A 54,159-nucleotide genomic window follows, 5' to 3' on the forward strand; every position below is an offset into this window, starting at 1 on the left:
CTACCTCATGTAATAGGGAATATGTAATGAAAGGAAAATTGGCCGCAGTCGCATTTTTCACCTCTATGGGCATTGTTTCTTCAGTCATGGCTCAGGATGGTACCGTTAATTTTACCGGTAAAATCATCGAAGCCGGTTGCCAGGTTAACAGCACCGTCGCCAACCCGCAGACCGTTGAGCTGGGCGAAGTGGCAAAAACTGCTTTTGCTGCGCCAGGCGATACGGCAGCCACGACCGAATTCACCCTGGTGTTAAGCGGCTGCCCAGCTGATCTGCTGGGCAAACCGGTTTCCGTTAAATACGACGGTAAGCCAGATACCATCAATAACGACTACCTGCAGTTGACCGGCTATGGCACCGCGAGCGTCGCCAAAGGCGTTGCCATCCAGTTGCTGAACGCAGACAGCTCCGCGCTGCCGCTGGGCGCCAAATCCAATGAAGTCACCATCAAAGGAACGGCCGAGGCACCGGCTGACACCAGCCTCGACTTCTTCGCTCGCTATATTGCTACCGAAGCCACCATTAACGGTGGTGACGCGAATGGTTCCGTTAACTTTACGCTGACCTACAACTAAGCCTCTGAGTACGGCATGACTCGTTATTAAGAATGAATAAAGCCGGGTATCTCCGGCTTTATTTTTCGAGGTATAAGCAATGAATAAATATATTCCAATCGTTGTCGTCTCGTTGCTATCAGCATCCGTGCAGGCAGGCGTTATTGTCGGGGGGACCCGTGTCATTTATAACGGTGAAAAAAAAGAGACCTCGATTAGCGTCAAAAATCCCGACAAGTCATCCTTTTTAATTCAGTCATGGAGCGATGCCGGAGAATCCAGCACGGATAAATCACCGTTTATGGTCACGCCACCGCTATTTCGCCTTGGCGGCGGGCAAGAAAACACCCTGCGGATTATTCGCACCGGCGGCAATCTTGCCGAAGACCGTGAATCGCTTTACTGGCTGAATATTAAGTCGATCCCGGCGACCGAAAAGAAAGATAACGTCAACACCCTGCAAATAGCGGTGAAAACGCGCATCAAATTAATTTATCGCCCGCAGTCTCTGACGCAACAACCGGAAGATCTTACCGGGAAACTCAGCTGGCAGCGCAGTGGCAACAAGCTCACCGTCAGCAACCCCACAGCCTATTACATGAACTTCAGCACGTTAAAGGTCGGCGCCAGTACAGTGAAGGATGCCACCTACGTGGCGCCCATGAGCGCAGCCAGTTTTAGCATCCCCAACGGCGCCAGCGGCGATGTGAGCTGGACGCTGATTAACGACTTTGGCTCCATCGGCAGCGAGCACCGCGCGCGCCTTTAACACCAGCACCGAAAGGAAATCGGGATGAATGCAGACGCATACAAAAAAAGAATGACGCTGAGTCAGATCGCCTGCTTTATTGCCTTACAGTGCGCCTTACCGCTGTGCAGCAGCGCGCTGGCCCGCGAATACTTTAACCCGGCGCTGCTGGGGATTGACGGGCCGGGGAAAGATCTGACCGACCTCTCCGCCTTTGAAGAAGGCGTCGGCCAGATGCCCGGCACCTACCGGGTTAACGTCCTGCTCAACAAAACCGCCCTCGGCGTGTATAACGTTGAGTTTGTCACGCAAAAAGACGCCGCAGGAAATACCACGCTGCAACCGTGTCTGAGCGTCGCCACGCTGAAGGAATTTGGCATTCGCACCGACCAGTTTCCCCGCCTTGCGGGTGACTGCGCCGATCTAAGCGTCATCCCACAGGCGAGCGCGGAATTTATCTTTGAGCGTCAATTGCTGCAGCTTTCGGTGCCACAGGCCGCTGTCAGCAATCACGCTCGCGGCTACGTCGCGCCGGAACGGCTGGATGAAGGCATCAACGCTCTGCTGCTAAACTACAGCTTCAGCGGCGATAACACTGAAGCCCGCCATAGCGGCATGTCGGACTCCGACAGTTACTATTTGAGCCTGCGTCCAGGATTGAACGTGGGCCCGTGGCGTATTCGTAACTACAGCACCTGGAACCGTAGCGACAACGGCGGCAATGCGCAGGAGAGCTGGGATTCGCTCTATACCTACGCGCAGCGCAATATTATTGCGCTAAAGAGCCAGTTGACGGTCGGCGACAGCACCGCGCCGTCGGATATGTTCGACAGCGTGCCATTTCGCGGCGCGCAGCTGGCCTCCGACGACGATATGCTACCGGACAGCCTGCGCGGCTATGCCCCGGTAGTGCGCGGCATCGCCCGAACCAACGCGCAGGTGATCATCAAGCAAAACGGCTACACCATTTACCAGAGCTACGTCTCGCCAGGCGCCTTTGAAATCACCGACATGTATCCGACCGGCAGCAGCGGCGACCTCGACGTCACCATTAAAGAGGCCGACGGCAGCGAGCAGCATCAGACGGTGGCCTTCGCGTCATTGCCGGTGTTGCAGCGTGAAGGACGGTTCAAGTACAGCCTCACCAGCGGCCAGTATCGCCCCTATGACGGCGATATCGACAAAGAAATGTTTACCCAGGCCACCGCGATTTACGGCCTGCCCGCAGGTTTCACTATCTATGGCGGCGGACAATTCTCTCAACATTATCAGGCGTTGCTCGGCGGCGTGGGGAAAAACTTTGGCGAGCTGGGCGCGGTGTCGATTGACGGCACGCAGGCGTGGTCGACGCAGAAAGACCGGGATAAAGAAGGCGGTCAATCCTGGCGCGTGCGCTACAGCAAAAACATCCTTGAAACCGGGACCAACGTCTCTATCGCGGGCTATCGTTACTCCACTTCCGGCTACTACACGCTGTCGGAAGTACTGGACACCTGGCGCGAAGATGAATGGCGCACCAACGATGACCGTCGTCGCAACCGCGCTGAATTTCAGCTCAGCCAGAATATCGGCGAACACTTTGGCTCGCTGTCATTGACCGCCATGAGCGAAGACTACTGGAACAGCGACCGCCAGATGCGCTCTATCGGCGTGGGCTACAGCAATAGCTGGGCAGGCGTGACTTATAACCTGAACTACAGCTATAACCGCAATACCACCGATACCGACAGCGATAAGATCTACGCCGAAGATCAGATCTTCTCATTAAGCATCAACGTGCCGCTCGACCGCTGGCTCAGCAACAGCTACGCCTCCTACAGCCTGAATGCCAGCAAGCGCGGCGACACCAGCCATAACGTGGGTTTAAACGGTTCGCTACTGGAAGACCGTAACCTCAACTGGAACGTGCAGCAGAGCGAAACCAACCACGGCGAAGGCAGTGGCGGCTACGCCAGCCTGGATTATCAGGGCACTTACGCGCGGCTCAACACCGCCTACAGCTATGACCACGATCAAAAGCGCGTCAACTATGGCATTGAAGGCGGCGTCGTGGCGCATGCGCACGGCGTAACGCTAAGCCAGGCGCTGGGTGAAACCGCTGCATTGGTGGAAGCGCCCGGTGCCGGCGGCGTGACCGTCAGTAACCAAACCGGGGTCAGAACCGATTTTCGCGGCTACACCGTAGTGCCGTACGTCACGCCCTACCGAGAATCAACGGTATCGCTGGACACCGCCACCCTGCCCGACGGCGCCGACGTCGAACTGACCAGCAAAATCATTACCCCAACTCGCGGTGCGATTGTGCGCGCGCATTTTGATACTCGCGTGGGCAAACGGGTGCTGATGACGTTAACGCGCAGTAACGGCGAGGCGGTACCGTTTGGCGCGCTGGTGACAGACGCTGACAACACCGCTGGCAGCATCGTCGGTGACAACGGCCAGGTTTATCTGACGGGGATGGCCGATAGCGGGACGGCACTGGCGAAATGGGGCCAGGGGCCCGCTCAGCAGTGCCGCATAAACTGGCAATTACCCAGCGCCACGCCCGCCAGCGGCGTACTGGAAGTCAAAACATCATGTCGGTAAAAAATATAAGGATATATATGATGAGAGCGCGACTCCTCCCTCTGCTGATTGCCAGCAATGTGTTGATCGCTCATACAGCGCAGGCCGACTATTTTAGTTCCGTCGCCACACACACCATGAGCTACGATCTCGACAACTGGAAAATCGGTATCCCTGACACCACAGGCGCAAGCTCCGGCTGGTGGACCGATGCGGGTTCTGTCAATGTTGGGATAAATCCAAGTTCGACCACGGGTTCCTACATGGTACTGCAGGTTGATGGTGTGCTGGTGGGCGAAAACACTTACGCCACCAGCAACCCTGGAGTGGGCATTAAGTACAGAACCTCCATTTCATCGTTTACCAATACGGCGGGAAATGGCGAGACCGCGCCCGATTTTCGCTTCAGTTTGGGGATCCCGGAAGCAGGCAACCCCACATCAACCTTTTTGCATGTTTCCTATCAGTTGGTCAGGCTGACGGATAAAGTCCCTGCAGGCAAGATCACCTCTTTGCCGCCGGTTACGGCTATTTTTCACAACCCGGACGGCCTCGGCGAGGCGGTTATCTCGCGGTTAATTTATACCGGTGCCGCCTCCACGCAACCACAGTACCACGCCTGCGATATCGTGGCGCCCACTGAAATCCAGCTTACGCCTTTGTACGGCAATGCGCTGCAAAACGGCGCGCAGGGTAGCCAACAGGCGGAAACCATACAGTTGACCAACTGCCCAGGCGCCATTAACGGTATCTCCTACAATTTTTCCGCCGTATACGGTACTCATAACGCGGCAAATGGCGTGCTCAATACGGTGAGCGGCGACGGTTATGCGCAAAATGTGTATATCCAGGTACAAAACGCCGACGGCACGCCTCATCAGGTAAATACCGCCATCCCACTGGACACCTACGACGGTTCCGGCGACTACACCCTGCCCGATTTTAAAGTGGCCTATTTCATTGACGATGCCAACAGCGTCAGAGCGGGCAACGTCAAATCAGCCATTGAACTCAAAGTGACCTACAACTAATAAGGACGATTTATGCACATCGTAAACGGAAACAAAATGGCGCTAAGTCTGCTGGTCTGCGCAGGGTTGTTCTCAGCGACAAGTCAGGCGGTTAATATCGATATTACAGGTAAGGTTGTCGCTTCCCCCTGCGTGGTCAACGGCAATAATGAATCTCTGGCGGTTAACTTAGGCGATAACATTCAGGCCGATTCGCTATCCGCCAGCGGCAGCGCCACCACGTGGGCTGACGTGACGCTCAGGCTCACCAGTTGCCCGGCCTCTACGACCTCGTTTAGCGTGGCGTTTGCCGGGACCGCCGACACCGACACCAACTACTACAAAAATACCGGCACTGCCACCAATCTGAAGCTGGAACTGACGGACAGCAGCAGCAACAGCGCCTATAAGAATGGGGCAAAGCTAGAAAACGTCGCGATTCCCACCGCCACTCATGCCTATGACCTGGTGATGCGTGCCCGTGCGGTATCGAACGGCAGCGTGATGCCAGGGACCATTGTCGGTCAGGTACAAGCCACCTTTACCTATCAGTAATTCAGGAGAGACAATGGCGCACCGGATAAGCAAACTGCTGCCTGCCCTGGCCTGCCTGTGGGCGGTGAGCGGCCTTCATGCTGTGCAGGCTACCGATATTAATCTGAGCGGCACCGTAGTGGCTTCCGCCTGTACGGTGGATACGGGAACCAAAGAACAGACGGTCACCTTTGAACAGGCGCGCGCCGTTGACTACCCAAACGTTGGCGATACCAGCGAATGGCAGGATTTCACGCTGACGCTCTCCGCTTGCCCGCCGTCAACCACCCAGGTCACGGCGCTGTTCAGCGGCGATGCCGATTCCGTTGACACGACCAAGTTCGCCAACGCCCAGGGCAGCGCCAGCGGCATGGCGCTGCAAATTATGACCCGCGACCATCTCAGCGAGCTATCACCGGCAGGAAGACTGGTAACGCCCGTCGATAGCACCAGCCGCCGGGCGGTCTTCCCGCTCTCGGCGCGCATGTATACCCCTACGGGCGCGGTCACCGCCGGTGAGTTTAAGGCCACCGTTCAGCTCACCTTTACTTACCAGTAGCCGTATTCATGGCATAAAAAAACGGAGCGCTTAGCGCTCCGTTTTTATTGGCTTTGCGACCAACTACACGCGTTTGAAAATCAGCGAGCCGTTGGTGCCACCGAAGCCGAAGGAGTTACACAGCGTGTACTCCATCCCGCTTACCTGGCGTGCTTCGTGAGGTACGAAGTCCAGGTCGCAACCTTCATCCGGGTTATCCAGGTTGATGGTTGGCGGAACGGTCTGATCGCGCAGCGCGAGGATAGAGTAGATAGATTCTACTGCACCCGCCGCGCCCAGCAGATGGCCGGTCATGGATTTGGTGGAGCTGACCAGTACGCGGCTGGCGGCGTCGCCGAAGACAGACTTCACGGCCTGCGCTTCTGCTTTATCGCCCGCTGGCGTAGAGGTACCGTGGGCGTTAACGTAGCCAATCTGGCCCGCTTCAATACCCGCGTCGCGAATAGCGTTAACCATCGCCAACGCCGCGCCCGCGCCGTTTTCCGGCGGTGACGTCATGTGGTACGCATCGCTGCTCATACCAAAACCAACGACTTCAGCATAGATTTTCGCGCCGCGTTTTTTCGCGTGCTCGTACTCTTCGAGTACCACCATGCCCGCGCCGTCACCCAGCACGAAGCCATCGCGATCTTTATCCCACGGACGGCTTGCCGCCTGCGGGTTATCGTTACGCGTAGACAGCGCACGCGCGGCACCAAAGCCACCGACACCCAGCGGGGTACTGGCTTTTTCTGCGCCGCCGGCAACCATCGCATCCGCATCGCCATAAGCGATAATACGTGCTGCCTGACCGATGTTATGCACACCAGAAGTACAGGCGGTCGCGATAGAGATGCTTGGCCCACGCAGACCGAACATGATGGTCAGGTGACCCGCCACCATGTTAACAATCGTGGACGGAACGAAGAAGGGGCTGATCTTACGCGGCCCGCCGTTTACCAGCGAACTGTGGTTTTCTTCGATCAAGCCGAGGCCGCCAATACCGGAGCCGATAGCGGCGCCAATACGGTGAGCGTTCTCTTCCGTCACTTCAAGGCCAGAATCCTGCATGGCCTGAACGCCAGCGACAATTCCATATTGAATGAAGGCATCCATCTTGCGCTGTTCTTTGCGCGAGATAATGTCATCACAGTTAAAATCCTTTACTAAGCCAGCAAATTTGGTTGCATAGGCGCTAGTATCGAAATGGTCGATCAGGCTGATGCCACTCTGACCGGCAAGGAGAGCTTTCCAGGTAGACTCTACGGTATTGCCGACAGGAGACAACATGCCCAGTCCGGTCACAACTACACGACGCTTAGACACGTTTGTCCTCCAGGGAGGGATTAAATAGATACTTGTGGGACAAAAGGATAAAACTCAGGCGGTCGAATGACCGCCTGGAGATGTTCACTTACGCCTGGTGACCGTTGATGTAATCAATGGCAGCCTGAACGGTGGTGATTTTCTCAGCTTCTTCGTCCGGAATCTCAGTATCAAACTCTTCTTCCAGAGCCATTACCAGCTCAACGGTGTCAAGAGAATCTGCGCCCAGGTCTTCAACGAAGGAAGCATTGTTGGTCACTTCTTCCTGCTTAACGCCCAGCTGTTCGCCGATGATTTTCTTAACGCGTTCTTCGATAGTGCTCATACTCTTAAATTTCCTATCAAAACTCGCTTTCGCGATGGTTTTCGTAGTGTATAAAATGTTGAAAAATTTGCAACTAAATCCCGGCAGGTCATACCACGATTTTACGCTATTTTGCGGGTTTTTGCCCTCATAACGCAAATGATTTTGCACTAATCATACTCAGACATACGTAGATTGCCCGTTGTCTGAGCACTTTGTGCAAAACACGATCAGACCATGTACATCCCGCCGTTTACGTGCAACGTTTCACCAGTGATGTAACTTGCTTCGTCGGAGGCCAAAAATGCAACCGCACTGGCGATTTCATTTGGAGAGCCGAGGCGCCCCGCAGGAACTGCCGCCAGTGTACCCGCACGCTGCTCATCGGTCAGCGCACGCGTCATGTCCGTTTCAATAAAGCCCGGAGCAACAACGTTCACAGTAATTCCGCGTGACGCAACTTCACGCGCCAGTGATTTACTGAAGCCGATCAGACCTGCTTTCGCCGCAGCGTAGTTAGCCTGACCCGCATTTCCCATGGTACCAACCACAGAACCGATAGTGATGATACGCCCATGACGCTTTTTCATCATAGCGCGCATTACCGCTTTTGACAGACGGAAAACAGATGACAGGTTGGTTTCGAGGATATCGTTCCACTCGTCATCTTTCATGCGCATTAACAGGTTATCACGAGTAATCCCGGCATTATTGACCAGAATGTCGACTTCGCCAAATTCCGCGCGGATATTTCCCAGAACAGATTCAATAGATGCCGGGTCGGTCACATTCAACATCAGACCTTTACCATTGGCACCCAGATAGTCGCTGATCGCCTGCGCGCCGCTTTCGCTGGTCGCAGTGCCGATAACTTTTGCGCCGCGAGCGACGAGAGTTTCAGCGATTGCGCGGCCAATACCGCGGCTTGCACCTGTTACCAGGGCAATTTTTCCTTCAAAGCTCATGCTTTCCTCTTTTATTGCGCAAGTGCCGCTGACAGGGCAGCCGGCTCATTGATGGCCGATGCAGTCAGGGTATCTACAATACGTTTGGTCAGGCCGGTGAGAACTTTACCCGGGCCAACTTCATACAGATGCTCTACGCCCTGGGATGCCATAAACTCAACGGTTTTGGTCCACTGAACCGGGCTGTACAGCTGGCGAACCAGCGCGTCGCGAATCGCGTCGCCGTCGGTTTCGCACTTCACGTCGACGTTGTTCACTACCGGAACGGTCGGCGCGTTAAAGGTGATTTTCTGCAGCTCAACCGCCAGTTTCTCCGCAGCTGGCTTCATCAGCGCGCAGTGAGACGGCACGCTGACCGGCAGCGGCAGCGCACGCTTAGCGCCAGCGGCTTTACAGGCGGCACCTGCACGTTCAACCGCTTCTTTATGACCGGCGATAACCACCTGGCCCGGCGAGTTGAAGTTAACCGGAGAAACAACCTGCCCTTCAGCAGATTCTTCACACGCTTTAGCAATAGAGGCATCGTCGAGGCCGATGATCGCCGACATGCCGCCGGTGCCTTCCGGAACCGCTTCCTGCATGAATTTGCCGCGCATCTCAACCAGACGCACCGCGTCAGCGAAAGCAATCACGCCCGCGCAAACCAGCGCGGAGTATTCACCCAGGCTGTGACCGGCCATCAGCGCCGGTGCTTTACCGCCCTGCTGCTGCCATAAACGGTACAGCGCAACGGAAGCCGTCAGCAGCGCAGGCTGAGTCTGCCAGGTTTTGTTCAGCTCTTCAGCAGGACCCTGCTGGGTCAGCGCCCACAGATCATAGCCCAGGGCTGCGGAAGCTTCATGAAAAGTTTCTTCGATAACCGGGTAGGTCGCTGCCAGTTCAGACAGCATGCCTACCGCCTGTGAACCCTGCCCCGGGAACACGAAAGCGAATTGCGTCATGTTTTTTATCCTTATACTTAGAAACGAACCAGCGCAGAGCCCCAGGTGAAACCGCCGCCGAAGGCCTCCAGCAGCACCAGTTGACCGCGCTTAATACGGCCGTCGCGGACAGCTTCGTCAAACGCGCACGGCACGGAAGCGGCCGAGGTATTACCGTGACGGTCAAGGGTCACGACGACGTTGTCCATGGACATGCCGAGCTTTTTCGCCGTCGCGCTGATAATACGTAAGTTCGCCTGGTGCGGCACCAGCCAATCCAGCTCAGAACGGTCGAGGTTGTTAGCTTCCAGCGTTTCATCAACGATGTGCGCCAGCTCGGTCACCGCGACTTTAAAGACTTCGTTACCGGCCATCGTCAGATGGATGGAGTTTTCCGGGTGGACGCGATCGGCGTTCGGCAGCGTCAGCAGCTTACCGTAGCTACCGTCTGCATGCAGATGGGTAGAGATAATCCCCGGCTCTTCGGATGCGCCCAGCACGACGGCGCCCGCGCCGTCACCGAAGATAATGATCGTGCCGCGATCGGTTGGATCGCAAGTACGCGCCAGCGTATCCGCACCGACAACCAGCGCGTATTTCACCGCACCGGACTTCACGTACTGATCGGCCACGCTCAGTGCATAGGTAAAGCCTGCGCATGCCGCAGCGATATCAAATGCCGGCGCGCCTTTCACACCCAGCATGTCCTGAATCTGGCAGGCCGCGCTCGGGAACGCATGGGTAGCGGAAGTGGTCGCAACCACAATCAGCCCCAGTTCGCTTGCCTCGATGCCCGCCATATCCAGCGCGCGTTTGGCCGCTTCGTAACCCAGCGTAGACACGTTTTCATCAGGGCCAGCAATACGGCGCTCACGGATACCTGTACGGGTGACAATCCACTCGTCAGACGTATCAACCATTTTTTCCAGATCGGCGTTAGTCCGCACTTGCTCAGGCAGATAGCTGCCGGTACCAATAATCTTCGTATACATGTACGCTCAGTCACTTTTCGCTAATATAGCCGCCCAATTTGACTCACGGCGCTGCTGGCTTGATTACCTGCCAGATTCCGCTCTGTCAAACCCTGCGGGGTATACGGATTCCAGGCGAGCGGCAATTCGCTGAGGAACTTGTCGCTGCACCGCCTGCACTGCCTGTTCAATGGCGATCGCAAAGGCACGCTGATTAGCAGCGCCGTGGCTCTTAATCACCGTGCCGCGCAATCCTAACAGACAGGCGCCATTATACTGGTCGGGGTTGAGGTGACTGAATCGCCTTGTCAGGCTTTTTTGTAACCAACGCTTTAATAAAATCAGCCACCACGACCGTTTTTTCCCCTCGCTCTGCGATTTCAGCAGCGAAAGGAACATACGCACTACCCCTTCCATCGTCTTTAAGGTGACGTTTCCTGTAAAGCCGTCGCAAACCAGAACGTCGGTTTTGCCCGTTAACAGCTCATTGGCTTCAAGATAGCCGATATAGTTCAGAGAAGAGATTGTTTTTAGCACTAATGAGGCGTCACGAATACTATCATGACCCTTAATCTCTTCTTCGCCGATGTTAAGCAAGGCCACGCGCGGGTTAGCAATCCCCAGCACTTCCTCCGCCATCACCGACCCCATGACGGCAAACTGCACCAGCATGGTACTGTCACAGTCGACGTTAGCGCCGAGATCCAGCACTACCGTCTTGCCCTTCTGCTGATGCGGTAACACCGTCACCAGCGCCGGGCGCTCAATTCCCTGAATGGGCTTGAGCAGCAATTTAGCGAGCCCCATCAGCGCGCCGGTATTCCCCGCGCTCACGCAGGCTTCAGCCCGCCCTTCTTTCACCATCTCCAGCGCCACACGCATTGAACTACCGCGACTGTGGCGGATAGCATGCGATGGCCGCTCATCACTGGCAATAACCGACTGGGCAGGAATAATCTGCAAACGCGAACGTTGTTCGAAGTCAGCTCTGGCAAGTAATGGCGTAATGTCGTCGGGATTACCGACTAATAGAAGTGAGAGTTGCGGATTAGAACTCAGTGCCTGCAATGCTGCAGGCACCGTCACGGAAGGGCCAAAATCGCCCCCCATGACATCTAACGCCAGGGTTAGACGTGTCAAGGTATCTTCGCCGCCTGGTTCGGTGTTTCCCCGCGTGAACGGGGAAATTCCTCACTAAGCATAATCACGCTTGCGCGTGATTACTTAGCGATTACCTTACGGCCACGGTAGTAACCGTCGGCAGTGATGTGGTGACGCAGGTGTTGTTCACCAGAAGTTTTGTCTACAGACAGGCTGGTGACTGCGGTCAGAGCGTCATGAGAACGACGCATGCCACGTTTGGAACGGGTTGGTTTATTCTGTTGTACGGCCATGGACCTTACTCCTCAATTACTTTTGCTTTAAGCTGGCTAATACGGCAAATGGGTTTGGTTTCTTCGCCTCTTCAGGCAGTTCGCCAAAGACCATGTCCGCCTCGGACACTTCACAGTGTTCAGAATCATGCACCGGAACTACCGGCAAGGAGAGGATGATTTCATCTTCAACCAACGCCAGCAGATCGATTTCACCGAATTCGTTAACCTCAATCGGCTCATACGCTTCCGGGAGTGCCTCAACCTGATCGTCATTCTTGACCGGGCTGAAACAATACTTTGTGTAAACATGATGAGTAAACGGTTTCCCGCAACGCTGACATTCCAACGATACCGTGACCTTCGCATCACCGGTAATGACCGCGAGGCGTTGGTTATCGATAGCGAAGGACATTTCGCATTCCACATCACTGTCTACACTGACTACGGACGCGGCGACGCGCTCCGCCTGATCGGGGGTATAGATACCCTGGTAATCAAGGCGTTTTTGAGCCGTACGAACCGGATCGAGAGTCAGGGGTAATTTTACCTTTTGCATAGGGCGCGCATATTAACTTTGTAACGTCATAGAGTCAAAGAGAAAGGCAGCCTCAGGTGCCTTTTGCCAATAATTCGCACACATTGCGGCCTATAGTTTAAAATGTCGGAATCTAATTCGCTACAGTCTATTTGAAAAATTATGCCTGATTTGATTCTTGCCTCCACCTCCCCCTATCGCAAACAGCTGCTTGAGAAGCTCGGTATCGCCTTCGAATGTGCCGCACCGGAGGTTGATGAACTGCCGCTGCCTGGCGAAACCCCGCGCAGCCTGGTGCTACGGCTGGCGCAGTTAAAAGCGCAGGCGCTGGCGGAACGCTTTCCGAACCATCTCATTATTGGTTCCGATCAGGTCTGTATGCTGGAAGGCGAAATTACCGGCAAACCGCATACTGAGGAAAATGCGCGCTTACAATTAAAAAAGGCCAGCGGTAATGTGGTGACTTTTTATACCGGGTTGGCGCTGTATAATTCAGCAAATGGTCATCTCCAGACGGAATGTGAACCGTTCGATGTGCATTTTCGCCATCTGAGTGAACAAGAAATCCTCACCTATATTCGCAAAGAAAATCCGCTTAACTGCGCCGGCAGTTTTAAAAGTGAAGGGCTAGGCATTGCCCTCTTCGACCGTCTTGAAGGGCGCGACCCGAATACCCTGGTCGGTTTACCGCTAATAGCCTTGTGCAAAATGTTACGGCGGGAAAATCATAATCCGCTGTTAGATTAGCGTCACATCTGGCGTCGCGACGTTCTGTCGGATTACGCGACGCCGGCCTTTCCCCCTATTGTTGCTTATTCCTTCTGCGATCACAGTTTATTTTCCCGGCACCGTTACAATCCCCACTCCATATTGAAACATTGTTTTGATTTAAGGAGTAAGGATGCGTGGCAACCGTAAGATATTATTTATTCTGGCAATGCTAACCGCAATTCAGGCCACTGCCGCTGATGACTGGCAGAAACAAGGGGTGGTTGAAGGCAACCTTCCTGCCAGCTGGCAACAAATGAAAACCCAGATGCAATATCCGGACTCATGGCTTTCCGGGCACTATTCTGATTTTAAGAGCTGGCAGCAGCACGCGCGCCAGGAATTCCGCCAGGCGTTGCTGACGCCGGACGCCACCAAACCGTTCGATGAGCAGATTATCGCCAGCGAAGACCGTGGCAGCTACACCGCTGAAAAACTCGCGCTCAACATTACCGACGATAACCGCATCTCCGCCCTGATGCTCACGCCAAAAACGCCCGGCCCACATCCGGCTATCGTCCTGCTTCATGACCATGGTTCAAAGTTTGATATCGGTAAAGAGAAGCTGATTCGTCCGTGGGGTAATGCCGAGCAGCTCGCCAGCGCCCAGGCGTGGGCCGATAAGTTCTTTACCGGACGTTTTATCGGTGACGAGCTGGCGAAGCGCGGCTACGTGGTGATCGCCATCGACAGCCCCGGTTGGGGCGACCGTGGCCCAATGGTTTACGAACAGCAGCAGGCACTGGCCAGCAACTATTTCAACCTCGGCCGCTCACTGGCCGGTGAAGTCGCCTATGAGGATATGCGTACCGTCGACTTTGTCGCGTCGTTGAAAGGCGTTGATAGCAAACGCATTGGCGTGCTGGGCTTCTCAATGGGCGGTTTCCGCGCCTGGCAGTTAGCGGCGCTTTCCGAGAAGGTGGCCGCCACGGCGGTGATTTCCTGGTTTGGCACCTATGACGGCCTGATGACGCCGGGGAACAACGTGCTGCGCGGGCAGTCGGCCTTTTATATGCTGCATCCGGGAATGCCCGCGAAAATGGATATCCCCGATATTGCCAGCATTGCCGCACCAAAACCGATGCTGATTTTCAGCGGCGGACAGGACAAGCTGTTCCCGGCGAAAGCGGTAAGCGACGCCTTTGCCAAAGTCCACAAAGTGTGGGCCTCGCAAAAAGCCGACGATATGCTGGTGACGAAGAGCTGGCCAGAGCTTGGGCACGTATTTTACCAGCAACAGCAGGAGGAAGTCTTCCCCTGGCTGGATAAATGGTTAAAACCTTAACCTTTTTCCCTCAGCTCACCGCGTCGGCGGGCTGAGGGGACGTAGCTTTTTAACGTCGCCCTCAGTACTCTCTCGTCATTGATAACAATGACAACAGGAGCGCACCGTGCGCACCCCATCGCAATCCGCTTCTTCTCTATGGCTGCCGATAACGCTCGCCAGCGTGATCCTGATGATCACCATGGGCATCCGCCAGACCGTGGGTCTGTTCGTCCACCCGATCGTCATGCAAACCTCGATGAGTATTGCCGAAATCAGCATGGCTCTGGCTATCGGCCAGCTAATGTGGGGCGCTTTCCAGCCGCTGTTTGGCGCATGGGCGGATAAACGCGGCGCATTCAGCGTGCTGGTACTCGGGGCCGTGATGATTGCGCTGGGGCAGTTGGGCACGCTATGGGCCGCCTCGTTCCTGCCGTTAACGCTAGCCCAGGGGCTTCTCAGCCCGGCAGGCGCAGCGGCAGGCAGCTTTTCCGTCCTGATTGGCGTCGTGGCCAGCCGGCTACCGACGGATAAAGGCTCAATGGCCAGCGGACTGATTAACGCCGGCGGCTCCGTTGGCCAGTTTATCTTTGCGCCGCTGGTACAATTGATTATTGGCCTGCGTGGGATGGCCTCCGGGCTGGTCTTTCTGGCAATGGCCGCGCTAGCCACCATTTTTCCGTCATGGCTGTTGTGCCGCGGCGCAAAGCGTCAGGCGGCAGCGCCCACCGTCCATGTTGCCGCCGATGCGGGATTAAAGCAGCAGATCGCCCTCGCCTTTCGCAATCCCAGCTACTTGCTGCTGCACGCAGGCTTTTTAACCTGCGGTTTTCACGTGGCGTTTCTGACGACCCACCTGCCTACAGAAGCGGCCCTGTGCGGCCACGACGCCACGGTGCCCGCCATCAGCCTGTCGTTGATTGGACTGTGCAATATTGTCGGCAGCATCGTGGCTGGGTTTCTCGGCAAGCGCTATCGGATGAAGTACATTCTGGCGGTACTTTACGCCTCGCGCGCGGTGATGATCGCCCTCTTCCTGCTGTCGTCAAAATCCGAGACGGCTTTTTATCTCTTTGCTTGCGCCATCGGTTTTACCTGGCTGGCCACCGTACCACCCACCGCGGGTATCATCGGCAAGCTGTTTGGCACGCGCTACCTGGCCACATTGTTTGGCTTTACGCTGTTTAGCCATCAGATCGGCGCCTTCTTCGGTGCGTGGCTGGGTGGCGTAGCGATGCAATATGAAGGCAGCCTGACGTGGGTGTGGTATGCAGATATCGCGCTGGCGCTGCTGGCGGCACTGGTGAATCTGCCGATTAAAGAGAAAAGCGTTGCCGTTCGCCTTCGCGAAGCGGCATAAAAAAACGGGCCGCATGGCCCGTTTTTGCTTACTTCTGGTTGCGTAGCACCTGGAGACAGCGCTTGAGCTGGTCATCCATCGGCGCTTCCACGCGCATCACTTCGCCGGTCCCCGGGTGGGTGAACTTCAGCGCCGCCGCGTGTAAAAATAGACGATTCAGCCCGGTACCCGCCAGTTGCTTATCAAACTCGCGGTCGCCGTAGCGATCGTCAAAAGCGATCGGGTGCCCCGCATGCTGGGTATGCACGCGGATCTGGTGCGTACGTCCGGTCACCGGGCTACAGCGGACCAGCGTGGCGAACGCGTAACGTTCTTCTATTTTAAAGCGGGTTTCCGATGGCTTGCCTTCCTGGCTGACGCGTACGATACGCTCACCGCTCTGCAGAATATTTTTCAGCAGCGGGGCCTGTACAGCCTTCACGTGGGACTGCCACTGCCCGCGCACCAGCGCCAGGTAATCTTTCTGCATCCCCTTCTCGCGCAACTGCTCATGCAGCGAACGCAGCGCCGAACGCTTCTTCGCCACCAGCAGCACGCCGGAGGTATCGCGGTCAAGACGGTGGACCAGCTCCAGGAAGCGAGCTTCCGGGCGCAGGGCGCGCAGCCCTTCAATCACGCCGAAACTTAAGCCGCTACCGCCATGTACCGCCGTGCCGGAAGGCTTGTTCAGCACGAGGATGTGATCGTCTTCGTACAGGATCACGTCGCTCAGCGCAGCCACTTTTTGCAGATGCGGCGAAACCGCGTCCTCTTCACGCTCGGCGACGCGCACCGGCGGGATTCGCACCTCATCGCCGGCTTCCAGCTTGTATTCAGGCTTAATGCGCTTTTTATTTACCCGCACCTCGCCCTTACGCAAGATGCGATAAATCATACTCTTCGGTACCCCTTTTAGCTGGGTACGCAAAAAGTTGTCGATTCGTTGCCCGGCTTCGTCAGCGCTGATGGCAACCATTTTTACAGTCGGAGTCTCAGTTTTCATGGTGCGCGATTCTAAATATCCCGGCTCATTAGCGCCACTCATTTTTCTATGCTTATATTTATCATACCCCGTTTACCGCTGTTGCTTTTCCCAGCGAGCTGTTTGTTATTAGAACAATCTCAACGGACTGGTGAAGAAACTGTGAGTAACCGGGTGATAAAAGGTGAAAGTCAACTTGCTATAACCGGGTTACCAAGGAATAATGAAACTGTTTTCCGTGGTGAACCTGGAATAACAAGGATATATACACCAAATCATTCAAGCGGCATCAAGGCGGCAAGCGAGTGAGCCCGCAGGAACGTACCCGAGTACGTGACTAAGGTGAGCGAGTTCAGCCAACGCCGAGGCAGCCTGAAAGATGAAGTGTATGACGGAATGACCAGTTTTGTCTGTTCGATCATCCACGCAGCAATGGCGTAAGACGTATTGATCCCTCAGACAGTTAGCGGGCTGCGAGTTGCAGTCCTTACCGGTACATATACTGTACGAATTTTAGATGGCAGAAAAATAACGCAACGGGAAACATCCGTGCCAATCTCTACCTTCTGAAAGATGACGAGTATAAATGGAATCTTCTCTGGAGAGTTATCCCAGGCTGTTCCCCTAATAATTGCGCTGTGTTTCCGTTTGAAACACAGGCTACCGACACTCTGCGCCTCTTAAGCGAGCGACAACCGTGAGGTTGGCGACGTGAATAGTCACGAGGCCATCGGTTTACCCCGGAAAGGCAACACTCTGCTCGCAGCTTAGTCGTCAATGTAAGAATAATGAGTAAGTTACGATGAAAAGAATGTTAATCAACGCAACTCAGCAGGAAGAGTTGCGTGTCGCCCTCGTTGATGGGCAGCGTCTGTACGATCTGGATATTGAAAGCCCAGGACACGAACAGAAAAAAGCGAACATCTACAAAGGCAAAATTACCCGTATTGAACCGAGTCTCGAAGCCGCATTTGTTGATTACGGCGCCGAGCGTCATGGTTTCCTCCCCCTCAAAGAAATCGCTCGCGAATATTTCCCAGCCAACTACAGCTCTCACGGTCGTCCAAACATCAAAGATGTGCTGCGTGAAGGCCAGGAAGTCATCGTCCAGATTGATAAAGAAGAACGCGGCAATAAAGGCGCTGCGCTGACGACCTTTATCAGCCTCGCGGGTAGCTACCTGGTGCTGATGCCGAACAACCCGCGCGCGGGCGGTATCTCTCGCCGTATCGAAGGCGACGATCGCACCGAACTGAAAGAAGCGCTGGCTAGCCTCGAGCTGCCGGACGGCATGGGCTTAATCGTGCGTACCGCGGGCGTCGGCAAATCAGCCGAAGCGCTGCAGTGGGACTTAAGCTTCCGTCTGAAGCACTGGGAAGCTATTCAGAAAGCCGCTGAAAGCCGCCCTGCTCCGTTCCTGATTCACCAGGAAAGCAACGTGATCGTGCGTGCCTTCCGCGACTATCTGCGCCAGGATATCGGCGAAATCCTGATCGACAACCCGAAAGTGATGGAAATGGCGCGTCAGCACATTTCTGCACTGGGCCGTCCGGATTTCAGCAGCAAAATCAAACTGTACACCGGTGAAATCCCGCTGTTCAGCCATTACCAGATTGAATCGCAGATCGAGTCCGCGTTCCAGCGTGAAGTACGTCTGCCTTCCGGCGGTTCTATCGTTATCGATAGCACCGAAGCGCTGACCGCTATCGACATCAACTCCGCGCGTGCAACCCGCGGCGGCGATATCGAAGAAACCGCGTTCAACACCAACCTCGAAGCGGCTGATGAAATTGCTCGTCAGCTGCGTCTGCGCGACCTTGGTGGCCTGATCGTTATCGACTTTATCGATATGACCCCGGTTCGCCACCAGCGCGCGGTAGAAAATCGTCTGCGCGAGGCCGTCCGTCAGGACCGTGCGCGTATCCAGATTAGCCATATTTCTCGCTTCGGCCTGCTGGAGATGTCTCGCCAACGTCTGAGCCCGTCGCTGGGCGAATCCAGCCACCACGTCTGCCCGCGCTGCTCCGGTACCGGCACCGTGCGTGACAACGAATCGCTGTCGCTCTCCATTCTGCGTCTGATTGAAGAAGAAGCGCTGAAAGAGAACACCAAAGAAGTCCACGCCATTGTTCCGGTGCCCATTGCCTCTTACCTGCTGAACGAAAAACGTGCTGCGGTAAGCGCCATTGAATCCCGCCAGGGCGGCGTGCGTTGCATCATCGTCCCGAACGACGAGATGGAAACCCCGCACTACTCCGTGCTGCGCGTGCGTAAAGGCGAAGAAACCACCACGCTGAGCTACCTGCTGCCGAAGCTGCACGAAGAAGCCATGGCGATGCCGGTTGAAGAAGAGTTTGTTGAGCGTAAGCTGCCTGAGCAGCCGGCGCTGGCGACCTTCGTGATGCCGGAAGTGCCTGAGCCTACCGCAGAGAAAGCCGCGCCAGCTGCCGCTCAGCCGAAAGCCGCTGCAGTTGCCGCGCCGGTGGCTCCAGGCCTGCTCTCTCGTTTCTTTGCAGCGCTGAAAAGCCTGTTTGCCGGTAGCCCGGAGAAAGCGGTTGAAGCACAGCCGGAGAAACAAGAAGCAAAACCTGAGCGTCAGCAGGAACGCCGCAAGCCGCGTCAGAATAACCGTCGCGACCGTAACGAGCGTAGCGATCGCCGTAATGACCGCAACGAGCGCAATGACCGTAACGAAAACGCCGAAGGCCGCGAACAGCGTGAAAGCCGTGAAGGTCGCGACGATAACCGTCGTAACCGTCGCGAGAAACCGCAGCAGTCTGAAGCACGCGAAAACCGCCAGCAGAACGTCGTGGATGACGCGGAGAAATCCCGCTCACGTGACGAACAGCAGCAGCCACGCCGTGAACGTAACCGCCGCCGTAGCGACGATAAACGTCAGCAGCCGCAGGAAGCGAAACCGCAGGTTCGTGAAGAACAGGCCGTTGCCTCACCGGAAGCCGCACAGGAAGAACGCGTACAGACTATGCCGCGCCGCAAACCGCGTCAGCTGGCACAGAAAGTCCGCATCGAAACCCCTGAGCAGACTGCCGCTCGTGAACTGATTGCGGATGAACCGCAGCAGCAGGAAGCGCCGCGTACCGCGCTGGCGAAAGTCGATCTGCCGGCGGTCGTTGATGCGCCAGTACAGGGCGAGCAGGATGAAAATACGGAAGGTCGTGATAACAACGGCATGCCGCGTCGTTCCCGCCGTTCTCCGCGTCATCTGCGCGTGAGCGGTCAGCGTCGTCGTCGTTACCGTGACGAGCGTTACCCGACCCAGTCGCCGATGCCGCTGACCGTCGCCTGTGCGTCGCCAGAACTGGCTTCCGGTAAAGTATGGATTACCTATCCGATCGCTCAGGTTCAGACCGAAGCGGAAGCACCGGTAGAGCAGGAAGTAACAGAACAGCCAATCGTAGCGCAAGCTGCTGAACAGGCGGTCGTTGCCGAGCCAGCAGTTGTTGAAACCGTCGTTGAAGCGCCTGAAGTTGCCGCCCCGGCAGCCGTCGCCGAACCGGTTATCGTGGCGCCAGAAACGGCGCCAGCGCAGGAAGAAGCTCCGGTGTCGGCAGTGGAAGAAGCGCCTGCCGCAGTGGTTGAAGAAACCGTTGCACAAGAGGTGGTTGTCGATGAAGCACCGGTTGTCGCTGAAGAAGTGAAAGCCGAGGCCGAAACGCCGGTTGTTGAAACCGCGCCAGTGGTTGAGGCCGCGCCGGTGATTGACAGTGCGCCTGTGGCAGAAGAACCGGTTGTTGAAGAGGCTCCGGTCGAGGAAACGCCAGTGGTTGTCGCGCCAGTCGTTGCTGAACCGGTTGTGACCGCACCGGCACCGGCTGCGAAATCTTCCGATGCCAACCGTGCCTCAGCGCCGATGACCCGAGCGCCGGCACCGGCATACGTGCCAGAAGCACCGCGCCACAGCGACTGGGTTCGTCCGTCCTTTAACTTCGACGGTAAAGGTTCCGCTGGCGGCCACAGTGCGACGCACACGGCTACCGCTGAACCTACCCGCCCGCAGTCGGTTGAATAAACCGCCAGCGTGAAGTAAAAAATCGGCCCAAGTGGCCGATTTTTTTTACCTGACGCGATGCGTTTATCCATTCTGCTCGGGCTGCCGCATCCCGGCGATTTGCGGCATGACCTCGCGCATCAGATCGAGAAACTTACGCAGCCGGGTCGGATAATAACGCGCCCATGGATAAACCAGATGAACCGGCAGCGGCGTCGTCTGCCACTCCGGTAGCAGCTCCACTAACGTGCCATTGGCCAACTCCTCCTCCACCGTCCAGCTTGAAACCACCGCGGCCCCCACGTTCGCGAGCGCGGCATTTTTTGCCACATACAGGCTATCGGTGCTCAGCCGCGCAGCAATATTCACGCTCTCCGTCTGGCCAAGAGTCGGATGATGTAGCACCACTTCGTGCTGATAGAAGGTACTGATTGCAATCCATGGAAGCGCCGAGAGCTGTTCAGGTGTCGTCACCTGAGGATAGCGCGCCACAACCTGCGGTGAAGCGACAATACAGCGCGGCACCTCCGCCAGAAGCACCGACACTGTCGCCGGATCCACCTCCGCGCCAACGCGAATCGCGCAATCAACGTTGTCGCTGATAAAGTCCACCGCCCTGTCGTGCAGCATCCACTCGACGGAGAGCTGCGGGTAGCGCGCGAGGAAACCCACCAACGGCATCAGTAATTGCTGCTGGCCGAAAGCATGCGGAGCACGTACACGTAACGTGCCCACCGGCTGTTCGTCGGTCAACTGTAAGGCATCCTCCAGCGCCAGCCAGCTATCCACCACCTGACGCGCATGCTGGTAGCAGCGCTCGCCGTCGTCGGTCAGCTTCATTGCGTGCGTTGAACGCAGCAGCAGCTTGGCCCCCAGCATCTCCTCAAGGGACTGCAATCGGCGGCTAATGGTTGCCTGGGTGGTCTCAAGCTGGCGCGCGGCGGCAGACAACGAGCCTGCCTCAACGATACGGATAAACGTGCGCATCAGTTCAACGCGATCTATACGCTCTGCTCTTTTCATCAACTCATTGCCTATACGTGAAACGTATAACTGTTTTACCACCGCGACGGCTACCGCGCCACCGCGAAGACGCAGAGAATAGCGGCATACACCGTTGAGGATGAAACCATGAACACTGATAACCTTTCTTCCCGGGCCACCAGCCTGCTGATTTTTGTCCTGGCGCTCGGCGCCGGGTTCAGCGTTGCCGCCATCTATTACGCCCAGCCGCTGCTGCCGCTGATGGGTTCAACCCTGAATCTGAGCGTGGAAGGTATGGGGCTGATTCCCACACTGACTCAGGCTGGCTATGCGCTGGGGATCCTGTTTTTACTGCCGTTAGGCGACCGTTACGACCGCCGCACGCTGATTCTGCTGAAAAGCCTGACGCTGGCGGTTTTATTACTGCTTTATAGCCTGACTCAGCAATTTCCTTCCCTGCTGGCGATCAGTTTGCTGATCGGTATGGCCGCCACCATAGCGCAGGACATCGTTCCCGCCGCCGCCATTCTTGCCCCGGCGGGGAAACAGGGGAAAATGGTTGGCACGGTGATGACCGGCCTGCTGCTGGGGATCCTGCTGTCGCGTACCGTAAGCGGCGTGGTCGGTGAACTGTTTGGCTGGCGCGTAATGTACCAGGCTGCAGCCGTCAGCATTGCGCTGATTGGCCTGCTGCTGTGGCGCGTGCTGCCGCACTTCGCCGCTCACTCCGAACTGCGTTATCCGGCACTCATGGTGTCGATGGTGCACCTCTGGCGTCGCTATCCGACGCTGCGTCGCGCCGCCATGGCTCAGGGCTTTCTCTCCATCGCCTTTAGCGCCTTCTGGTCAACGCTGGCGGTCATGCTGGCCGAGCACTATCACATGGGGAGTGCGGTGGCGGGTGGCTTTGGTATCGCCGGTGCGGCAGGTGCGCTAGCGGCGCCGCTGGCTGGCGGTCTGGCGGATAAAGTTGGCGCGGAGAAAGTAACCCAGCTGGGTGCGCTGCTGGTCAGCATCTCGTTTGCGCTGATGTTCCTGCTGCCGGTTCTGCCGCCGATGGCGCAGATGGCGCTGATTGCACTGTCCGCCGTTGGCTTCGACCTGGGTCTGCAATCAAGCCTGGTCGCGCACCAGAATCTGGTGTACAGCCTGGAACCGCAAGCGCGCGGTCGCCTCAACGCCCTGCTGTTTACCGGCGTATTTATCGGCATGGCGCTGGGTTCAGTCCTCGGGACGCAGGTTTATTCGCTGGCCGGTTGGGAAGGCGTGGTGGCGTTAGCCACAGTAGCCGGTCTGGTCGCACTGGCGATTCGCGTCAGCGAAACCTACCGCTTACGTAGCGCTGCGCTGAACGTACAGTAAGGCAATAAAAAAAGCCCGCGACGGGGTAATGACGCGGGCGATAAAAACATACCCAGTTTCTACAGATATGTTTAAAACTACATGTTGTTATTTATTCAGTTGGAACAAAGACATACCCTGCATGTCGGTAAATGCTTTATAGGCGGCCTGCAGGGCCGTTTGCTGCATCGTGTAGTTCGAGATGGTCGAGTTCCAGTCGACGTCCACCAGATTGCTCATCTGCTGCGTCTGCGCCAGCGCCCGGTCATCCCCCAACGAATCCAGCTTATCCAGCTCATTGAGCTGGGTGCCCAGTTCGGCACGTACGGTCAGCACGTTATTAAGCGAATTACTCAGGCTACGGTTGGTTTTATCAATCGCCGCCAGCGCCGTGTCCTGGGCCGTTTCATCACCTTCAACCGGGGTTTTCAGCGCAGCAATTGCCGAATCTAACGCTGTGAAAACGTTGGTATCGGCATCCGGTTTGGCGTTGCTGGTCGCATTATCAAAGATCAGGTTGCCTGTGTGGCCAATAACCATGGTGCGTGAAGAATCGACCTGCTGTTCCACGTTGAGCGTGCCGCCAACGTACTTGCCGGTATCATCAAAAGGCGGCGTATCCGTTTTATAACCGGCGAATATATAACGCCCGTTACCGTCGGTGCTGTTCGCCAGGTTAAGAAGCTGGTCGCGGATACCCTGCAGGTCGGTGGCCAGTGAATTGCGGTCATCGTCGCTCAACGTGCCGTTACCGGCATAAACGATCTTCTCCTGCGCCGACTGGATCGCGGTTGTCACCTGCGACAGCGTGCTTTCTTCAATCGACACGCGCTGAGTCGCGAAAGTCCGCGCGGTGGCGTACTGGCTATTCTGCGCCTGCGCCTGAGACAGCACCACGGCCTGCGAGGCAGCAACCGGGTCGTCCGAAGCGCGGTTAACCCGCTTGCCGGTAGACATCTGTTCACCGTACTTCAACCATGCAGACTGAGAGTCGGTAATGCCTCTCATATTCTGCTGGTACATCATGATGGTACTAACGCGCATAGCTCTCCCCTTCCTTAACGGATATTAATTAATGCGTCGAAGAGCGTGCTTGCCGTCTGCAGCACCTGCGCATTAGCCAGATAGTACTGCTGAAAAAGCTGCAGGTTGCCGTACTCTTCATCAAGGTTAACCCCGGAGATAGACTGCTGCTGGTTGCTCAGCTGCGTCACCACGTTCGCCTGAGTGGTACTGCTGCTCTTCAGGGTCGCGGTTTGGGTGCCGATATTACTGACCATCGCGGCATAGGCATCGTTAAAGGTCTTTGAGCCGCCGACCACCTTGCTGTTTTGCAGATCCAGCAGCTTCTGCCCGTTACGGTTATCGCTTTCACCCACGCTCGTGCCGGTGGTGGTATCGGCGAGGCCCATCGCAATTTGTGACTCGCTGGTGATCGCCACTTTCATGTTCACAATGGTGTTGCTCACCGGTTTCACGGTAAAGCTGTCGCCCGTGTTGGCCGCGCCGTTGCTGTTATCAACGCTGACCGACAGGCCATCAAACTGCAGCGAACCATCGGTAGCGGTCTGGAAGTTCACGTTAGTGTTATCGGAAAGGCGCGTTACCTGCCAGCCGCTGTCGGTTTTGGTGATGCGATAATCGGTAGCCTGCACAGCAGATGAATCGGTCATCGTTGCCGTCAGCTCGGCTTTGCCCCCGTTTTTGCCGTTGGCAACGACAGAAGGATCGCCGAAGTCGAAGAAGTCGACGTTGGTATTACCATCGGCATCAATGCCCCCACGATGCACCTGGTTAAAGGCATCGGCAAACGCCAGCGCCATTTGGTTCAGGCTATTGCGGGTCTGGTCAAGGTCCTGCGAACGGAAGGTCAGCAGGCCGCCCAGCGAACCGGTGGTCAGCAGCTTTTCTGGGATCTCGACGTTGCCGGCAACGTTATCCACATAGGCCACGGTGGTGCGCGTCGGATCGGCCTTGCTCGGTACCGCGGCCAACTGATTCGATTTGGTACCCGCTACCAGGCTATAACCGTTAGCCATGGTAATGTTGTAGGTGCTGCCATCCTGTACGTTGACCTCGACGCCCACCAGCTTGTTAAGCTCACTCACCAGTTGGTCGCGCTGATCCAGCAGGTCGTTTGGCGATGCGCCCGCGCCTACGCCGGTCAGGCGAGAAATCTTATCGTTGAGACTGGCAATCTGTGAGGTGTAGTTATTGATCTGATCGACGGTCGAGGTAATCGACAGGTTAACCTGCTTATCCTGATCGCGCAGATACTGATCCGCCACCTTGAACTGGTTCACCACACCCGCGGCTTTACCGAGTACGGTCTGACGCGCCGCCGGGTCTTCGGCGTTGCTCACCAGCGTTTGCAGACTGCTGAAGAAATCCTGCACCGTGGTTGAGATATTGTTGGTTGAGCTGGAGAGCATATTGTCAATTTTCGACACCTGCTCATAGCGTGTCGTCAAGCCGCTGCTCTGGTTCTGCGCCGCGCGCAGCTGATTGGTAATGAAGGCGTTGTATTCGCGCTGTACGCCAGACACGTAAACGCCATTGCCTACCCAGCCGCCCGCGCCCAGCGTACTGTTGGCAGAAGCCAGCACCGTGGTCTGACGGGTGTAGCCGGCGACGTTGTAGCTCGCGATGTTGTTACTGGTCGTATTCAGCGCCGACTGGGCTGCGCTCAGCCCGCTCATCGCACTGTTAATTAAACTGGACATGAACGCTCCTTCTTAAGGCCATGGTATTACTTATCGGATGGCGGATGGCAAACTTGAGATAAATCAGAACAGATTTTCGATATCATTTCGGTACGCGTTGCTGACCTTATCGCTCATTGATTTCAGCTGTTGAATCATGCTGGTCAGCTTGCGCGCATACTGCGGATCGGTAGCGTATCCAGCATTCTGCAACGCCTGTGCGCCCTGCTCCGCCGTGGCCGCCGACGTCACCGCCGCATAGCGTGGGTTGCGGGTCAGCAGGCCGACGTAGTCCGACAGCGCCTCCAGATACGAGCCGTAGACGCGGAACTTCGCCTTCACCTTCTTCGCCTCGCCATTCTCAAATTCGGTGGTGGTGATTTCCGTCACCTTCCCTTTCCAGTCACCGGATGCTTTCACCCCAAACAGGTTAAAGCTCGGTTCGCCGTTTTCACGGCGGATCTGCCGCTGACCCCAGCCGGACTCCAGCGCCGCCTGCGCCAGAATCAGGTGGTGTGGGATACCGCTCTGTTCGCTCGCCAGCCGCGCGGGCAGCGACAGCTGGGCAAGGAAATCTTTGCTGTCGCCGGACAACGGCGTATCGCTGTTGTCCGGCGCTTTCGGCAACGCCTTACGCACCATCTGCGTCAGAGCGGCGTTCTGGTAGCTGGTCACCGTCTGCATATCAAACTTCATCGGTACCTGACCGACGTTATCCGCCGGTTCCTGCTGCTGCGCCGACAGCTGCTTGACCATCTCCTCTGCCAGGCCAAGGCCTTTCCCGGCAGTCATCTGCTGGGCGATTTGCTGGTCATACATACTGGTGTAAAGCCGCGTCTGGTCACTGCTGAACAATCCGTCCTTCGGCAGCGTTTCGCGCATGCTTTTCAGCATCATCTGCACAAACATGCCCTCCACCTGTCGGGCAACGGGACGCAGATTCGCCTGCGGATCCTGCCCCGCTTTGGTCTTCAGTTCATTCAGTGACTGCGCGTCCCACGCGGCGCTCGCCAGTAATTTGCTGTCGGTTAGCATCAGACAATCTCCACCTTAGCGCGCAGACAACCCGCGCTCTGCATCGCCTGGATAATCGACATCAGCTCCATCGGCGTCGCGCCTAAGGCGTTCAGTGCGCGTACCACGTTATTCAGATTGGCGCTGGCGCGAACGCTTTGCAGCGAGCCACCGCTCTGGCGCAGATCGATTTGGGTTTGCGGCGTCACCACGGTTTGCCCACCGGCAAACGGCGTATCCGGCTGGCTGACTTGCGCCGAACGGTTGACGGAAACGGAGAGGTTGCCCTGAGCTACCGCGCAGGTATCGAGCGTCACTTCCCGGTTCATGACCACCGAGCCGGTACGCGAGTTGATAATGATCTTCGCATCCTGCGGCGGCATGCCCACTTCCAGATTCTGGATATCCGCCAGCAGACGTACCTGCCCACTGCCGCCAACCGGCGCGCGCACCTGCACGGTACGGGCATCCAGCGCGGTGGCGTTGCCCAGGCTGCTGCGACGGTTAATGGTGTCGGCGATCTGCTGCGCCATGGTGAAATCATCGTCGTTCAATTGCAGATTAATGGTATTGCCCGCGCCAAACTGGCTCGGCAGTTCGCGCTCAATGGTTGCGCCGCCGGTGATTCGCCCGCCGTTAAGCTGGTTCACCTGCACGCTGCTGCCGCCCGCCGACGCGCCCGCGCCGCCGACCAGAATGTTACCCTGCGCCAGCGCGTAGATCTGGCTGTCGACGCCTTTCAGCGGCGTCATCAGCAGCGTACCGCCGCGCAGGCTTTTGGCGTTACCCATGGAAGACACCACCACATCGATGGTCTGTCCCTGACGCCCAAAAGCCGGCAGCTGCGCGGTCACCATTACCGCCGCCACGTTTTTCAACTGCATGTTGGTCCCCGCCGGAACGGTAATCCCCAGTTGGGACAGCATGTTGTTCAGGCTCTGGGTGGTGAACGGCGTCTGCGTGGTCTGGTCGCCCGTGCCATCAAGGCCCACGACCAGGCCGTAACCGATCAGCGAGTTTTCCCTGACCCCTTGCACGCTGGTCAGATCGCGGATGCGTTCGGCGTTCGCCAGCCCGGTGACCAGCACCAGCGCCAGAGTAAGCAGAGTTTTAAACATGGTTCACCTCGTTACATCGGCGATAAATTAAGGAAGAAACGCTGCAGCCAGCCCATATTCTGCGCTTCATTGATATAGCCGTTGCCCACGTATTCGATACGCGCATCCGCCACCTGCGTCGACGGCACGGTGTTGCTGCCGCTAATGGTGCGCGGGTTAACGACCCCGGAGAAACGGATAAATTCGGTACCCTGATTAATCGCGATTTGCTTCTCGCCCACCACGTGCAGGTTGCCGTTGGCCAGAACCTGATCGACGGTCACGGTCAGCGTGCCGCTAAAGGTATTGCTGGCATTAGCGCCGCCCTTGCCGTTGAAGGAGTTGCCGCCAGACGCTTCCACATCCGCGCGCTCATTACCAAACAGCCCCTGGAGGTAGCGCGGCACGGTGTCGAAGCCGAAGTTGGTTTTGCCATCACGACTCGCATTTGCCGAGGAGCTTTTGCTCGCGCTGACGTTTTCCTGCAGCACGATGGTCAGCGTATCGCCGATATTGCGCGGACGACGGTCTTCAAACAGCGGCTGATAGCCGTAGTTAATCGGCTGAGCGGTCTGGAATATAGAACCGTTCGCCACCGGCACCGGGCCGGGAATCGGTTGTGCGGTCGTCGCCCCTTCAACCAACGGTTTCGAGGGGATCCATGCGCACCCCACCACGCTGAGCGCGACGAGGGTTAAAAGCGGATAGCGAAACGCTGCAGATTTTTGCATTGCTTTCTTCTTCTGAATCTCGGGAACATCCCGGCGTCGCATCGCCTCGCCAGGCGACGCGACGCCGAGGCCTTGCCTTTACAGCTGCGTCAGTTTTTGCAGCATCTGGTCAGTCGTCGATACCGCTTTACTGTTGATCTCGTACGCGCGCTGCACCTGAATCATGTTGACCAGCTCTTCCGCCACGTTGACGTTAGAGGTTTCAACATAACCCTGGTACAGCAGACCCGCGCCGTTCAGACCCGGCGTAGTGTCGTTCGGCGCGCCTGATGCCTGGGTTTCGATGTACAGGTTTTCCCCGATACTCTCGAGACCGGTGTCATTCATAAAGGTCGACAGGTTCAGTTGTCCCACCTGCACCGGGTTTGCCTGGCCCTGCTGGGTAACACTGACAATCCCGTCACGGCCAATGGTGATGCTGATGGCGTTGGCCGGAATGGTGATGGCGGGCTGTACCTGATAGCCGCTGGCGGTCACCAGTTGGCCGTTCTGGTCAACCTGGAACGAACCGTCGCGAGTGTAGGCGGAGGAACCGTCCGGCAGCAGGATCTGGAAGAACCCGTCGCCTTTGATCGCCACGTCTTTACTGTTATTGGTCTGCGACAGGTTGCCCTGGCTATGCAGACGCTCGGTCGCCACGGGACGTACCCCGGTACCAATCTGCAGGCCGGAAGGCAGTGTCGTTTGTTCGGATGATTGCGCACCCGGCTGGCGAACGGTTTGATAGAGCAAGTCTTCAAACACCGCGCGCTGGCGCTTAAAACCATTGGTACTGACGTTCGCCAGGTTGTTGGCGATAACGTCCATATTGGTTTGCTGCGCGTCCAGACCGGTTTTGGCGATCCATAATGAACTGATCATAATTTTCCTTAGCTCATTGACAGCAACTGGTTAGCTTTCTGCGTGTTTTCATCCACGCTGCTGATAACCTTCATCTGCATTTCAAAGCGGCGTGAACTGGCGATCATGTCCGCCATCGCCGCCACGGGTTTAACGTTACTGCCTTCCAGCACACCGGACTGCAGGCGCAGCGTTGGGTCCGCCTGAAGGGCCGGCCCACGCGTTGCCACGGTCTGCGGCGTCAGGTGAAACAGGCCGTCATCGCCACGCGCGACTTCGGTGCCGTTGGCCTTCACCATCTTCAGCTTGCCGACCGGCGACACCGTGTTCGGCGGGTCGCCCGGCGTCAGCGCCGAAATGGTCCCGTCGGCGGCAATCGTTACCTGCGAACCTTCCGGCACGTTCAGCGGACCGGCCTCGCCAATCACCGGATTACCCTGAATGGTCAACTGCCCGGTGGCGCTCACCTGAATATTGCCGTTACGGGTATATCCTTCCGTACCGTCTGCCGACCGCACCGCCAGCCAGCCATCCTGCTGAACCGCCACGTCCAGCGGACGCGCGGTATAGTCCAGTTGGCCGGGGGTCATATCCGCGCCCGGCGTGGTGGCGGCGACCAGCGTACGGGTCTCGACGCTCGGGCCGACCACCGGCACCGCACGCATTGCCGTCAGCTGCGCGCGAAAGCCCGGCGTAGAGGTATTGGCAAGGTTGCTCGCCGTGACCGACTGCTGCTGCATGGTCTGGCTGGCGGCGCCCATTGCCGTATATATGGCGTGATCCATAACGTCACCCTGTTACGATTAACGCAGGTTAACCAGCGTGTTGAGGATCTGATCCTGGGTCTTGATGGTCTGCGCGTTCGACTGGTAGTTACGCTGCGCGACGATCATGTTCACCAGCTCTTTGCTGAGGTCGACGTTGGAGGCTTCCAGCGCGCCGTTGGTCAGTGAACCGAAGTTACCGGTGCCCGCGGTGCCCAGCAGCGCGACGCCCGATGACTGCGTTGCCGACCAGACGTTATCGCCCTCTGACTGCAGACCTTCGTTGTTGGCGAAATTCGCCAGCACAATCTGCCCCAGCAGTTGGCTCTGCTGGTTGGAGTAGTTACCCACCACCGTACCGTCTTCGTTGATCTGGTAGCTCACCAGGTTGCCCGGCGCGAAGCCGTTCTGGGTGGTGGCGACGATATCGTTCGAGCCGGTGTTCTGCTGCATGGAGTTGAGGAAGCTCAGGGAGAAGGTGCTACCCGCGGAACCGTTCAGTCCCGCCAGGGCGACGTCAATTTGCGGCGTCGCGTTGGCCGTGCCATTCAGCGTCCAGGTGCTCGGCGTAGTGGTCGTATCTTCTGTATAGTTGGTCACACCTGTCAGCGTACCGCTTGAAGAAAACTCCATCTGAGCCGCTTTCACCGGATTGGCACCGCTGACGCTGGAGTCCAGCGTCCAGACGTCCCATTTGTTGTTATCCGTCTTCACGTAGTAGACGTTCATGTCATGGGAGTTACCCAGACTGTCGTACACGGTCACGGTACCCTTTTTGTTATAGGTATCCGGATCGGTCGGATTGAAAGGCTTCGTCGTCTGATCAATTTTGTCATCCGTGGAGTTCAGGTTCATCTGCATCGCCGCGGTGGTGGTCGTTTTCGCCGACATCAGCGTATTCGGAATCGTCAGCGCCACCGGGTTCGCCCCCTGCTGGATGGTCGCCGGGTTACCGGTCGCCGGGTAGCCGGTGACGCTCAGCCCCTGCATGTTGACCAGATTGCGGTTCTCATCAAGCTTGAACTGGCCGTTACGGCTGTAGTAAACGGAACCGTTGCTGTCGACCAGACGGAAAAAACCGTTCTGGCTAATCGCCACGTCCAGCGCGCGTCCGGTACCGGTGGTGGTGCCGTCGGTAAAGTCCTGGGTAATCCCCGCAACTTTTACCCCCAGCCCCACTTTGGAACCGGCAAACATATCGGCAAACGATGCGGTCCCGGATTTAAACCCGTAGGTCGCGGAGTTGGCGATGTTGTTGCCGATAACATCGAGGTTGGTGGCAGCAGCGTTTAATCCGCTTACCGCTTGTGAAAAGGCCATAACGTCTCTCCTGAAATAGTTAGAGGCTTAAATAATCTGGCGAACCTGATCCAGCGTGGTGGTGCCATAGGTACCCAAATCCAGTTTGTTGCCATCGCTGCCCAGCGTAACGCCCTGCACCAGGGCGAACTGCAGCGGCTGAACCACCAGCTGCGTGGTGCCCTGGCTGGCGGCGAAGTTGATGTTGTAAGCGCCGTCCGGTGCCGCCGTGCCGTCATCCATCTTGCCGTCCCAGGTATAGGTATGAACGCCGGCGGTCTGCGCCCCCAGATTTAACGTCCGGACCACTTTGCCGGTCCCGTCGACGATGGTGGCGGTAACCTTCTCGGCGGACTGCGTCAGCTCAATGCCAAACGGCGTGGTATCCACGCTGGTCTCATCGCTGCTGTTTTTGCCAGCCAGAATGGTGCTGCCGGGAATCATGACGCCGTGGCCCACCAACGCGCTGGCCTGCAGCGACTGGCCGCTATTAATCTGTCCGGAGATGGAACCCAGCGTGGTGTTGAGCTTCTCAATGCCGCTGAGCGTGCTGATCTGCGCCAGTTGCGAAGTCAGTTCATTGTTTTGTAACGGGTTAGTCGGATCCTGGTTTTTCAGCTGTGCAACCAACAGCGTCAGAAAGCTGCTCTGCAGGTCGGACGAACTGTTGGTGCCGGAGCTGCTGATCGACGATGAGGCCGAACTGCTACTGCTGGTATCATTGATATTGGCTACGACAGACATCGGTTACCTCCCTTATTGCCCAAGCGTCAGCGTTTTGAGCATCATGCTCTTCACGGTATTCAGTACCTCGACGTTTGCCTGATAGCTGCGCGACGCCGACATGGTGTTCACCATCTCGCCCACGACGTCGACGTTAGGCATGCGCACATAGCCTTTCGCATCCGCCAGCGGATTCCCCGGCTGGTAGACCAGCTTGTCCGGCTCCTGGCTTTCAACGACATCAGCGACTTTCACGCCACCGGTCGCCGCGCCCATCGGCGCATCCACCTGAAAAACAACCTGCTTAGCACGATACGGCTGGCCATCCGGCCCGGCGACGCTGTCGGCGTTGGCGAGGTTACTCGCGGCCACGTTCAATCGCTTGGACTGCGCGGTCAGCGCGGAACCTGCAACATCGAAGATATTGAGTAGTGCCATGGATTAGTTCCCCTGCAGGACACTCAGCATGCCCTTAATCTGTCCGCCCAGAACCGTGAGGCCGGTCTGGTACTGGAGGCTGTTATCGGCGAACTGCGTACGTTCCCGGTCCATATCGACGGTGTTGCCATCCATCGCGGGCTGATCGGGAATGCGGTACAGCAGATCGGTATTCGGCGCGGAAAGCGCCTGGGCAGGAATATGACGTTCGGAGGTCAGCGTCAGCGCAACGCCGCTGCCTTCCGCGCGCCCGCGTGACATCACCTTTTTCAGTTCACTGGAAAAATCCATATCGCGCGCCTGATACCCCGGGGTATCGGCGTTAGCGATATTGGCAGCCAGAATCTCCTGGCGCTCTGCGCGCAGGTTTAATGCCTCTTGCTGAAAACGTAATGCGGCGTCGAGTTTATCGAGCATGTCTCCTCCGCTAATGACAAAGTTTCAGCCGACAGCTTAATTCTCCTTATGCGCGCGTCATCGACGGAATAAGCGCAATATGCGTCGCTATTTGTTGCGTTGATGTCATCGCAAGTTGAGTAAAATGCGTGCATTCGCCATCCACAGGAGCGTTCAATGCGTCAGCTCATTGTCCCATTCACCGCTGCGATACTGGCCTTTAGCCCGCTTGCTCAGGCGGCTGATATTCAGTCGCAGCTGACCGCGTTCTTTCGCGAACGGCTGACTGGCTTTAGCGATGAGGTCAGCGTCAAGCTGCGCAATACGCAGAATCAGCAGCTTAGCTGTGACGCTCCCACGTTCAGCACGCCGGGTAACTCGCGGTTATGGGGAAATCTGACGGTGGTGGCCCAGTGCGGGAATACAAAACAGTATTTACAGGTGACCGTGCAGGCAGTAGGCGATTACGTTGTCGCCGCGGCGCCAATCGTCCGCGGATCGCCGATTGAGTCGCAGAGCGTCACATTAATGCGTGGGCGGCTCGATCAGCTGCCGCCGCGTACCATGTTGAATTTGTCGCAGGCCGAGGATGCCATCAGTCTGCGCGACGTTGCCATCGGCCAGCCGATTCAGCTGTCGATGGTGCGCCAGTCGTGGCGGGTGAAAGCAGGACAGAAAGTGATGGTCGTCGCCCAGGGGGAAGGCTTTAGCATCAACAGCGAGGGGCAGGCGTTAAACAACGCCGCGGTGGCCCAGAACGCCCGCGTGAGAATGCCTTCTGGTCAGGTGGTGAGCGGTCAGGTGAGCGCTGATGGGAATATTCTGATTAATCTATAAACTTCTTAAAGAATATGTGTCGCTTGCCGATAGATAATTAACAATTAATGAGAGTCGGCGCCTGCGCCATACCAAAGCCTCCAATGAGGAAAGCATTATGAGCATCGATCGTACATCATCTCTGAAAGCGGTAACGCCGGTACAACATCGCGAAACGCCGGAGACCAGTGCACAAAAAGTACGTGCCGAGAAAACCGAAACCGCCACCAGCGCCAGCGTGACGTTAAGCAATGCGCAGACCGCACTGACCCGTTCAAGCAGCGGCGATATTAATATGGCGCGCGTCGAGGAACTGAAAACCGCCATTCGTAACGGCGAGTTAAAAATGGATACCGGTAAGATTGCCGACGCGCTGATTCAAGACACGCAAGATTATCTACAGAGTAAATAAGCGCATGAGCAGTTTGTCAGCCATTCTGGACCAAATGACCAGCATCCTTCACTCTCTTAAAGAAGTGATGGATGCTGAGCAACAACAGCTCTCTGCAGGCAGCGTTAACGGCCTGCGGCTTGCCAGCATTACCGAAGAGAAAAGCTCTCTGCTGGCGACCTTAGACTACCTGGAAAAACAGCGTCGCGTGGAACAGGACGCCCGACAAAGCACCGATAATGAAGATATCGGCAGTCGCTGGCAGACCATTACGGAAACCACGCAGCAGCTGCGTCGGTTAAATCAGCATAATGGTTGGCTGCTTGAAGGACAAATTGTCCGCAACCAGCAGGCGCTCGATGTGCTGAAGCCTTTTCAGGAGACGGGACTGTACGGAAAGGATGGTCAGGCAGCAGGCAGCAGCCTTACCCGTAGCGCGAAGAAGTTCTCTGTCTGAACACGGGCGGGGCCACAGAACGTGCCCCGCGAAGTGTATTTCGTTTACGCCGTCCGGCGTACAAACTCTTTAATTCTGAAGCCCAGAATGGCCAGCGCGGCAAAATAAGCCACCACGCCCACCACCACCACGCCCATCAGACGCAACAGACGGAAAGGCATCGTACCCTGCGACCACTCCGGCATGACGTGCATCATACCGAGCAGCGCCGCCGCCATCACCAGCACCGACACCACCAGACGCACCAGGAACATGCGCCAGCCCGGCTGCGGAGTGAAGATTTTCTGCTTACGCAGCTGCCAGTACAGCAGCGCGGCGTTCAGACAGGCCGCCAGACCAATCGACAGCGATAGCCCGGCGTGCTTCAGCGGGCCGATAAACGCCAGGTTCATCAACTGGGTCATAATCAGCGTGACGATAGCAATTTTCACCGGTGTTTTAATGTCCTGACGCGAATAGAAGCCCGGCGCCAGAACTTTAACGACGATGAGCCCCATCAGGCCAACGGAGTAAGCCACCAGCGCGCGCTGGGTCATCGCGGCATCAAAGGCGGTAAACTTACCGTACTGGAACAGCGCCACGGTCAGCGGCTTGGCCAGAATACCCAACGCCACCGCGCTCGGCAGGGCCAGCAGGAAACACAGGCGCAGGCCCCAGTCCATCAGGCGGCAGTATTCGTCGTGGTTGCCGCTGGCAAAGCTTTTCGACAGCGACGGCAGCAGGATAGTCCCCAGCGCCACGCCCAGCACGCCTGACGGGAACTCCATCAGACGGTCGGCGTAATACATCCACGAGACGGAGCCGGAAACGAGAAACGAGGCAAAAATGGTGTTGATGATCAGCGAGATCTGGCTCACCGAGACGCCGAGAATTGCCGGCCCCATCTGTTTCACCACCCGCACCGCGCCCGCGTCTTTAAAGTTGATGCGCGGCAGCACCAGCATGCCGATTTTTTTCAGATGCGGAAGCTGATAGGCCAGTTGCAGCACGCCGCCGACGGTCACCGCCCACGCCAGCGCCAGCACCGGCGGATGGAAATGCGGCGCGGCGAACAGCGCGAAGCCAATCATGCTGATATTGAGGAAGGTTGGCGCAAAGGCTGGCACCGAGAAGCGGTTCCAGGTATTCAGGATCGCGCCGACCAACGAGGCGAGCGAAATCAACAGAATATACGGGAAGGTAATACGCAGTAGCTGGGTGGTCAGCGTGAACTTGTCAGCGGTGTCGGCAAAGCCCGGCGCGGTAATGGTGATCACCCACGGCGCGGCCAGCATCCCCAGCACGGTAACAATCGCCAGCGCCAGCGTGAGTAACCCGGATACATAGGCGACAAATACCCGCGTGGCCTCTTCACCCTGCTTGCTTTTGTATTCGGCCAGAATCGGCACAAACGCCTGGGAAAACGCCCCTTCGGCAAAAATTCGACGCAGCAGGTTCGGTAGCTTAAACGCCACGAAAAAGGCGTCGGTGGCCATTCCTGCCCCAAACACCCTCGCCACAATCGCGTCGCGCGCAAATCCCAGCACGCGCGAAAACATGGTCATCGAGCTGACGGCTGCCAGCGATTTTAATAGGTTCATGACTTTGTGATTCCACAACCCGCAAACAAAACGCCCGGTAGACGGGCGCGAAAAAGTGGCGTTAGTCTACCGGGTTCGGGATGAATTGCTACTGCCAGTTGTTACAGCTGGTTATTCGCGGATCGCCTCATGCCACAGCCCTTCCACGATACGCTGGGCCATAATCGCCTGCTCCCCCGCCGTTTCCGGAACCGTCTGATTTTGCACGCATTCAATAAAATGATGCGCGCAGCCGACAAACCCACGCTGTTCGAGGGTCGTTTGCCAGCCGGGAATCGGCCGCGTCACGACGCCAGCGCCACGCTCTTCACGCCATTCGCGCATATCGGTGACCTCATAGAGCCCGCCGTCCGCCACCGCCTGCACCGACTCACGCTGGCTGCCTGCGCGGCGATGCATACTGGTGGTAATCTGTAGGCCTGGCTGGCTGAAGTGGTGCTCGGCATAGAACATGCAGCCTTCATCGGTGGTTTGCAGCACGCCATCGCTGAGTTTGGCCTTACCGCCCGCCAGCCACAGCGCGGTATCCACCACGTGCAGATAGTCATCCAGCAGGGTAAATCGCAGATCGTGCGGGCCGACGCTGTCGCTACGATGTTTATCCATCCGCAGCGAGGCCATTTCACCCGCCTGTTTTTTCAGCTCACGGTACAGTGGCGAAAAGCGGCGGTTGAAACCCACCATCAGGGTCAACTTTTTGCGCGCCGCCAGCGCCACCAGCCGTTCCGCATCATCAAGCTTATCGGCCAACGGTTTGTCCACGCAGACGTGCACCCCTGCGTTCAGCAACTCGCTGACCACCGCATAGTGAGACGCCGTGGAACTGTGCACAAATACCGCGTCGCACTGGGCGGCCAGCGCCGCCAGCGAATCGGCGTAAGGCATGCGGTAGGTTTCGCACACCTTCAGCGCCTTTTCTTTACCCGGCGACCAGGCGGCCTGTAGCGTCCAGTCTGTTGCCGCGCTCACCACCGGCAACCATGCCTTCTGCGCAATACCGCCCAGGCCGACCACACCAATGCGAATTTTAGCCATGCTGATTACTCCCCAAGGTGCGCCAGCAGTGAATCCAGACGCTGTTTCAGTTCCGCAACTTCGCCTTCCAGCGCTTCAACCCGGTCGCGCAGATCGCCATCAGCCGCTGGCGCACTGCTCTGAGCCGCCACCGACTGTAAATCAACTTCACCGCTAAACAGATGCATATAGCGGCTTTCCCGCTTGCCTGGCTCACGCGGCAGACGCACAACAAACGGGCCGTCTTCGCGGTTCGCCAGACGTTCCAGGGTACTCTCCACCTCGGCCATGTCGGCAAATTCATGCATGCGCTGCGCGCGACCACGCAATTCACCTGGCGTCTGCGCGCCGCGCAGCAGCAGTGTCGTCACCAGCGCGACTTCGGCAGAAGAGAGTTTCAGATCGCCAAACTCCGAGTTGCAAAAACGCTGTTCGTACTTGGTGACGCGGTTACCAAACCCACTGACCGTACGCAAATAGTGGCGCTTGACCAGGGTATCGAGCTGATCCTGAACTTCCGCTTCGCTGAGCGTCATCACCGGCTCGCGATTGGTTTTCTGATTACAGGCCGTCGCTACGGCGTTGATCGACAGCGGATACTGCTCCGGCGTCGTCACCTGCTTTTCCAGCAGGCAGCCGATCACGCGAGCTTCCAGAGGCGTTAATTGGTATTTCATGGTGATTCCTTAGCGGCCAGGCGTCCATTGTGGGGTGGTTAAGGCGGTCAGTACGTGATCGCGCCATTCACCGTCAATCAGTAAATAGTCCTTCGCATAACCCTCTTTTTCGAAGCCGAGACGCGCCAGCAGATTCCCGCTGCGCTGATTATGCGGCATATAGTTCGCCATAATACGGTGAATATGCTGCGTGCGCTGCATATAACGAATGGCGGCGGTCAGCGCTTCGTACATCATCCCCTGCCCCTGCCACTTCTGGCCGATGGAGTACCCGAGATAACACGCATGGAACGACCCGCGCACCACGTTGGAGAAGTTGGCGACACCGATGATCTCTTTTTCCTCAGGGTCAAGCAGCGCGAAATAAAAGGCGGTTCCCTGCTTGTGGAACTCGTTAATCATCGACAGGCGCGCCTGCCATCCTGAGGGATAGCAGTGGCTGTCATCGCGAATGGGTTCCCAGGGTTTTAAAAACTGTCGATTCTCGGCGTAATAATCCGCCAGACGCCACGCATCCCGGTCGTGAATCAACCGCACAACCAACCGATCCGTGGTCAACCGAACTTTCGGCACGTTACTGCGATAGCCAAACATCTCACTACTCCTGTACCCAATCTATACCCTGATCGTTTAACTATACCTGCCCGACGGCAGCCAATGAAAACAACACGCTGTCTTTTTGCATTGTGATAAAAAAGGACCACCGCTGGCAATACGAGAAAAGGTGAGATCGCGCGGAAAATGAAGATGTTTTGTCTTAACGGTCGACAGGCGCTAAGCAGTTGAGAAATGAGATAAAACGCAGAGGTTATTTTTTATCGGTTCCTGCAGGTGAATTTATGCCATTAACAGACAAATATTTCCCCGCGCGGTTTGCGAGAATTGGTCATTATTTTCTCAATAGGTTTGTATCATGGGTGAAATTAGCGTTACCAAACTCTTAGTGGTCGTCGTGCTTTTTGTTCTGGTGTTCGGCACCAAAAAACTCGGTTCCCTCGGGGCGGACCTGGGCACGGCGTTAAAGGGCTTTAAAAAGGCGATGAACGACGTGCATGCCGACACGGACGCCGACTTTACCGCAGAGAAGAAAACGGCAGAGAATAAGCCGCACGACCAAGCCTGAAGCCCGCAAAATCAGCGAGTAGCGTTCACCATTTTGCCCCATCCGCGGCACTTTCAGTATTTTCCGCTGTCAGATTGTTACTGACAGCGTATGCTGCTTATTGTCAGGATGCATACAACGCTTTACGTTGAGGAACCCCATGAAAAAATTGTTAGTCATTGCCGCCCTGATCGTTAGCGGCCTGGTTGTTGGCTGTAATCAGCTTACGCAATATTCGGTCAGCGAGCAGGAGATTAATCAGGCGTTGCAAAAACGCAATAATTTCTCCAAAGATATCGGGGTCCCGGGCGTGGCAGACGCCCATATCGTCCTCAACAATTTGACCAGCGCCATTGGCCGTGAAGAGCCGAATAAAGTGAGCCTGAGCGGTGACGCGAAGCTGGATCTGAACTCCCTGTTCGGCAGCCAGAAAGCCAACATAGCCCTCAAGCTGAAGGCCTTACCGGTGTTTAATCAGGAGCAAGGCGCCATCTACCTGCAGGAGATGGAAGTGGTGGATGCAAAAGTCACGCCGGAGAAAATGCAGTCGGTGGTGCAAACGTTGATTCCGTATCTTAATCAGTCGCTGCGCACCTACTTCAACAAGCAGCCGGCCTACGTGCTGAAAGAAGATGCCAGCAAGGGTGAAGCGCTGGCGAAGAAATTCGCGAAAGGCATTGAAGTGAAGCCAGGCGAAATCATTATCCCGTTCACCAACTAATCCCTTGTTGTTCATGCCCGATGGCGCCATGTCATCGGGCATTATTTTTTACGGAAAAGGATGCAAAGGAAAACGTTTCCGCTTATCCTTAGTGCCCGGCAAAAATGACTGATATCCCACCAGCCGGAGCCTTACATGACCGCATTACCGCAAGTTCTGAAAATTCGCCGCCCAGACGACTGGCATATCCATCTTCGCGACGGCGAGATGTTGAAAACGGTTGTTCCGTATACCAGCGAGCTGTATGGCCGCGCGATTATTATGCCGAACCTGGTTCCGCCAATTACCACCGTCGATGCGGCTATCGCCTATCGCCAGCGCATCCTCGACGCGGTGCCTGCCGGGCACGACTTCACTCCGCTGATGACCTGCTATTTGACCGATACGCTGGATCCAAACGAACTGGAGCGCGGTTTTAACGAAGGCGTATTCACCGCCGCGAAGCTGTATCCGGCTAACGCTACCACCAACTCCAGCCACGGCGTGACCAGCACCGATGCGATTATGCCCGTGCTGGAGCGCATGGAGAAGCTGGGCATGCCGCTGCTGGTGCACGGCGAAGTGACCCATGCAGAAATCGATATTTTCGACCGCGAGGCGCGCTTTATCGACAGCGTGATGGAGCCGCTACGCCAGCGCCTTCAGGGCCTGAAAGTGGTGTTCGAACACATCACTACCAAAGATGCCGCCGAGTATGTGCGCGACGGCAATGACCTGCTGGCCGCCACCATCACGCCACAGCATCTGATGTTCAACCGCAACCATATGCTGGTCGGCGGCGTGCGTCCGCATCTGTACTGCCTGCCGATTCTGAAACGCAACGTTCACCAGCAGGCGCTGCGCGAACTGGTTGCCAGCGGCTTTACCCGCGCCTTCCTCGGCACTGATTCCGCGCCGCACGCCCGTCACCGTAAAGAAGCCAGCTGCGGCTGTGCGGGTTGCTTTAATGCGCCTGGCGCGCTGGGCAGCTACGCCACCGTGTTTGAAGAGATGAACGCGCTTGAGCATTTCGAAGCGTTCTGCTCGCTGAACGGCCCGCGCTTCTACGGCCTGCCGGTTAACGACAGCTACGTTGAGCTGGTGCGTGAAGAGAGTCAGGTCGCGGAAAGCATCGCCCTGAGTGATGATACCTTAGTGCCGTTCCTCGCCGGAGAAACGCTGCGCTGGACGGTGAAAAAATAAAATCGCGCCCCCTGTTGTAAACTCCTGAATATGACTGTATAAATATACAGTATATTACACAGGGGGCAATTATGCGTATTGAAGTCACTATTGCAAAAACCACCGCGCTGCCGGCAGGCGCCTTAGACGCGCTGGCAGACGAACTTTCCCGCCGTATCAACAACCAATTTCCAGACAGCGGTGGCGCCGTTAGCGTGCGCTATGCTGCCAGCAATAACCTTTCCGTGATCGGTGGCATTAAAGAAGATAAAGACCGCATCAGCGAAATCCTCCAGGAAACCTGAGAAAGCGCCGACGACTGGTTCATCACCGACTAAATATTCCCTCATTGTGTTTTTTTGCCGGGTCGCCCCGGCTTTTTTTATTCCCGCGCTTGTTTTTCTGTGATCAATCCCCACTTTTTACATTAGCGGTAAAAAATTGCGCGACATGGTTGTTTATTGCGCAAATAGCCGACTAACTCAGGAATTTGTGTTGCTTTTGATTTCAATTCTCGAGTATTTATTGAAGTGTTGTATACTGATAAAGCTTCACAAAAAATTGCATTAGACCTCGAGAGTTGTTGCCTTTTAACACGTAAATAAGGGGTTATGATGGAAAAGAATAATGAAGTCATCCAGACCCATCCCCTCGTCGGATGGGACATCAGCACCGTAGATAGCTATGATGCGCTGATGTTGCGCCTGCACTACCAAGACCCCAATCAATCGAGCAATAAAGAAGCAGAAGTTGGCCAAACGCTATGGCTGACGACCGATGTCGCACGTCAGTTTATTTCCATACTGGAAGCCGGGATTGCCAAAATTGAGTCTGGCGATTACCAGGTCAACGAGTATCGCCGGCATTAACGCCGATACTTTTCTCGTCGTAATGGCAAACAGGCACCCTCGGGTGCCTTAATTATTTTCACGCTTGTATAACAACTGCAGCTTAATTTACTCTACCAGACACAGATTTCGCGCCTCATTATCGAGTCAGGAAAGACTATGCAATACGATCTCATTATTGTTGGCAGCGGCTCCGTCGGTGCCGCAGCCGGTTATTACGCCCGTAAAGCGGGTTTAAACGTCCTGATGACCGACGCCCATATGCCGCCCCACCAGCAGGGTAGCCACCACGGCGACACGCGTCTGATGCGCCACGCCTACGGCGAGGGTGAGAAATATGTGCCGCTGGTACTGCGTGCGCAAGCGCTGTGGGACGAGCTGTCCACCATCAGCGGCGAAGAGCTGTTCGAACGCAGCGGCGTGGTGAATCTTGGCCCTGCCAATTCCACCTTCCTGCAGACCGTCGCCCAGAGCGCCGCGCAGTTTAACCTGCCGGTAGAGCGGCTGGACGCCAGCGCGCTGATGGCCCGCTGGCCCGAAATCACCGTGCCCGCCGACTATCAGGCCATTTTTGAACCCGGCTCCGGCGTACTGAAAAGCGAACTGGCGGTAAAAACGCTGATCGCGATGGCGAAAGACGCGGGTTGCGCCCAGCTGTTTAACTGCCCGGTCACCGCCATCCACAGCGATGCCGATGGCGTAACAATTGAAACGTCTGAAGGCCGCTGGCAAGGTAAAAAACTGCTGCTGACCGCCGGTACCTGGGTGAAACAGTTCTACCCTGAACTGCCGATTCAGCCGGTACGTAAGGTCTTTGCCTGGTTCCAGGCCGATGGCCGCTATAGCCGTAAGAATAACTTCCCGGCGTTTACCGGCGAGTTGCCTGACGGCGATCAGTTCTACGGTTTCCCGGCGGTTGAAAACGAATTGAAGATTGGCAAACACAACGGCGGGCAGCTAATCAACAGCCCGGAAGAGCGCAAAGCGTTCGGCTCGGTCGCCAGCGACGGCTCAGAAGCGTTCGGCTTCCTGCGCCAGATTTTGCCCGGCATCGGCGGTTGTCTCTACGGCGCAGCCTGTACCTACGATAACTCGCCGGATGAAGACTTTATTATCGACACCCTGCCCGGCCAGCCCGACGTGCTGTTTATCGGCGGTCTGAGCGGCCATGGCTTTAAGTTCGCTACCGTGCTGGGCGAAATTGCCGCCCAATTTGCGCAGCAGCAGACGCCAGCGTTTGACCTAAGTCCCTTCACGCTGGCCCGCTTTAACCACTAAAATGAACGGCCCCGACAATGCGGGGCCGCGCTACAGAGAATGATATGCGTCGTCTGTTTTACTTCCTGATCAACAACATTCGCGAGCACCTGATGCTTTATCTGATGCTCTGGCTTCTGCTGGCCCTCGCCGATATCGCCTATCTCTATTTCAGCTAGTTGTTTTGCCCTTCCGGGTCAGGAATGCCTAAACGCGTATTCAAACGACCGCGCGACTTATTAAAGATCTTATTGCCGTTTTCGCGGCCCGCACGTCGCTGACGTTGTTCCTCTTCCGGCAGCTTGTGTTCCTGCTGGCAGGCTTCGCTGCAGCAGCCTTCAAACTTCTCGGCGCAGGCCGGGCACTGAATAAACAGCAGGTGGCAGCCGTCGTTCAGGCAGTTGGTGTGGCTGTCGCACAGCGTGCCGCATTGGTGGCAGTGGGCAATCACCTCATCGGAGATACGCTCGCCCATGCGCTCGTCGAAGACGAAGTTTTTGCCGATAAAGCGTACCGGTAAGCCTTGCTCGCGGGCGCGACGCGCGTATTCAATAATACCGCCTTCAATATGCCACACCTGCTTGAAGCCGTTGTGCTTCATCCAGGCGCTGGCTTTCTCGCAGCGAATACCACCGGTGCAGTACATAACGATTTTTTTATCTTTATGTTCCTGCATCATTTCCACGGCCTTCGGCAACTGCTCGCGGAAAGTATCTGCCGGAATTTCCAGCGCCTGCTCAAAATGGCCCACTTCATATTCGTAGTGGTTGCGCATATCGATAAATACCGCGTCCGGATCGTCCAGCATGGCGTTAACTTCTGCCGCTTTCAGGTAGTCGCCGACGTCGCTGGCATCGAAGGTAGGATCGTCAATCCCGTCCGCGACGATACGATCGCGAACCTTCATGCGCAGCACCCAGAAGGATTTACCATCGTCATCAAGGGCGATATTCAGACGCAGGTCTTTAAGCGCCGGATCAAAGCTGTACAGCCGTTCGCGCAGCTTTTCCACGAGGCTGGCCGGGACGCTGATCTGGGCGTTAATGCCCTCGTGGGCGAGATAGATACGGCCAAAGACCTTGAGCTCCGTTAGCGCAACATACAGCGCATCCCGGGTGGCCCTGGGATCGACGATGGTGAAGTATTTATAGAATGAGATAGTGGTGCGTGGCTCGGTTTCTGCCAGCATCTGCGCTTTCAGCGTCTCATTCGAAATGCGGTTATGCAACACTGGCATGGTGTTCTTATCCTGCAAAATAGAATGGATGGTCTTAATCGGGGCGCATGATATAGCAATCATCGTTAATTTACATCCCCACATTTTGCGCTACATTTTCATCACCAATAATAATACCGCGCAAAATCTCTGGCTAAATTATCGTCGGTCGTGGCCCCGGCATTTTGGTTGACGGAAAAATAGTGCGACAATAGAACCAGTTGCTCGTAAAAACAGGAAACACATGACCCAGTTACCCAAGTTCACCGCTGCGCTGCTGCATCCTCGCTACTGGCCATCATGGCTGGGCATTGGTCTGCTCTGGCTGGTCGTTCAACTGCCCTATCCGGTTATCTACCGTCTCGGCAACGCGATGGGTAGACTGGCATTGCGGCTGATGAAGCGCCGCGCAAAAATTGCCTACCGTAATCTGGAGCTTTGCTTCCCGGAGATGAGCGAAGCAGAACGTCATCGGATGGTGGTGAAGAATTTTGAGTCCGTGGGCATGGGCGTGATGGAGACCGGCATCGCCTGGTTCTGGCCAACGAAGCGTATTAACCGCTGGATGGACGCCAGCGGCCTTGAGCACATTCGCGCCGTACAGGATTCTGGCCGCGGCGTTTTGCTGATCGGTATTCACTTCCTGACGCTCGAAATGGGCGCCCGGATGTTTGGTATCCACAACCCTGGCATCGGTGTCTATCGTCCAAACGACAACCCGGTTCTCGACTGGCTGCAAACCTGGGGTCGCATGCGTTCGAATAAAAGCATGCTCGATCGTAAAGACCTCAAAGGGATGGTCAGGGCGTTGAAAAACGGCGAGATCATCTGGTACGCGCCGGATCACGACTACGGCCCGCGCGCCAGCGTGTTCGCCCCGCTGTTTGCGGTGAAAGACGCGGCGACTACTTCCGGTACCTGGATGCTGGCGAAGATGTCTAAAGCCTGCGTTGTGCCGTTTGTGCCGCGCCGCAAACCGGACGGTAAAGGCTACGAGTTGATTATCCTTGAGCCGGAGTGCAATCCGCCGCTGGACGACGCGGAAACGACTGCCGCATGGATGAACGCCATCGTCGAGAAATGCATCCTGATGGCGCCCGAGCAATATATGTGGCTGCATCGGCGCTTTAAGACGCGTCCGGAAGGTGTCCCCTCCCGCTACTGATCGCAACGCGCAGCCCAGGCTGCGCGTTTTGTTTTAGCTTTAAAAGCTACCCACATTGCGGTGATATGAACACGGGCGCATAATTAGCAGGCTTATAAATACACTCTCTTTTGGCGATATTGCCTGCGGAACCCTATGCTACCCTCAGATGCCCCCATAAACTGGAAGCGTAACCTCGCTGTCGTCTGGCTCGGCTGTTTTTTAACCGGCGCTGCATTCAGCCTGGTGATGCCGTTCCTTCCCCTGTACGTTGAGCAACTTGGCGTGACTGGCCACAGCGCGCTGAATATGTGGTCTGGCCTGGTCTTCAGTATCACCTTTCTGTTTTCCGCCATCGCCTCCCCGCTGTGGGGCGGTTTAGCCGACCGTAAAGGCCGCAAAATCATGCTGCTGCGTTCGGCACTGGGCATGGCCATCGTCATGCTGCTGATGGGGCTGGCGCAGAATATCTGGCAATTTTTAATCCTGCGCGCGCTGCTGGGGCTGCTGGGCGGTTTTATTCCTAACGCCAACGCGCTGATTGCCACTCAGATCCCACGCCATAAAAGCGGCTGGGCGCTGGGGACGCTCTCGACAGGCGCGGTCAGCGGCGCGCTGCTTGGGCCGCTCGCCGGTGGTTTCCTGGCCGATAACTATGGGCTGCGTCCGGTCTTCTTTATGACCGCAACGGTACTGTTTATCTGCTTCGTTCTGACCCTGTTCTTTATCCGCGAGCAGTTCACGCCGGTCTCCAAAAAGGAGATGCTGCATGTTAAAGAGGTATTCGGCTCGCTGAAAAACCGCGAGCTGGTGCTTAGCCTGTTCGTCACCACCTTAATTATTCAAGTCGCCACCGGTTCAATTGCGCCAATCCTCACGCTCTACGTGCGCGATCTGGCGGGGAATATCAGCAACATCGCCTTTATCAGCGGTATGATAGCCTCAGTCCCCGGCGTGGCGGCGCTGATTTGCGCACCGCGCCTGGGGAAACTTGGTGACCGCATCGGCCCGGAGAAAATTCTTATCGTCGCGCTGATTGTTTCGGTGCTGCTGCTGATTCCGATGTCATTTGTGCAAAACCCGCTACAGCTGGGTATTCTGCGCTTCCTGCTGGGGGCCGCCGACGGCGCGCTCCTTCCGGCGGTACAAACGCTGTTGGTCTATAACTCCAGCAACCAGATTGCCGGGCGTATTTTCAGCTACAACCAGTCGTTCCGCGATATCGGCAACGTGACCGGGCCGTTGATTGGCGCCGCCGTATCGGCCAACTATGGCTTCCGCGCGGTGTTCTGCGTGACCGCCATCGTGGTGCTGTTTAACGCCGTTTATACCGGTTTCAGCCTACGCCGTAACCCGGAACCCTCTCGCCCCTAGCCCTCTCGCCCTGCGGTTTGCGTGAAAACATCGCGCAGGGCGTGTACAACCGAAAACTTCAGCTATTATTTCCCTGAATACCACGTCAAATTGCAGGGAGAAAGAGATGACCTTATACGCCACGCTCGAAGAAGCTATTGATGCGGCACGTGAAACTTTTCTCGCCGAGAATCCCGGTCTGGAGGAGAGCGAAGCGGACGTACAGCAGTTCAATATGCAAAAGTACGTTTTACAGGACGGTGACATCATGTGGCAGGCCGAGTTCTTCGCCGATGAGGATGAAGAAGGCGAATGTCTGCCAATGCTCAGCGGCGAAGCCGCGCAGAGCGTGTTTGACGGTGACTTTGACGAGATTGAGCTTCGTCAGGAGTGGGTAGAAGAGAATACGCTACACGAGTGGGATGAAGGCGAGTATCAGCTGGAGCCCTCTCTCGATACCGAAGAGGGCCAGACCGCTGCCGATGAATGGGATGAGCGCTAGTTACTCATAAGGCCCGTGGCTGGCGTCAATCGGCAGCAACAGGGTGTCGAACACCAGCGAGAACGGTAGATCGATAATGGTGACATAGCGCCAGGCGGAATCGCGCAAATCCCACTTTACGCCCGGATAATACTGGTTTCCATGGCCCTGTCCGGGAATCGTTCTACTGATAATGCTGCCGCATCCGCTCAGCACTATCGTCATGACGACAACCAGTAACATTCGTATCACGTTGTTCTTCCTCATTGTTACAGACAAAAAAATACCGGCTGGATGGCCGGTATTTCCTTACGGCAAATATCTCCCCTGACCTTCCCCGGCGGGGTTCCACCTCGACCGGGGACGCTCCGGGTTATTTGGCTTTTAACGCCTGCGGATTCAGCGTCAGCTTATCGTACTCAGCCACCCAGGAGGAATATCTCTCCGGCGCGGCCCAGACGCGGTAGTGCAGACGCGACAGGGTGACCGGGTCGCTCAGCAGCACCAGACGACGATCGCGGTTCAGCTTATCCGGCGTTTCGTTCAGCGCCTGTTCAACGTGGCGATCGCGGGCGATCTCCAGCACATGGCTCGCACGGTGACGCGCGGTTGCCATCGCCGTTGCCAGGGCGTTAAACGACGGATTAAACACCGCATGCATAAAGCCGTCGTCCAGCACGCGTGCGCGGTTCTGTTCCAGATACGCTTCGGTATCAGCCAGAACCTTCGGCGTGCTGTACTCTTCCGGAATCAGGAACAGCTTCCAGCGTTTGGTGCGCAGACCCACGGTCGAGCGGCTGGAGATCACCGACACGAACGGCGACAGAATCAGCGAGAACACAATCGGCGCCAGCCAGAACAGGAAGCGCAGATCCAGCCACGCCATGCCGACAGCCCACACCAGGCCCAGCAGCAGCTGAGAACCGTGACGCATAAAGGCTTCACTCCACGGCGTGGAGTCATCATCACGCTGCGGCGAGTTCCAGACCACTTCCCAGCCCAGGAACGCGCTGACCACGAATACGGTGTGGAACAGCATACGCACCGGTGCCAGCAGCACGGAGAACAGCACCTCCAACAGCAGGGAGACCGTCACACGTACAAAGCCGCCATACTCTTTCGAGCCTTTGCACCACACGAGAATGATACTCAGCAGTTTCGGCAGGAACAGCAGCACCATGGTCGAGGCAAACAGCGCGATCGCCAGCTCAGGACGCCACTGCGGCCAGACCGGGAACAGCTGACGCGGCTGCAGGAAGTACTGTGGCTCGGTTAGCGCATGCACTACCTGCAGCGCGGTCGACAGGGCCAGGAACATAAACCACAGCGGCGCGGAGAGATAGGACATCACACCGGTGAGGAACACCGCACGGTGAACCGGGTGCATCCCTTTTACCAGGAACAGTCGGAAGTTCATCAGGTTACCCTGACACCAGCGACGGTCACGCTTCAGTTCATCCAGCAGGTTCGGTGGCAATTCTTCATATGAGCCCGGCAGATCGTAGGCAATCCACACGCCCCACCCGGCACGACGCATCAGCGCGGCTTCAACGAAGTCGTGCGACAGAATCGACCCGGCGAAGTTACCGTCACCCGGCAGCGGCGCCAGCGCACAGTGCTCGATAAACGGCTTCACGCGGATGATGGCGTTGTGGCCCCAGTAGTGCGATTCACCTAACTGCCAGAAGTGCAGACCGGCGGTAAACAGCGGGCCGTAAACGCGGGTTGCAAACTGCTGGCAGCGGGCGTACAGCGTGTCCATACCGGAGGCGCGCGGCGAAGACTGGATGATCCCGGCATTCGGGTTCGCTTCCATCAGGCGCACCAGGTTGGTCAGGCAGTCGCCGGACATCACCGAGTCGGCATCCAGCACAACCATATAGCTGTACTGATTACCCCAGCGTCGGCAGAAGTCATCGATGTTGCCGCTTTTACGCTTCACGCGACGACGACGACGACGATAGAAGATCTGCCCTTCACCCTGCACCTCGGCAATCAGCTCCATCCAGGCTTTTTGCTCTGCTACGCAGATGTCCGGATTGTAGCTGTCGCTGAGGATGTAAACGTCAAAGTGCTTCTGCTGACCAGTGGCTTTCACTGACTCCCAGGTCGCACGCAAACCGGCGAATACGCGGGACACGTCTTCGTTACAAATAGGCATAATCAGCGCCGTCCGGTGTTCCGGATTCAGCGGCTCATCGCCCACGGTAGACGCAGAAATGCTGTACTTGTCGCGGCCAATTAGCAGTTGCAGGAAGCCCATCAATGCGGTCCAGAAACCGGCGGAGACCCAGCAGAACAGGACGGCAAAGAGGATCAGGATCCCGGTTTGCAGCAGATACGGCAGCAGCTGCATAAAGGAGACCCACAGATTCTGCCCGACCATATCGGCCGGGTTAATCAGCGCCCAGCCCTGATACGGCAGGATGGTCTTCATATACCAGGTCGCGACCACGGTCTGCGCCAGCGTCAGAATCAGCAGCGTGTAACGGCGTAAGGAACCCACCGTACGCCATTTCGCTTCACGTTCCTGCTCTTCTTTGGTCAGACGAGACAGGTAGCGCGGAGTGACATCGCGGCCACGCAGACGATCCCAGAAGCGACCAACCGGGTTGGTACGCCATGGGTCCGGGAACATAGAAGAACGCGTAGCTTTCGGCATCGCCTGCAGCTGCGTGCGCCCTTCCTCGTCTTTCATCAGTTGATCGCCGCCCAGAGAATCTGGCCAGCTCTCTTTCAGACGCGCTTTGACGGACGCCAACGGCGTGTCGTCATCGCGTGCAATTGTCTGATGCTCGTCATCCAGCGCTTCGTGCACGGCGCGCAGCGTCGTGTCCGGGAGCGCCGCTTTTTCTGCATCCGTAAGCGACAGTGCGTCGATATACTTCGTTGTCTTATTCATTTGCAGGCAGCTGATAGCTCCAGGTTTCACTCAGCGCTTGGTCCGCGTTGACCAGCGCAGCGCGCATTTCAGTGGTTTTCTTCGGATCTTTCACCTTCACGCGCAGCGTTAAACGCCAACCTTTGGTCACCGGGTTATAGCGAACGCTGTTTTCAACGATTTCACCGTTATCACCAATGCTCGTCTGCGCCGTTACCGGCGTATCCTGCGGCATTTTACGCATATCGGCACCGGTAAAGTCGACGATGAACGCCAGGGTACCGTCAGGCTGACGAATCAGGTTCGACTGTTTGACATCGCCGGTAGAACGGCGAGTCTGCATCACGTACGCGTTGTCCGTGGCATGCAGTTTGTCTTCGTCACGGGTAAAGGTGATGGTGTACTTGTAGTTCATCTCTTTACCGGCTTCCGGCAGTTTATCCGGCGTCCAGTAAGCCACAATGTTATCGTTGGTTTCGTCGTTGGTTGGGATCTCGACCAACTCAATGGTGCCTTTGCCCCAATCGCCTTTCGGCGTGATCCAGGCGCTTGGGCGCAGATCGTAGCGGTCATCCAGATCTTCAAAACGAGAGAACTGACGGCCACGCTGCAGCAGACCAAAGCCCTGCGGGTTTTCGGTCGCGAAGCTGCTGACGGCCAGATGTTTCGGGTTGTTCAGCGGACGCCAGATCCATTCGTCGTTGCCGGCGTGGATAGACAAACCGTTAGAATCGTGCAGTTCCGGGCGATAGTTGGTCGCGGCGGAAGGCTGGGTCGGCCCGAACAGGAACATACTGGTCAACGGCGCAACGCCCAGTTTACCCACTTTGTCGCGCAGATAAATTTTGCTCTGCACGTCGACGACGGTATCGCGACCCGGCATCACCACAAAGCGGTAAGCGCCGGTTGCACGCGGGGAATCCAGCAGCGCATAGATAGTCAGACGCTTATCGGTCGCTTTTGGACGCTCGATCCAGTATTCACGGAAGCGAGGGAACTCCTCACCGGACGGCAGCGCCGTGTCAATCGCCAGACCGCGGGCAGACAGGCCATACACCTGCCCCTGACCGAGCACGCGGAAGTAGCTGGCGCCCAACATGCTGACGATCTCGTCGTTCTTATCTTTGCTGTTGATCGGATACAGCACTTTGAAGCCTGCAAAACCAAGATCCTTCACGGTGTCTTTGTCATGCTTAACGTCACCGAACGTGAAGTAGTCCGGGCTGTACTTAATTTTCCGCACGGAGGTCGCCGTGACTTCATTAATGGTCACCGGCGTGTCGAAATACATACCCTGGTGGTAGAATTCGAGCTTAAACGGGGTCTTAATGTTGCTCCAGTATGCCTTATCGTGGTTGAACTGGATTTGCTGGTAGTCCGCATATTTCATATCGCGGAAGACGGAAGGCAGGTTGCTTTTCGGCGCTTCATAGCTTTTATCCGCCAGCGACTTAGCCTGCTTTGCAACGTCATCAATAGTGAATGCCCATGCAGATGAAGTACACAGGGACAACATTACGGCTGCGCCTAACCAACGCAGTTTCATCATCTGTGGTTTCTGTTTCATATAACTAAGCACTTCCCCCTTTGTGTGCTTAAATCGATCCGATCCATTTTACTGGAAATTCAAGCAATCCGACAACATAATCCCCATATTGTTCAGCCCGGTGGCTTAGGTATTAAGCAACCGTCGACTGTGCTTTGCACTTTGCGTGCTTATCCTGGAGACAGGTAACCAGAGTTCGTGTAGGGTTGCCAACGAATGTAAACTTTCTCGTCTTAGTCTGTAAGGCGATTAGTCTGAGAATCGTACCTAACCCTATGAATAACAAACCCGCACAGCGTGAATATTTTCTCGACTCGATTCGGGCCTGGCTAATGTTGCTGGGGATCCCCTTTCACATTTCGCTCCTGTATTCTACCCACACCTGGCATATGAATAGCCCGACGCCGTCATGGTGGCTGACGCTTTTTAACGATTTTGTGCACGCATTTCGCATGCAGGTGTTCTTTGTTATCTCCGGCTACTTTTCCTACATGCTCTTTTTGCGCTATCCCATCAAAAAATGGTGGAAGGTTCGCGTTGAGCGCGTGGGTATTCCGATGCTAACCGCCATTCCGCTGCTCACGCTGCCGCAATTCCTGATGCTGCAATACGTTAAGGGTAAGACGGAAACCTGGCATACGCTGTCGTTTTACGAAAAATATAATACGCTGGCCTGGGAACTGGTGTCGCACCTGTGGTTCCTGCTCGTTCTGGTGGTGCTGACTACTCTCGGCATTCTGGTCTTTCACCAGATGCGCCGCCGCCAGATGCGTCGCCGGGCCGATCTCTTCGACAACATGACCATGGGCAAACTTACGCTCATGTTCCTGCTGCTCGGTGTGGTTTACGCCGCTATCCGTCGGACGCTATTCCTTATTTACCCGCCGATTCTGAGTGATGGCCTGTTTAACTTCGTGGTCATGCAGACGCTGTTTTACGTGCCCTTCTTTATTCTCGGCGCGCTGGCCTTTATTCATCCGAAGTTAAAAACGCTGTTCACCACCCCTTCACCGTGGTGCATCGTGGCGGCCCTGTTCGGGTTTATCGCCTATCGACTGAATCAGCACTACGGTTCTGGCGATGCATGGATGTATGAAACGGAATATGTGATTACGATGGTATTAGGCGTGTGGATGGTGAACGTGGTGTTCTCATTCGGCCACCGTATGCTGAACTTCCAGTCCGCACGCGTCACCTATTTCGTTAATGCTTCCTTATTTATCTATCTGGTGCACCACCCGCTGACGCTGTTCTTCGGCGCCTGGATTATGCCGAGCATCAGCTCAAATACGCTCGGCTTCCTGACCGGGTTGGTTTTTGTGGTGGGCTGTGCGTTGGTGTTGTACGAAATTCATCTGCGTATTCCCCTGCTGCGTTTCCTGTTTTCCGGCAAACCACAGCAAAAAGCACCTAAACCGCAGACGGCCGGCCACTAGGTGTTGGCGTCGTTGGCCAGCGCGGGGATCCGCGTCTGGCCAAGTATTTCCTGATATAAACGCGTGGTTTCGTCATCGAAGCAGACGAAAAAGACGATTTCCGGCAGGCTACGGCGAGTCAGAAATGCCGCCACCGTACTGATGGCAATTTCCGCTGCCTCGCGATGAGGATAGCCGTAGGCCCCGGTTGAAATCGCCGGAAAGGCCAGCGTGCGATAGCCATTATCCAGCGCCAACTGCAAACTGTTGTGGTACGCCTGCTCCAAGAGCGAGGCTTCCTGTTCTCCCCCGCCCTGCCAGACCGGCCCGACAGTATGAATGACAGCTTTTGCTTTCAGGTTTCCCGCGTGGGTGATCACCGCATGTCCGGTCGGACAGGTGCCCTGCTGCTGGCGAACAACGGCGCAAGCCTCCTGTAATGACGGCCCGGCGGCGCGATGGATTGCGCCATCCACGCCACCGCCCCCCATCAGTGAAGGATTGGCGGCATTGACGATAACATCCACCTCAAGGCGGGTGATATCCCCCTGCTGCACCTGAATTCGTTCGGTCATGCTCACTATCCTCTTACTAAGACGAATCGATTATCTACCATAGCCGTAGTTTTAAACCTATAAGAATCTGATTGAAATAGGTTTTCCTTAGAAACAACACTACTACTTGTGTAAAGTACCTCTTAGGAATAACTCATATAGCGAGTATCAATATCAAAGAAAGAGCCAGTGCATAAGGCACTATCTCGTTTCAGGTTCAGTTACGTAGTAAAGGCGTAGACAAGGCTTTCTCAAGATCGTTCATCACTATAGATGCTGCTGAGCGTGAGCAAAAGTATAACGGTGCTACTACATCAAATCTGGAGGGTAAGCACTTTCATTGCAAACTTGATGAACTAATGAACAATCTTGATTTACTTATCTATCTCACGTTCTACTATAAAGGAATTGATTTACTATGCCTGTCTAACAAAAGATAGGTAACCACTCTTTAACATTAGTGGCTATCTGTGAATACATTTGCAATCATAGATAGTCAACTTATAAG

The 54,159-nt window shown here is 56.3% G+C and carries 55 protein-coding genes; 25 read left to right on the forward strand and 30 right to left on the reverse strand.

Annotated elements, in window-relative coordinates; genetic code table 11:
- Positions 1–26: 26 nt before the first annotated feature.
- The 6 genes from NNN71_RS05015 to NNN71_RS05040 all read left to right on the forward strand — a co-directional run bounded on the left by NNN71_RS05015 (position 27) and on the right by NNN71_RS05040 (position 5,970).
- Entirely contained in the window at positions 27–575 is a 549-nt protein-coding gene (locus tag NNN71_RS05015; protein WP_271458005.1) for a fimbrial protein, read from the forward strand.
- 79 nt (positions 576–654) lie between these two features.
- A complete protein-coding gene (locus NNN71_RS05020; protein ID WP_271458006.1) occupies positions 655–1,323 on the forward strand; it encodes a fimbrial biogenesis chaperone in 669 nt (222 codons plus the stop codon).
- Positions 1,324–1,347: 24 nt separating this feature from the next.
- Positions 1,348–3,888: a fimbria/pilus outer membrane usher protein gene (locus NNN71_RS05025; RefSeq protein WP_271458007.1), complete on the forward strand. Its 2,541-nt coding sequence runs from the start codon at positions 1,348–1,350 to the stop codon at positions 3,886–3,888.
- A gap of 20 nt (positions 3,889–3,908) precedes the next feature.
- Positions 3,909–4,898 carry a fimbrial protein gene (locus NNN71_RS05030; protein WP_271458008.1) on the forward strand — a complete coding sequence of 330 codons (990 nt, stop codon included), beginning with the start codon at positions 3,909–3,911 and terminating at the stop codon, positions 4,896–4,898.
- A gap of 12 nt (positions 4,899–4,910) precedes the next feature.
- On the forward strand, positions 4,911–5,432 hold the full coding sequence (locus NNN71_RS05035) for a fimbrial protein (RefSeq protein ID WP_271458009.1): 522 nt from the start codon (positions 4,911–4,913) through the stop codon (positions 5,430–5,432).
- 13 nt (positions 5,433–5,445) lie between these two features.
- Positions 5,446–5,970 (forward strand): fimbrial protein, encoded by a 525-nt coding sequence (locus NNN71_RS05040; protein WP_271458010.1) that lies wholly within the window; start codon positions 5,446–5,448, stop codon positions 5,968–5,970.
- A 63-nt stretch (positions 5,971–6,033) separates the two neighbouring features.
- On the opposite strand, the gene fabF is transcribed toward NNN71_RS05040, so the two are convergent.
- The 8 genes from fabF to yceD form a co-directional block, all read right to left on the reverse strand.
- On the reverse strand, positions 6,034–7,275 hold the full coding sequence (gene fabF, locus NNN71_RS05045; protein WP_271458011.1) for a beta-ketoacyl-ACP synthase II: 1,242 nt from the start codon (positions 7,273–7,275) through the stop codon (positions 6,034–6,036).
- A gap of 88 nt (positions 7,276–7,363) precedes the next feature.
- The gene (acpP, locus tag NNN71_RS05050) at positions 7,364–7,600 is read right to left on the reverse strand and encodes an acyl carrier protein (protein ID WP_000103754.1); all 237 of its coding nucleotides are present in this window, start codon (positions 7,598–7,600) and stop codon (positions 7,364–7,366) included.
- Between the two features lie 209 nt (positions 7,601–7,809).
- The gene (gene fabG / locus NNN71_RS05055; protein WP_064549143.1) at positions 7,810–8,544 is read right to left on the reverse strand and encodes a 3-oxoacyl-ACP reductase FabG; all 735 of its coding nucleotides are present in this window, start codon (positions 8,542–8,544) and stop codon (positions 7,810–7,812) included.
- Positions 8,545–8,555: 11 nt separating this feature from the next.
- Positions 8,556–9,485, reverse strand: a complete 930-nt coding sequence (gene fabD, locus NNN71_RS05060; protein WP_163448098.1) for an ACP S-malonyltransferase — start codon at positions 9,483–9,485, stop codon at positions 8,556–8,558.
- A 17-nt stretch (positions 9,486–9,502) separates the two neighbouring features.
- On the reverse strand, positions 9,503–10,456 hold the full coding sequence (locus tag NNN71_RS05065; protein WP_163448099.1) for a beta-ketoacyl-ACP synthase III: 954 nt from the start codon (positions 10,454–10,456) through the stop codon (positions 9,503–9,505).
- Positions 10,457–10,519: 63 nt separating this feature from the next.
- The gene (gene plsX, locus NNN71_RS05070; RefSeq protein WP_163448100.1) at positions 10,520–11,575 is read right to left on the reverse strand and encodes a phosphate acyltransferase PlsX; all 1,056 of its coding nucleotides are present in this window, start codon (positions 11,573–11,575) and stop codon (positions 10,520–10,522) included.
- Positions 11,576–11,655: 80 nt separating this feature from the next.
- The gene (rpmF, locus tag NNN71_RS05075) at positions 11,656–11,829 is read right to left on the reverse strand and encodes a 50S ribosomal protein L32 (RefSeq protein WP_064549135.1); all 174 of its coding nucleotides are present in this window, start codon (positions 11,827–11,829) and stop codon (positions 11,656–11,658) included.
- 16 nt (positions 11,830–11,845) lie between these two features.
- The gene (gene yceD, locus NNN71_RS05080; RefSeq protein WP_064549133.1) at positions 11,846–12,367 is read right to left on the reverse strand and encodes a 23S rRNA accumulation protein YceD; all 522 of its coding nucleotides are present in this window, start codon (positions 12,365–12,367) and stop codon (positions 11,846–11,848) included.
- A 141-nt stretch (positions 12,368–12,508) separates the two neighbouring features.
- Here yceD and NNN71_RS05085 point away from each other — a divergent pair, with 141 nt between their 5' ends.
- The 3 genes from NNN71_RS05085 to NNN71_RS05095 all read left to right on the forward strand — a co-directional run bounded on the left by NNN71_RS05085 (position 12,509) and on the right by NNN71_RS05095 (position 15,738).
- Positions 12,509–13,093 (forward strand): Maf family protein, encoded by a 585-nt coding sequence (locus tag NNN71_RS05085; protein WP_163448101.1) that lies wholly within the window; start codon positions 12,509–12,511, stop codon positions 13,091–13,093.
- A gap of 190 nt (positions 13,094–13,283) precedes the next feature.
- Positions 13,284–14,399, forward strand: a complete 1,116-nt coding sequence (locus NNN71_RS05090) for a dienelactone hydrolase family protein (RefSeq protein WP_223804171.1) — start codon at positions 13,284–13,286, stop codon at positions 14,397–14,399.
- Between the two features lie 106 nt (positions 14,400–14,505).
- Positions 14,506–15,738, forward strand: coding sequence for an MFS transporter (locus NNN71_RS05095; protein ID WP_223802346.1), 1,233 nt, complete (start codon positions 14,506–14,508; stop codon positions 15,736–15,738).
- Between the two features lie 28 nt (positions 15,739–15,766).
- Here NNN71_RS05095 and rluC read toward each other — a convergent pair whose 3' ends face one another.
- Entirely contained in the window at positions 15,767–16,720 is a 954-nt protein-coding gene (rluC, locus tag NNN71_RS05100) for a 23S rRNA pseudouridine(955/2504/2580) synthase RluC (protein WP_167576194.1), read from the reverse strand.
- Positions 16,721–17,501: 781 nt separating this feature from the next.
- On the opposite strand from rluC, the gene rne reads away from it, so the two are divergent.
- Positions 17,502–20,729 (forward strand): ribonuclease E, encoded by a 3,228-nt coding sequence (rne, locus tag NNN71_RS05105; RefSeq protein WP_271458012.1) that lies wholly within the window; start codon positions 17,502–17,504, stop codon positions 20,727–20,729.
- 63 nt (positions 20,730–20,792) lie between these two features.
- On the opposite strand, the gene NNN71_RS05110 is transcribed toward rne, so the two are convergent.
- Positions 20,793–21,731: a LysR family transcriptional regulator gene (locus NNN71_RS05110; protein WP_271458013.1), complete on the reverse strand. Its 939-nt coding sequence runs from the start codon at positions 21,729–21,731 to the stop codon at positions 20,793–20,795.
- Between the two features lie 108 nt (positions 21,732–21,839).
- Here NNN71_RS05110 and NNN71_RS05115 point away from each other — a divergent pair, with 108 nt between their 5' ends.
- Positions 21,840–23,054 carry an MFS transporter gene (locus NNN71_RS05115; RefSeq protein WP_271458014.1) on the forward strand — a complete coding sequence of 405 codons (1,215 nt, stop codon included), beginning with the start codon at positions 21,840–21,842 and terminating at the stop codon, positions 23,052–23,054.
- A gap of 87 nt (positions 23,055–23,141) precedes the next feature.
- Here NNN71_RS05115 and flgL read toward each other — a convergent pair whose 3' ends face one another.
- The 11 genes from flgL to flgB form a co-directional block, all read right to left on the reverse strand.
- Complete coding sequence (gene flgL, locus NNN71_RS05120) at positions 23,142–24,077, reverse strand: flagellar hook-associated protein FlgL (protein WP_163448107.1); 936 nt, start codon at positions 24,075–24,077, stop codon at positions 23,142–23,144.
- Between the two features lie 14 nt (positions 24,078–24,091).
- The gene (gene flgK / locus NNN71_RS05125; RefSeq protein ID WP_271458015.1) at positions 24,092–25,756 is read right to left on the reverse strand and encodes a flagellar hook-associated protein FlgK; all 1,665 of its coding nucleotides are present in this window, start codon (positions 25,754–25,756) and stop codon (positions 24,092–24,094) included.
- Between the two features lie 63 nt (positions 25,757–25,819).
- Positions 25,820–26,770, reverse strand: a complete 951-nt coding sequence (gene flgJ, locus NNN71_RS05130) for a flagellar assembly peptidoglycan hydrolase FlgJ (protein WP_163448109.1) — start codon at positions 26,768–26,770, stop codon at positions 25,820–25,822.
- A complete protein-coding gene (locus NNN71_RS05135) occupies positions 26,770–27,867 on the reverse strand; it encodes a flagellar basal body P-ring protein FlgI (protein WP_163448110.1) in 1,098 nt (365 codons plus the stop codon). Before NNN71_RS05135 ends, flgJ begins: the two co-directional genes overlap by 1 nt.
- An 11-nt stretch (positions 27,868–27,878) precedes the next feature.
- Positions 27,879–28,577, reverse strand: a complete 699-nt coding sequence (flgH, locus tag NNN71_RS05140; RefSeq protein WP_163448111.1) for a flagellar basal body L-ring protein FlgH — start codon at positions 28,575–28,577, stop codon at positions 27,879–27,881.
- Between the two features lie 78 nt (positions 28,578–28,655).
- Positions 28,656–29,438: a flagellar basal-body rod protein FlgG gene (gene flgG, locus NNN71_RS05145; protein ID WP_035894201.1), complete on the reverse strand. Its 783-nt coding sequence runs from the start codon at positions 29,436–29,438 to the stop codon at positions 28,656–28,658.
- 8 nt (positions 29,439–29,446) lie between these two features.
- Positions 29,447–30,202, reverse strand: coding sequence for a flagellar basal body rod protein FlgF (locus NNN71_RS05150; protein WP_163448112.1), 756 nt, complete (start codon positions 30,200–30,202; stop codon positions 29,447–29,449).
- An 18-nt stretch (positions 30,203–30,220) separates the two neighbouring features.
- Entirely contained in the window at positions 30,221–31,501 is a 1,281-nt protein-coding gene (gene flgE, locus NNN71_RS05155; RefSeq protein WP_163448113.1) for a flagellar hook protein FlgE, read from the reverse strand.
- A 27-nt stretch (positions 31,502–31,528) separates the two neighbouring features.
- Entirely contained in the window at positions 31,529–32,224 is a 696-nt protein-coding gene (gene flgD, locus NNN71_RS05160; protein WP_163448114.1) for a flagellar hook assembly protein FlgD, read from the reverse strand.
- Positions 32,225–32,236: 12 nt separating this feature from the next.
- Positions 32,237–32,641, reverse strand: a complete 405-nt coding sequence (gene flgC, locus NNN71_RS05165) for a flagellar basal body rod protein FlgC (protein ID WP_163448115.1) — start codon at positions 32,639–32,641, stop codon at positions 32,237–32,239.
- 3 nt (positions 32,642–32,644) lie between these two features.
- The gene (gene flgB, locus NNN71_RS05170; protein WP_163448116.1) at positions 32,645–33,058 is read right to left on the reverse strand and encodes a flagellar basal body rod protein FlgB; all 414 of its coding nucleotides are present in this window, start codon (positions 33,056–33,058) and stop codon (positions 32,645–32,647) included.
- Between the two features lie 156 nt (positions 33,059–33,214).
- On the opposite strand from flgB, the gene flgA reads away from it, so the two are divergent.
- The 3 genes from flgA (at position 33,215) to flgN (ending at position 34,701) form a co-directional block, all read left to right on the forward strand.
- Positions 33,215–33,874, forward strand: coding sequence for a flagellar basal body P-ring formation chaperone FlgA (flgA, locus tag NNN71_RS05175; protein ID WP_163448117.1), 660 nt, complete (start codon positions 33,215–33,217; stop codon positions 33,872–33,874).
- A gap of 97 nt (positions 33,875–33,971) precedes the next feature.
- On the forward strand, positions 33,972–34,265 hold the full coding sequence (gene flgM, locus NNN71_RS05180) for a flagellar biosynthesis anti-sigma factor FlgM (RefSeq protein WP_064549088.1): 294 nt from the start codon (positions 33,972–33,974) through the stop codon (positions 34,263–34,265).
- Between the two features lie 4 nt (positions 34,266–34,269).
- Positions 34,270–34,701 carry a flagella biosynthesis chaperone FlgN gene (gene flgN / locus NNN71_RS05185; RefSeq protein WP_163448118.1) on the forward strand — a complete coding sequence of 144 codons (432 nt, stop codon included), beginning with the start codon at positions 34,270–34,272 and terminating at the stop codon, positions 34,699–34,701.
- A gap of 44 nt (positions 34,702–34,745) precedes the next feature.
- On the opposite strand, the gene murJ is transcribed toward flgN, so the two are convergent.
- From murJ to rimJ, 4 genes are all read right to left on the reverse strand, one after another.
- Positions 34,746–36,281 carry a murein biosynthesis integral membrane protein MurJ gene (murJ, locus tag NNN71_RS05190; protein WP_163448119.1) on the reverse strand — a complete coding sequence of 512 codons (1,536 nt, stop codon included), beginning with the start codon at positions 36,279–36,281 and terminating at the stop codon, positions 34,746–34,748.
- Positions 36,282–36,392: 111 nt separating this feature from the next.
- Entirely contained in the window at positions 36,393–37,316 is a 924-nt protein-coding gene (locus tag NNN71_RS05195; RefSeq protein ID WP_163448120.1) for a Gfo/Idh/MocA family protein, read from the reverse strand.
- Positions 37,317–37,321: 5 nt separating this feature from the next.
- Positions 37,322–37,972, reverse strand: a complete 651-nt coding sequence (locus NNN71_RS05200) for a YceH family protein (RefSeq protein ID WP_167576202.1) — start codon at positions 37,970–37,972, stop codon at positions 37,322–37,324.
- Positions 37,973–37,981: 9 nt separating this feature from the next.
- The gene (rimJ, locus tag NNN71_RS05205) at positions 37,982–38,566 is read right to left on the reverse strand and encodes a ribosomal protein S5-alanine N-acetyltransferase (RefSeq protein ID WP_064549078.1); all 585 of its coding nucleotides are present in this window, start codon (positions 38,564–38,566) and stop codon (positions 37,982–37,984) included.
- A gap of 319 nt (positions 38,567–38,885) precedes the next feature.
- On the opposite strand from rimJ, the gene tatA reads away from it, so the two are divergent.
- The 7 genes from tatA to NNN71_RS05240 all read left to right on the forward strand — a co-directional run bounded on the left by tatA (position 38,886) and on the right by NNN71_RS05240 (position 43,240).
- Entirely contained in the window at positions 38,886–39,095 is a 210-nt protein-coding gene (gene tatA / locus NNN71_RS05210; RefSeq protein ID WP_163448122.1) for a twin-arginine translocase TatA/TatE family subunit, read from the forward strand.
- A gap of 139 nt (positions 39,096–39,234) precedes the next feature.
- The gene (locus NNN71_RS05215) at positions 39,235–39,795 is read left to right on the forward strand and encodes a lipoprotein (protein WP_163448123.1); all 561 of its coding nucleotides are present in this window, start codon (positions 39,235–39,237) and stop codon (positions 39,793–39,795) included.
- A gap of 135 nt (positions 39,796–39,930) precedes the next feature.
- A complete protein-coding gene (pyrC, locus tag NNN71_RS05220; protein WP_163448124.1) occupies positions 39,931–40,977 on the forward strand; it encodes a dihydroorotase in 1,047 nt (348 codons plus the stop codon).
- A gap of 71 nt (positions 40,978–41,048) precedes the next feature.
- The gene (dinI, locus tag NNN71_RS05225) at positions 41,049–41,261 is read left to right on the forward strand and encodes a DNA damage-inducible protein I (RefSeq protein ID WP_271458016.1); all 213 of its coding nucleotides are present in this window, start codon (positions 41,049–41,051) and stop codon (positions 41,259–41,261) included.
- A 309-nt stretch (positions 41,262–41,570) separates the two neighbouring features.
- Positions 41,571–41,825 carry a biofilm formation regulator BssS gene (gene bssS, locus NNN71_RS05230; RefSeq protein ID WP_064549067.1) on the forward strand — a complete coding sequence of 85 codons (255 nt, stop codon included), beginning with the start codon at positions 41,571–41,573 and terminating at the stop codon, positions 41,823–41,825.
- A gap of 138 nt (positions 41,826–41,963) precedes the next feature.
- Positions 41,964–43,082 carry an N-methyl-L-tryptophan oxidase gene (solA, locus tag NNN71_RS05235; protein ID WP_271458017.1) on the forward strand — a complete coding sequence of 373 codons (1,119 nt, stop codon included), beginning with the start codon at positions 41,964–41,966 and terminating at the stop codon, positions 43,080–43,082.
- A gap of 44 nt (positions 43,083–43,126) precedes the next feature.
- Entirely contained in the window at positions 43,127–43,240 is a 114-nt protein-coding gene (locus NNN71_RS05240; RefSeq protein WP_271458018.1) for a DUF2770 family protein, read from the forward strand.
- On the opposite strand, the gene trhO is transcribed toward NNN71_RS05240, so the two are convergent.
- The gene (gene trhO, locus NNN71_RS05245; protein WP_167576204.1) at positions 43,237–44,298 is read right to left on the reverse strand and encodes an oxygen-dependent tRNA uridine(34) hydroxylase TrhO; all 1,062 of its coding nucleotides are present in this window, start codon (positions 44,296–44,298) and stop codon (positions 43,237–43,239) included. The two genes, NNN71_RS05240 and trhO, sit on opposite strands and share 4 nt — an antisense overlap.
- 223 nt (positions 44,299–44,521) lie before the next feature.
- Here trhO and NNN71_RS05250 point away from each other — a divergent pair, with 223 nt between their 5' ends.
- The 3 genes from NNN71_RS05250 (at position 44,522) to NNN71_RS05260 (ending at position 47,276) form a co-directional block, all read left to right on the forward strand.
- Entirely contained in the window at positions 44,522–45,442 is a 921-nt protein-coding gene (locus NNN71_RS05250; RefSeq protein ID WP_271458019.1) for a Kdo(2)-lipid IV(A) acyltransferase, read from the forward strand.
- 135 nt (positions 45,443–45,577) lie between these two features.
- Positions 45,578–46,795 carry a multidrug efflux MFS transporter MdtG gene (mdtG, locus tag NNN71_RS05255; protein ID WP_271458020.1) on the forward strand — a complete coding sequence of 406 codons (1,218 nt, stop codon included), beginning with the start codon at positions 45,578–45,580 and terminating at the stop codon, positions 46,793–46,795.
- 106 nt (positions 46,796–46,901) lie between these two features.
- Complete coding sequence (locus NNN71_RS05260) at positions 46,902–47,276, forward strand: MysB family protein (RefSeq protein WP_249022014.1); 375 nt, start codon at positions 46,902–46,904, stop codon at positions 47,274–47,276.
- Here NNN71_RS05260 and NNN71_RS05265 read toward each other — a convergent pair whose 3' ends face one another.
- The 3 genes from NNN71_RS05265 to mdoG form a co-directional block, all read right to left on the reverse strand.
- Positions 47,277–47,498 carry a YceK/YidQ family lipoprotein gene (locus NNN71_RS05265; protein ID WP_411908127.1) on the reverse strand — a complete coding sequence of 74 codons (222 nt, stop codon included), beginning with the start codon at positions 47,496–47,498 and terminating at the stop codon, positions 47,277–47,279.
- A gap of 130 nt (positions 47,499–47,628) precedes the next feature.
- Positions 47,629–50,157, reverse strand: a complete 2,529-nt coding sequence (gene mdoH, locus NNN71_RS05270; RefSeq protein ID WP_271458021.1) for a glucans biosynthesis glucosyltransferase MdoH — start codon at positions 50,155–50,157, stop codon at positions 47,629–47,631.
- Positions 50,150–51,685 carry a glucans biosynthesis protein MdoG gene (gene mdoG, locus NNN71_RS05275; protein ID WP_223802319.1) on the reverse strand — a complete coding sequence of 512 codons (1,536 nt, stop codon included), beginning with the start codon at positions 51,683–51,685 and terminating at the stop codon, positions 50,150–50,152. The genes mdoH and mdoG overlap by 8 nt, the downstream gene beginning before the upstream one ends.
- 272 nt (positions 51,686–51,957) lie before the next feature.
- Between mdoG and mdoC the strand changes: the two genes are divergently transcribed.
- On the forward strand, positions 51,958–53,118 hold the full coding sequence (gene mdoC / locus NNN71_RS05280) for a glucans biosynthesis protein MdoC (protein WP_163448131.1): 1,161 nt from the start codon (positions 51,958–51,960) through the stop codon (positions 53,116–53,118).
- Here mdoC and ymdB read toward each other — a convergent pair.
- Complete coding sequence (gene ymdB / locus NNN71_RS05285; protein ID WP_167576208.1) at positions 53,115–53,672, reverse strand: O-acetyl-ADP-ribose deacetylase; 558 nt, start codon at positions 53,670–53,672, stop codon at positions 53,115–53,117. The two genes, mdoC and ymdB, sit on opposite strands and share 4 nt — an antisense overlap.
- Positions 53,673–54,159: the final 487 nt, after the last annotated feature.

The organism is Kluyvera sp. Awk 3 (genome assembly GCF_028069715.1).
GTDB lineage: Bacteria > Pseudomonadota > Gammaproteobacteria > Enterobacterales > Enterobacteriaceae > Kluyvera > Kluyvera georgiana_A.

What these genes read in the sequence shown, in the direction of transcription:
- NNN71_RS05015 (WP_271458005.1), top strand. Translation starts at nt 27, where the DNA reads ATGAAAGGAAAATTGGCCGCAGTCGCATTTTTCACCTCTATGGGCATT.
- NNN71_RS05020 (WP_271458006.1), top strand. Translation starts at nt 655, where the DNA reads ATGAATAAATATATTCCAATCGTTGTCGTCTCGTTGCTATCAGCATCC.
- NNN71_RS05025 (WP_271458007.1), top strand. Translation starts at nt 1,348, where the DNA reads ATGAATGCAGACGCATACAAAAAAAGAATGACGCTGAGTCAGATCGCC.
- NNN71_RS05030 (WP_271458008.1), top strand. Translation starts at nt 3,909, where the DNA reads ATGAGAGCGCGACTCCTCCCTCTGCTGATTGCCAGCAATGTGTTGATC.
- NNN71_RS05035 (WP_271458009.1), top strand. Translation starts at nt 4,911, where the DNA reads ATGCACATCGTAAACGGAAACAAAATGGCGCTAAGTCTGCTGGTCTGC.
- NNN71_RS05040 (WP_271458010.1), top strand. Translation starts at nt 5,446, where the DNA reads ATGGCGCACCGGATAAGCAAACTGCTGCCTGCCCTGGCCTGCCTGTGG.
- acpP (WP_000103754.1), bottom strand. Translation starts at nt 7,600, where the DNA reads ATGAGCACTATCGAAGAACGCGTTAAGAAAATCATCGGCGAACAGCTG.
- fabG (WP_064549143.1), bottom strand. Translation starts at nt 8,544, where the DNA reads ATGAGCTTTGAAGGAAAAATTGCCCTGGTAACAGGTGCAAGCCGCGGT.
- fabD (WP_163448098.1), bottom strand. Translation starts at nt 9,485, where the DNA reads ATGACGCAATTCGCTTTCGTGTTCCCGGGGCAGGGTTCACAGGCGGTA.
- NNN71_RS05065 (WP_163448099.1), bottom strand. Translation starts at nt 10,456, where the DNA reads ATGTATACGAAGATTATTGGTACCGGCAGCTATCTGCCTGAGCAAGTG.
- rpmF (WP_064549135.1), bottom strand. Translation starts at nt 11,829, where the DNA reads ATGGCCGTACAACAGAATAAACCAACCCGTTCCAAACGTGGCATGCGT.
- yceD (WP_064549133.1), bottom strand. Translation starts at nt 12,367, where the DNA reads ATGCAAAAGGTAAAATTACCCCTGACTCTCGATCCGGTTCGTACGGCT.
- NNN71_RS05085 (WP_163448101.1), top strand. Translation starts at nt 12,509, where the DNA reads ATGCCTGATTTGATTCTTGCCTCCACCTCCCCCTATCGCAAACAGCTG.
- NNN71_RS05090 (WP_223804171.1), top strand. Translation starts at nt 13,284, where the DNA reads ATGCTAACCGCAATTCAGGCCACTGCCGCTGATGACTGGCAGAAACAA.
- rluC (WP_167576194.1), bottom strand. Translation starts at nt 16,720, where the DNA reads ATGAAAACTGAGACTCCGACTGTAAAAATGGTTGCCATCAGCGCTGAC.
- rne (WP_271458012.1), top strand. Translation starts at nt 17,502, where the DNA reads ATGAAAAGAATGTTAATCAACGCAACTCAGCAGGAAGAGTTGCGTGTC.
- NNN71_RS05110 (WP_271458013.1), bottom strand. Translation starts at nt 21,731, where the DNA reads ATGAAAAGAGCAGAGCGTATAGATCGCGTTGAACTGATGCGCACGTTT.
- NNN71_RS05115 (WP_271458014.1), top strand. Translation starts at nt 21,840, where the DNA reads ATGAACACTGATAACCTTTCTTCCCGGGCCACCAGCCTGCTGATTTTT.
- flgL (WP_163448107.1), bottom strand. Translation starts at nt 24,077, where the DNA reads ATGCGCGTTAGTACCATCATGATGTACCAGCAGAATATGAGAGGCATT.
- flgK (WP_271458015.1), bottom strand. Translation starts at nt 25,756, where the DNA reads ATGTCCAGTTTAATTAACAGTGCGATGAGCGGGCTGAGCGCAGCCCAG.
- flgJ (WP_163448109.1), bottom strand. Translation starts at nt 26,770, where the DNA reads ATGCTAACCGACAGCAAATTACTGGCGAGCGCCGCGTGGGACGCGCAG.
- NNN71_RS05135 (WP_163448110.1), bottom strand. Translation starts at nt 27,867, where the DNA reads ATGTTTAAAACTCTGCTTACTCTGGCGCTGGTGCTGGTCACCGGGCTG.
- flgH (WP_163448111.1), bottom strand. Translation starts at nt 28,577, where the DNA reads ATGCAAAAATCTGCAGCGTTTCGCTATCCGCTTTTAACCCTCGTCGCG.
- flgG (WP_035894201.1), bottom strand. Translation starts at nt 29,438, where the DNA reads ATGATCAGTTCATTATGGATCGCCAAAACCGGTCTGGACGCGCAGCAA.
- NNN71_RS05150 (WP_163448112.1), bottom strand. Translation starts at nt 30,202, where the DNA reads ATGGATCACGCCATATATACGGCAATGGGCGCCGCCAGCCAGACCATG.
- flgE (WP_163448113.1), bottom strand. Translation starts at nt 31,501, where the DNA reads ATGGCCTTTTCACAAGCGGTAAGCGGATTAAACGCTGCTGCCACCAAC.
- flgD (WP_163448114.1), bottom strand. Translation starts at nt 32,224, where the DNA reads ATGTCTGTCGTAGCCAATATCAATGATACCAGCAGTAGCAGTTCGGCC.
- flgC (WP_163448115.1), bottom strand. Translation starts at nt 32,641, where the DNA reads ATGGCACTACTCAATATCTTCGATGTTGCAGGTTCCGCGCTGACCGCG.
- flgB (WP_163448116.1), bottom strand. Translation starts at nt 33,058, where the DNA reads ATGCTCGATAAACTCGACGCCGCATTACGTTTTCAGCAAGAGGCATTA.
- flgA (WP_163448117.1), top strand. Translation starts at nt 33,215, where the DNA reads ATGCGTCAGCTCATTGTCCCATTCACCGCTGCGATACTGGCCTTTAGC.
- flgM (WP_064549088.1), top strand. Translation starts at nt 33,972, where the DNA reads ATGAGCATCGATCGTACATCATCTCTGAAAGCGGTAACGCCGGTACAA.
- flgN (WP_163448118.1), top strand. Translation starts at nt 34,270, where the DNA reads ATGAGCAGTTTGTCAGCCATTCTGGACCAAATGACCAGCATCCTTCAC.
- murJ (WP_163448119.1), bottom strand. Translation starts at nt 36,281, where the DNA reads ATGAACCTATTAAAATCGCTGGCAGCCGTCAGCTCGATGACCATGTTT.
- NNN71_RS05195 (WP_163448120.1), bottom strand. Translation starts at nt 37,316, where the DNA reads ATGGCTAAAATTCGCATTGGTGTGGTCGGCCTGGGCGGTATTGCGCAG.
- NNN71_RS05200 (WP_167576202.1), bottom strand. Translation starts at nt 37,972, where the DNA reads ATGAAATACCAATTAACGCCTCTGGAAGCTCGCGTGATCGGCTGCCTG.
- rimJ (WP_064549078.1), bottom strand. Translation starts at nt 38,566, where the DNA reads ATGTTTGGCTATCGCAGTAACGTGCCGAAAGTTCGGTTGACCACGGAT.
- tatA (WP_163448122.1), top strand. Translation starts at nt 38,886, where the DNA reads ATGGGTGAAATTAGCGTTACCAAACTCTTAGTGGTCGTCGTGCTTTTT.
- NNN71_RS05215 (WP_163448123.1), top strand. Translation starts at nt 39,235, where the DNA reads ATGAAAAAATTGTTAGTCATTGCCGCCCTGATCGTTAGCGGCCTGGTT.
- pyrC (WP_163448124.1), top strand. Translation starts at nt 39,931, where the DNA reads ATGACCGCATTACCGCAAGTTCTGAAAATTCGCCGCCCAGACGACTGG.
- dinI (WP_271458016.1), top strand. Translation starts at nt 41,049, where the DNA reads ATGCGTATTGAAGTCACTATTGCAAAAACCACCGCGCTGCCGGCAGGC.
- bssS (WP_064549067.1), top strand. Translation starts at nt 41,571, where the DNA reads ATGGAAAAGAATAATGAAGTCATCCAGACCCATCCCCTCGTCGGATGG.
- solA (WP_271458017.1), top strand. Translation starts at nt 41,964, where the DNA reads ATGCAATACGATCTCATTATTGTTGGCAGCGGCTCCGTCGGTGCCGCA.
- NNN71_RS05240 (WP_271458018.1), top strand. Translation starts at nt 43,127, where the DNA reads ATGCGTCGTCTGTTTTACTTCCTGATCAACAACATTCGCGAGCACCTG.
- trhO (WP_167576204.1), bottom strand. Translation starts at nt 44,298, where the DNA reads ATGCCAGTGTTGCATAACCGCATTTCGAATGAGACGCTGAAAGCGCAG.
- NNN71_RS05250 (WP_271458019.1), top strand. Translation starts at nt 44,522, where the DNA reads ATGACCCAGTTACCCAAGTTCACCGCTGCGCTGCTGCATCCTCGCTAC.
- mdtG (WP_271458020.1), top strand. Translation starts at nt 45,578, where the DNA reads ATGCTACCCTCAGATGCCCCCATAAACTGGAAGCGTAACCTCGCTGTC.
- NNN71_RS05260 (WP_249022014.1), top strand. Translation starts at nt 46,902, where the DNA reads ATGACCTTATACGCCACGCTCGAAGAAGCTATTGATGCGGCACGTGAA.
- NNN71_RS05265 (WP_411908127.1), bottom strand. Translation starts at nt 47,498, where the DNA reads ATGTTACTGGTTGTCGTCATGACGATAGTGCTGAGCGGATGCGGCAGC.
- mdoH (WP_271458021.1), bottom strand. Translation starts at nt 50,157, where the DNA reads ATGAATAAGACAACGAAGTATATCGACGCACTGTCGCTTACGGATGCA.
- mdoG (WP_223802319.1), bottom strand. Translation starts at nt 51,685, where the DNA reads ATGATGAAACTGCGTTGGTTAGGCGCAGCCGTAATGTTGTCCCTGTGT.
- mdoC (WP_163448131.1), top strand. Translation starts at nt 51,958, where the DNA reads ATGAATAACAAACCCGCACAGCGTGAATATTTTCTCGACTCGATTCGG.
- ymdB (WP_167576208.1), bottom strand. Translation starts at nt 53,672, where the DNA reads ATGACCGAACGAATTCAGGTGCAGCAGGGGGATATCACCCGCCTTGAG.